This is a genomic window from Arthrobacter alpinus, assembly GCF_900105965.1.
Taxonomy (GTDB): domain Bacteria; phylum Actinomycetota; class Actinomycetes; order Actinomycetales; family Micrococcaceae; genus Specibacter; species Specibacter alpinus.
Genome location: NZ_FNTV01000001.1, coordinates 805,045 through 862,715 on the forward strand (window position 1 = coordinate 805,045; position 57,671 = coordinate 862,715).

52 protein-coding genes and 2 pseudogenes (2 of these 54 only partly in view) are annotated in these 57,671 nt (G+C 61.5%); 38 read left to right on the forward strand and 16 right to left on the reverse strand.

Annotated features, from left to right (window positions below):
- From aroC to nusB, 6 genes are all read left to right on the forward strand, one after another.
- Positions 1 to 561 carry the end of a chorismate synthase gene (aroC, locus tag BLV41_RS03665; protein WP_044575425.1) on the forward strand. The gene continues 639 nt to the left of window position 1, outside the view, so 561 of the gene's 1,200 nt are visible here — the last part of the coding sequence; its start codon lies off the left edge, out of view; its stop codon occupies positions 559 to 561.
- Between the two features lie 51 nt (positions 562 to 612).
- The gene (locus BLV41_RS03670) at positions 613 to 1,182 is read left to right on the forward strand and encodes a shikimate kinase (RefSeq protein ID WP_044575424.1); all 570 of its coding nucleotides are present in this window, start codon (positions 613 to 615) and stop codon (positions 1,180 to 1,182) included.
- Between the two features lie 9 nt (positions 1,183 to 1,191).
- On the forward strand, positions 1,192 to 2,295 hold the full coding sequence (aroB, locus tag BLV41_RS03675) for a 3-dehydroquinate synthase (protein WP_074713086.1): 1,104 nt from the start codon (positions 1,192 to 1,194) through the stop codon (positions 2,293 to 2,295).
- Between the two features lies 1 nt (position 2,296).
- The gene (locus BLV41_RS03680) at positions 2,297 to 2,797 is read left to right on the forward strand and encodes a tetratricopeptide repeat protein (protein ID WP_074710571.1); all 501 of its coding nucleotides are present in this window, start codon (positions 2,297 to 2,299) and stop codon (positions 2,795 to 2,797) included.
- Positions 2,798 to 2,931: 134 nt separating this feature from the next.
- Positions 2,932 to 3,495 (forward strand): elongation factor P, encoded by a 564-nt coding sequence (efp, locus tag BLV41_RS03685; RefSeq protein ID WP_044575421.1) that lies wholly within the window; start codon positions 2,932 to 2,934, stop codon positions 3,493 to 3,495.
- On the forward strand, positions 3,495 to 3,941 hold the full coding sequence (nusB, locus tag BLV41_RS03690; protein ID WP_044575419.1) for a transcription antitermination factor NusB: 447 nt from the start codon (positions 3,495 to 3,497) through the stop codon (positions 3,939 to 3,941). Before efp ends, nusB begins: the two co-directional genes overlap by 1 nt.
- A gap of 53 nt (positions 3,942 to 3,994) precedes the next feature.
- Here the strand turns inward: nusB and BLV41_RS03695 are convergent, their stop codons facing one another.
- Entirely contained in the window at positions 3,995 to 5,407 is a 1,413-nt protein-coding gene (locus BLV41_RS03695; protein ID WP_074710573.1) for a PrsW family intramembrane metalloprotease, read from the reverse strand.
- 176 nt (positions 5,408 to 5,583) lie between these two features.
- Here BLV41_RS03695 and pyrR point away from each other — a divergent pair, with 176 nt between their 5' ends.
- From pyrR to BLV41_RS03770, 14 genes and pseudogenes are all read left to right on the forward strand, one after another.
- The gene (gene pyrR / locus BLV41_RS03700) at positions 5,584 to 6,195 is read left to right on the forward strand and encodes a bifunctional pyr operon transcriptional regulator/uracil phosphoribosyltransferase PyrR (protein WP_074710575.1); all 612 of its coding nucleotides are present in this window, start codon (positions 5,584 to 5,586) and stop codon (positions 6,193 to 6,195) included.
- Positions 6,192 to 7,241 carry an aspartate carbamoyltransferase catalytic subunit gene (locus BLV41_RS03705; RefSeq protein ID WP_074710577.1) on the forward strand — a complete coding sequence of 350 codons (1,050 nt, stop codon included), beginning with the start codon at positions 6,192 to 6,194 and terminating at the stop codon, positions 7,239 to 7,241. Before pyrR ends, BLV41_RS03705 begins: the two co-directional genes overlap by 4 nt.
- Positions 7,238 to 8,566: a dihydroorotase gene (locus tag BLV41_RS03710; RefSeq protein WP_074710579.1), complete on the forward strand. Its 1,329-nt coding sequence runs from the start codon at positions 7,238 to 7,240 to the stop codon at positions 8,564 to 8,566. Before BLV41_RS03705 ends, BLV41_RS03710 begins: the two co-directional genes overlap by 4 nt.
- A complete protein-coding gene (locus tag BLV41_RS03715) occupies positions 8,563 to 9,087 on the forward strand; it encodes a PH-like domain-containing protein (protein ID WP_044575408.1) in 525 nt (174 codons plus the stop codon). Before BLV41_RS03710 ends, BLV41_RS03715 begins: the two co-directional genes overlap by 4 nt.
- A 2-nt stretch (positions 9,088 to 9,089) precedes the next feature.
- A complete protein-coding gene (gene carA / locus BLV41_RS03720) occupies positions 9,090 to 10,271 on the forward strand; it encodes a glutamine-hydrolyzing carbamoyl-phosphate synthase small subunit (RefSeq protein ID WP_074710581.1) in 1,182 nt (393 codons plus the stop codon).
- Entirely contained in the window at positions 10,271 to 13,579 is a 3,309-nt protein-coding gene (gene carB, locus BLV41_RS03725) for a carbamoyl-phosphate synthase large subunit (protein WP_074710583.1), read from the forward strand. The genes carA and carB overlap by 1 nt, the downstream gene beginning before the upstream one ends.
- Positions 13,572 to 14,438 carry an orotidine-5'-phosphate decarboxylase gene (pyrF, locus tag BLV41_RS03730; protein ID WP_074710585.1) on the forward strand — a complete coding sequence of 289 codons (867 nt, stop codon included), beginning with the start codon at positions 13,572 to 13,574 and terminating at the stop codon, positions 14,436 to 14,438. The genes carB and pyrF overlap by 8 nt, the downstream gene beginning before the upstream one ends.
- 127 nt (positions 14,439 to 14,565) lie before the next feature.
- Complete coding sequence (mihF, locus tag BLV41_RS03735) at positions 14,566 to 14,886, forward strand: integration host factor, actinobacterial type (protein WP_074710587.1); 321 nt, start codon at positions 14,566 to 14,568, stop codon at positions 14,884 to 14,886.
- The gene (gene gmk / locus BLV41_RS03740; RefSeq protein ID WP_044575392.1) at positions 14,883 to 15,497 is read left to right on the forward strand and encodes a guanylate kinase; all 615 of its coding nucleotides are present in this window, start codon (positions 14,883 to 14,885) and stop codon (positions 15,495 to 15,497) included. The genes mihF and gmk overlap by 4 nt, the downstream gene beginning before the upstream one ends.
- Positions 15,498 to 15,563: 66 nt before the next feature.
- A complete protein-coding gene (rpoZ, locus tag BLV41_RS03745) occupies positions 15,564 to 15,821 on the forward strand; it encodes a DNA-directed RNA polymerase subunit omega (RefSeq protein ID WP_044575390.1) in 258 nt (85 codons plus the stop codon).
- Between the two features lie 31 nt (positions 15,822 to 15,852).
- Positions 15,853 to 17,210 (forward strand): annotated as a pseudogene (locus BLV41_RS21380) (bifunctional phosphopantothenoylcysteine decarboxylase/phosphopantothenate synthase).
- 87 nt (positions 17,211 to 17,297) lie between these two features.
- Positions 17,298 to 18,500 (forward strand): methionine adenosyltransferase, encoded by a 1,203-nt coding sequence (gene metK, locus BLV41_RS03760; RefSeq protein WP_074710591.1) that lies wholly within the window; start codon positions 17,298 to 17,300, stop codon positions 18,498 to 18,500.
- Positions 18,501 to 18,613: 113 nt separating this feature from the next.
- Positions 18,614 to 20,740 carry a primosomal protein N' gene (locus tag BLV41_RS03765; RefSeq protein WP_342028167.1) on the forward strand — a complete coding sequence of 709 codons (2,127 nt, stop codon included), beginning with the start codon at positions 18,614 to 18,616 and terminating at the stop codon, positions 20,738 to 20,740.
- Between the two features lie 651 nt (positions 20,741 to 21,391).
- Positions 21,392 to 22,000, forward strand: coding sequence for an HNH endonuclease signature motif containing protein (locus BLV41_RS03770; protein ID WP_139244193.1), 609 nt, complete (start codon positions 21,392 to 21,394; stop codon positions 21,998 to 22,000).
- 11 nt (positions 22,001 to 22,011) lie between these two features.
- Here BLV41_RS03770 and BLV41_RS03775 read toward each other — a convergent pair.
- Positions 22,012 to 22,602 (reverse strand): annotated as a pseudogene (locus tag BLV41_RS03775) (lysoplasmalogenase family protein).
- 212 nt (positions 22,603 to 22,814) lie between these two features.
- On the opposite strand from BLV41_RS03775, the gene BLV41_RS03780 reads away from it, so the two are divergent.
- Entirely contained in the window at positions 22,815 to 23,465 is a 651-nt protein-coding gene (locus BLV41_RS03780; protein ID WP_074710595.1) for a GyrI-like domain-containing protein, read from the forward strand.
- Here the strand turns inward: BLV41_RS03780 and BLV41_RS03785 are convergent.
- The 5 genes from BLV41_RS03785 to BLV41_RS03805 all read right to left on the reverse strand — a co-directional run bounded on the left by BLV41_RS03785 (position 23,462) and on the right by BLV41_RS03805 (position 27,619).
- Entirely contained in the window at positions 23,462 to 25,258 is a 1,797-nt protein-coding gene (locus tag BLV41_RS03785) for an acyl-CoA dehydrogenase family protein (RefSeq protein ID WP_074710597.1), read from the reverse strand. The genes BLV41_RS03780 and BLV41_RS03785 overlap by 4 nt on opposite strands.
- A 299-nt stretch (positions 25,259 to 25,557) precedes the next feature.
- Positions 25,558 to 25,935, reverse strand: coding sequence for a fluoride efflux transporter CrcB (gene crcB / locus BLV41_RS03790; RefSeq protein WP_074710599.1), 378 nt, complete (start codon positions 25,933 to 25,935; stop codon positions 25,558 to 25,560).
- Positions 25,932 to 26,426: a fluoride efflux transporter FluC gene (locus BLV41_RS03795; protein ID WP_074710601.1), complete on the reverse strand. Its 495-nt coding sequence runs from the start codon at positions 26,424 to 26,426 to the stop codon at positions 25,932 to 25,934. The genes crcB and BLV41_RS03795 overlap by 4 nt, the downstream gene beginning before the upstream one ends.
- Positions 26,423 to 26,923, reverse strand: a complete 501-nt coding sequence (locus BLV41_RS03800; protein WP_074710603.1) for a universal stress protein — start codon at positions 26,921 to 26,923, stop codon at positions 26,423 to 26,425. The genes BLV41_RS03795 and BLV41_RS03800 overlap by 4 nt, the downstream gene beginning before the upstream one ends.
- A gap of 9 nt (positions 26,924 to 26,932) precedes the next feature.
- The gene (locus BLV41_RS03805) at positions 26,933 to 27,619 is read right to left on the reverse strand and encodes a hypothetical protein (protein WP_139244194.1); all 687 of its coding nucleotides are present in this window, start codon (positions 27,617 to 27,619) and stop codon (positions 26,933 to 26,935) included.
- 209 nt (positions 27,620 to 27,828) lie between these two features.
- Here BLV41_RS03805 and gcvH point away from each other — a divergent pair, with 209 nt between their 5' ends.
- The 5 genes from gcvH (at position 27,829) to BLV41_RS03830 (ending at position 31,002) form a co-directional block, all read left to right on the forward strand.
- Positions 27,829 to 28,215 carry a glycine cleavage system protein GcvH gene (gcvH, locus tag BLV41_RS03810; protein WP_074710607.1) on the forward strand — a complete coding sequence of 129 codons (387 nt, stop codon included), beginning with the start codon at positions 27,829 to 27,831 and terminating at the stop codon, positions 28,213 to 28,215.
- Positions 28,216 to 28,377: 162 nt separating this feature from the next.
- Positions 28,378 to 28,860, forward strand: coding sequence for an FHA domain-containing protein (locus BLV41_RS03815; protein ID WP_083360584.1), 483 nt, complete (start codon positions 28,378 to 28,380; stop codon positions 28,858 to 28,860).
- 39 nt (positions 28,861 to 28,899) lie between these two features.
- Entirely contained in the window at positions 28,900 to 29,634 is a 735-nt protein-coding gene (ftsR, locus tag BLV41_RS03820) for a transcriptional regulator FtsR (RefSeq protein WP_425284285.1), read from the forward strand.
- Positions 29,631 to 30,140 carry a bifunctional nuclease family protein gene (locus tag BLV41_RS03825; RefSeq protein WP_074710609.1) on the forward strand — a complete coding sequence of 170 codons (510 nt, stop codon included), beginning with the start codon at positions 29,631 to 29,633 and terminating at the stop codon, positions 30,138 to 30,140. Before ftsR ends, BLV41_RS03825 begins: the two co-directional genes overlap by 4 nt.
- Before the next feature lie 268 nt (positions 30,141 to 30,408).
- Positions 30,409 to 31,002: a MerR family transcriptional regulator gene (locus BLV41_RS03830; RefSeq protein ID WP_074710612.1), complete on the forward strand. Its 594-nt coding sequence runs from the start codon at positions 30,409 to 30,411 to the stop codon at positions 31,000 to 31,002.
- Positions 31,003 to 31,075: 73 nt separating this feature from the next.
- Here the strand turns inward: BLV41_RS03830 and BLV41_RS03835 are convergent, their stop codons facing one another.
- Positions 31,076 to 31,912 carry a ParA family protein gene (locus BLV41_RS03835; RefSeq protein ID WP_074710614.1) on the reverse strand — a complete coding sequence of 279 codons (837 nt, stop codon included), beginning with the start codon at positions 31,910 to 31,912 and terminating at the stop codon, positions 31,076 to 31,078.
- Between the two features lie 152 nt (positions 31,913 to 32,064).
- On the opposite strand from BLV41_RS03835, the gene gcvP reads away from it, so the two are divergent.
- Both gcvP and BLV41_RS03845 read left to right on the forward strand, forming a co-directional pair.
- A complete protein-coding gene (gcvP, locus tag BLV41_RS03840) occupies positions 32,065 to 34,908 on the forward strand; it encodes an aminomethyl-transferring glycine dehydrogenase (RefSeq protein WP_211481648.1) in 2,844 nt (947 codons plus the stop codon).
- A gap of 235 nt (positions 34,909 to 35,143) precedes the next feature.
- Positions 35,144 to 38,539 (forward strand): pyruvate carboxylase, encoded by a 3,396-nt coding sequence (locus BLV41_RS03845; protein ID WP_074710616.1) that lies wholly within the window; start codon positions 35,144 to 35,146, stop codon positions 38,537 to 38,539.
- Between the two features lie 260 nt (positions 38,540 to 38,799).
- Here BLV41_RS03845 and BLV41_RS03850 read toward each other — a convergent pair whose 3' ends face one another.
- Positions 38,800 to 40,614, reverse strand: coding sequence for an AMP-dependent synthetase/ligase (locus tag BLV41_RS03850; protein ID WP_074710618.1), 1,815 nt, complete (start codon positions 40,612 to 40,614; stop codon positions 38,800 to 38,802).
- Positions 40,615 to 40,816: 202 nt separating this feature from the next.
- On the opposite strand from BLV41_RS03850, the gene BLV41_RS03855 reads away from it, so the two are divergent.
- Positions 40,817 to 41,842 (forward strand): ROK family glucokinase, encoded by a 1,026-nt coding sequence (locus tag BLV41_RS03855; RefSeq protein WP_074710620.1) that lies wholly within the window; start codon positions 40,817 to 40,819, stop codon positions 41,840 to 41,842.
- 23 nt (positions 41,843 to 41,865) lie between these two features.
- Here the strand turns inward: BLV41_RS03855 and BLV41_RS03860 are convergent, their stop codons facing one another.
- Together BLV41_RS03860 and BLV41_RS03865 are read right to left on the reverse strand one after the other, a co-directional pair.
- A complete protein-coding gene (locus BLV41_RS03860) occupies positions 41,866 to 42,366 on the reverse strand; it encodes a hypothetical protein (protein ID WP_074710622.1) in 501 nt (166 codons plus the stop codon).
- Positions 42,356 to 43,099, reverse strand: a complete 744-nt coding sequence (locus BLV41_RS03865; protein WP_074710624.1) for an alpha/beta hydrolase — start codon at positions 43,097 to 43,099, stop codon at positions 42,356 to 42,358. Before BLV41_RS03865 ends, BLV41_RS03860 begins: the two co-directional genes overlap by 11 nt.
- 178 nt (positions 43,100 to 43,277) lie before the next feature.
- Between BLV41_RS03865 and BLV41_RS03870 the strand changes: the two genes are divergently transcribed.
- Complete coding sequence (locus BLV41_RS03870; protein ID WP_074710626.1) at positions 43,278 to 44,117, forward strand: lysophospholipid acyltransferase family protein; 840 nt, start codon at positions 43,278 to 43,280, stop codon at positions 44,115 to 44,117.
- 84 nt (positions 44,118 to 44,201) lie between these two features.
- The gene (locus BLV41_RS03875) at positions 44,202 to 45,599 is read left to right on the forward strand and encodes a class II 3-deoxy-7-phosphoheptulonate synthase (protein WP_074710628.1); all 1,398 of its coding nucleotides are present in this window, start codon (positions 44,202 to 44,204) and stop codon (positions 45,597 to 45,599) included.
- 127 nt (positions 45,600 to 45,726) lie between these two features.
- Here the strand turns inward: BLV41_RS03875 and BLV41_RS22910 are convergent, their stop codons facing one another.
- The 3 genes from BLV41_RS22910 to BLV41_RS03885 form a co-directional block, all read right to left on the reverse strand.
- Complete coding sequence (locus BLV41_RS22910) at positions 45,727 to 47,028, reverse strand: Stk1 family PASTA domain-containing Ser/Thr kinase (RefSeq protein WP_342028169.1); 1,302 nt, start codon at positions 47,026 to 47,028, stop codon at positions 45,727 to 45,729.
- Positions 47,025 to 47,783: a protein kinase domain-containing protein gene (locus BLV41_RS22915; protein WP_342028170.1), complete on the reverse strand. Its 759-nt coding sequence runs from the start codon at positions 47,781 to 47,783 to the stop codon at positions 47,025 to 47,027. Before BLV41_RS22915 ends, BLV41_RS22910 begins: the two co-directional genes overlap by 4 nt.
- A 106-nt stretch (positions 47,784 to 47,889) precedes the next feature.
- Positions 47,890 to 49,329 (reverse strand): LysM peptidoglycan-binding domain-containing protein, encoded by a 1,440-nt coding sequence (locus BLV41_RS03885; RefSeq protein ID WP_074710630.1) that lies wholly within the window; start codon positions 49,327 to 49,329, stop codon positions 47,890 to 47,892.
- Positions 49,330 to 49,508: 179 nt separating this feature from the next.
- Here BLV41_RS03885 and BLV41_RS03890 point away from each other — a divergent pair, with 179 nt between their 5' ends.
- Positions 49,509 to 49,868, forward strand: coding sequence for an Rv2175c family DNA-binding protein (locus tag BLV41_RS03890; protein ID WP_044575322.1), 360 nt, complete (start codon positions 49,509 to 49,511; stop codon positions 49,866 to 49,868).
- Positions 49,869 to 49,997: 129 nt separating this feature from the next.
- On the opposite strand, the gene BLV41_RS03895 is transcribed toward BLV41_RS03890, so the two are convergent.
- Together BLV41_RS03895 and BLV41_RS03900 are read right to left on the reverse strand one after the other, a co-directional pair.
- Entirely contained in the window at positions 49,998 to 51,125 is a 1,128-nt protein-coding gene (locus BLV41_RS03895) for a polyprenyl synthetase family protein (protein WP_074710632.1), read from the reverse strand.
- Positions 51,126 to 51,208: 83 nt separating this feature from the next.
- Entirely contained in the window at positions 51,209 to 51,772 is a 564-nt protein-coding gene (locus BLV41_RS03900; protein ID WP_083360586.1) for a hypothetical protein, read from the reverse strand.
- A 163-nt stretch (positions 51,773 to 51,935) separates the two neighbouring features.
- Here BLV41_RS03900 and dinB point away from each other — a divergent pair, with 163 nt between their 5' ends.
- The 6 genes from dinB to BLV41_RS03930 all read left to right on the forward strand — a co-directional run.
- Positions 51,936 to 53,090, forward strand: a complete 1,155-nt coding sequence (gene dinB / locus BLV41_RS03905) for a DNA polymerase IV (protein WP_074713091.1) — start codon at positions 51,936 to 51,938, stop codon at positions 53,088 to 53,090.
- Positions 53,091 to 53,294: 204 nt separating this feature from the next.
- Positions 53,295 to 53,672, forward strand: a complete 378-nt coding sequence (locus BLV41_RS03910) for a DUF3040 domain-containing protein (protein ID WP_074710633.1) — start codon at positions 53,295 to 53,297, stop codon at positions 53,670 to 53,672.
- A 377-nt stretch (positions 53,673 to 54,049) separates the two neighbouring features.
- Entirely contained in the window at positions 54,050 to 54,481 is a 432-nt protein-coding gene (gene mraZ, locus BLV41_RS03915; RefSeq protein ID WP_044570911.1) for a division/cell wall cluster transcriptional repressor MraZ, read from the forward strand.
- 284 nt (positions 54,482 to 54,765) lie between these two features.
- Positions 54,766 to 55,764 (forward strand): 16S rRNA (cytosine(1402)-N(4))-methyltransferase RsmH, encoded by a 999-nt coding sequence (rsmH, locus tag BLV41_RS03920; protein ID WP_044570914.1) that lies wholly within the window; start codon positions 54,766 to 54,768, stop codon positions 55,762 to 55,764.
- Positions 55,761 to 56,474, forward strand: coding sequence for a cell division protein FtsL (gene ftsL, locus BLV41_RS03925; protein WP_074710635.1), 714 nt, complete (start codon positions 55,761 to 55,763; stop codon positions 56,472 to 56,474). The genes rsmH and ftsL overlap by 4 nt, the downstream gene beginning before the upstream one ends.
- 64 nt (positions 56,475 to 56,538) lie before the next feature.
- A protein-coding gene (locus tag BLV41_RS03930; protein WP_083360587.1) for a peptidoglycan D,D-transpeptidase FtsI family protein crosses the window boundary here: on the forward strand, positions 56,539 to 57,671 show its 5' portion. Its footprint extends 697 nt past the window's final position; only the first 1,133 of its 1,830 coding nucleotides appear in the window; the start codon lies at positions 56,539 to 56,541; its stop codon lies off the right edge, out of view.

A 57,671-nucleotide genomic window follows, 5' to 3' on the forward strand; every position in this document is an offset into this window, starting at 1 on the left:
AAGCAGGGCGAAACCCTCGGCGGTGTTGTTGAGGTTCTGGCCTACAACCTGCCTCCCGGCCTGGGTAGCTACGTTCACTGGGACCGTCGTCTGGATTCACGTCTGGCCGGTGCCCTCATGGGCATCCAGGCCATCAAGGGTGTTGAAGTGGGCGACGGCTTCGCCACCGCCGCTCGTCGGGGTTCCGCCGCACACGATGAGATTGTTCGTGACGAATCAGGCCGCATCACCCGCACCTCCAACCGCGCAGGCGGCATTGAGGGTGGCATGAGCATCGGCGACGTCCTGCGTGTGCGTGCGGCCATGAAGCCCATCGCCACCGTGCCGCGCGCACTGAGGACGATTGACGTCGCCACGGGCGAGCCCGCCAAGGCCCACCACCAGCGTTCGGATGTGTGTGCCGTTCCCGCCGCAGGCGTGGTTGCCGAGGCCATGACGGCGTTGGTTCTCGCCGAGGCCCTTGTGGAAAAATTCGGTGGGGACTCAATCGCCGAAACCAAGCGGAACATGGACAGCTACCTGGCGGCCATTCCGGCGAACTTGGATACGCTGGGCCACTGATGATGCGGTGTCGCTGATGCGAACCTGGCTACTTCCCCTGCGAGGCCAGTAATGGGCCATCGCAGGGAACCCGGGTCCACGGACTTCACGCCGGAACGGCCCATCGTCATGATCGGGCCCATGGCCGTGGGCAAGTCGGTGATCGGTGCAGAACTGGCACGCGTGCTGGGTGTTGACTTCATCGACTCCGATCACAAGATTGTCGCCAAGCATGGGTCCGTTCCGCGGATTTTTGCCGCCAGGGGAGAGCACCACTTTCGCCAGCTTGAGGCCCGGGCAATCGCCGATGTCCTGGATGTGCCCAAGCCCAAGATTGTGGTGCTCTCCCTCGGGGGCGGGGCCGTCCTGGATTCCGGGACACAGCAGCTGCTGGCCCGTGCAACGGTGGTCTTCCTCAGTGCTGACATTGAAACGGTCAAGGAACGCATCACCCGCAATACCGGCCGGCCCTTGCTTGCCGCGGACCCGGTAGCCACGTGGCAACGCCTCGCGGCAACCCGCGGCCCCGTATACGCCCGCCTCGCCGACATCACGCTGGATGTCAGCAATTCAAATGTGCCGCAGCTTGTTGAGCGGCTGATCCACTTGCTGGAATCAGAATCAAGGAAAGAGAATTCTTAACCCGTGAACATCCAGAACACTCCCACCGTCCCAAACACTGTCATCAAGGTCACTGGCGTCCTGCCGCATGAGAACTACGACGTCGTAGTGGGCCGTGGGCTCCTGGCTCAGCTTCCAGCATTGCTGGGTGAGCGGGTCAAGAAAGTTTTGGTGATCCACCCCCGTGCGCTGCGCATGACCGGTGACACCGTCAGGGACGATCTTGAGGCCGCCGGGTTCACCGCCCTGACTGCCGAGATTCCCGATGCCGAGGAAGGCAAGCACATTCAGGTGGCCTCCTTCTGCTGGGAAGTCCTTGGCAAGAATGATTTCACCCGATCCGACGCCATCGTGGCAGTGGGAGGCGGCGCAGTGACCGACCTCGGCGGCTTCGTCGCGGCCACGTGGCTGCGCGGAGTCAAGGTAGTGCACATCCCCACCTCGCTCTTGGGCATGGTTGACGCCTCTGTGGGTGGCAAGACCGGCATCAACACGGCCGAAGGCAAGAACCTTGTTGGTGCTTTCCACCCGCCCGCCGGTGTCCTGGTTGACCTGGACACGCTGGCAACGCTGCCGCCGAACGAACTCATCTCAGGCATGGCCGAGGTCATCAAGTGCGGCTTCATTGCCGATCCTGTGATTCTTGACCTGATCGAAGCAAACCCCGAGGCAGTCAAGGACTCCACCTCGCCGGTCCTGCGGGAACTGATCGAGCGCGCCATTGCCGTCAAGGCCAAGGTGGTCTCCGAGGACCTCAAGGAAGCCGGCCTGCGCGAAATCCTGAACTACGGCCACACCCTGGGCCACGCCATTGAGCTGACCGAGCGTTACTCGTGGCGCCACGGTGCAGCCGTTTCCGTAGGCATGATGTTCGCCGCCGAGCTGGCCCGCAGCGTTGGCCGTCTCAGCGATGAAGACGCCGATCGCCACCGCTCCATCCTTGATCTGCTGGGCCTTCCCTTGAGCTACCGCAAGGACCGCTGGCAGGCGCTGCTGGATGCCATGCGCCGCGACAAGAAGACTCGTGGTGACCTGCTGCGCTTTGTGATCCTGGACGGCATTGGACGCCCCCGCGTCCTTGACGTGCCGGATCAATCATTGCTCTTTGCCGCATACCAAGAGATTGCTTCCTAGGATGAGCTTGAAGGATTGGCCCTCAGCCGGATTCCCGGGCACGGCCGTAAACCCGAAAACGCTGCTGCCCGAGGTTGTCGATGAGGAAGCCTGCGAGGCAGCCCTGAGCGAGTCAACCGACGCCGGGGATAGGATCTTTGTTTTGTTGGCCAAGGGGCTGACGGCCGAGGCTGCCGAGGCTGCCGCGGACGCACGCCTTGCCGACCCGTCATCCCTGCGCCTGCAGGTCTTGGACGCGGAGGTTCTGCGAGCCAGCAAAAACTACGACCGTGCCGAAGGAATCCTGCGCACGGTACTGCCGGAAGTCACCGGCACCCCCATGGAACCATGGGTCTTTCAGCAGCTGGGCAAGGTGCACTTCAGCAACGGGCAATTCGAGGCCGCGGCCAAGAACTTTGCCTCATCACTGGACTTGCGTGTAGCTTCCGGATCCGATGCAACAGCCATCTATTCGGCCACCGTCTCACTCAAGCGGGCGCTGGATCTGGCCGAACGCGAGTAACCATGATCCCCGCCATCTTGCCTTTGTGACGCGGTCCACGAGGCGGGGTGGTGGGGATCATGCGGTGTGCGGCGGCCGTGTGCGGTAGTATGGTCAATGGATTTTTGATAATACTTATACGCTAAGAGGCAATTGTGGCAACGACTAACGACATTAAGAACGGAACCGTCCTCAAGCTAGAGGGCCAATTGTGGAACATCATTGAGTTCCAGCACGTCAAGCCGGGCAAGGGTGGTGCCTTTGTGCGCACCAAGATGCGCAACATCCTCTCCGGCAAGGTAGTCGACAAGACCTTCAATGCCGGTCTGAAGATCGAAACCGCCACGGTTGACCGCTCTGACTTCCAGTACCTGTACAAGGACGGCGAAGACTTCGTGTTCATGGACAACGCCAACTACGATCAGCTGACCGTTTCGGGCAAGACCATCGGCGATGCCACGAACTACATGTTGGAAAACATCAACGTGACCATTGCGCTGCACGAAGGTTCACCGCTCTACATCGAGCTGCCGCCGTCTGTTCAGCTGCGCATCACGTACACCGAGCCGGGCCTCCAGGGCGACCGCTCATCCGCAGGCACCAAGCCCGCAACTGTTGAAACCGGTCTCGAAATCCAGGTTCCCTTGTTTGTTGAGAACAACACCCTGGTCAAGGTTGACACCCGCGATGGCAGCTACTTGGGACGTGTTAGCGAGTAGTGGCAAGCAGTCAAAACAGCCCCGAGGGCAAACCGAATTCGGCGCGCAGCAAGGCCCGGCGCCGTGCATTGGACGTCTTGTTCGAGGCAGAACAACGCGAAGTCAGTGCCATGTCGGCCCTGACCGCGCGCCGCGAAAAGATCGACCAGATCATCAACCCGTACACGGTTGACCTGGTTGAGGGTGTCACGGCCATGGCCGAGAACATCGATGAATTCCTCCAGACCTACTCCCAGGGGTGGACACTGGAGCGCATGCCCGCCGTCGACCGCATCATCTTGCGGATTGGTACTTGGGAATTGTTGTACAACGACGACGTCCCCGACGGTGTTGCCGTCAGTGAGGCCGTGGAATTGGCGAAGATGCTCTCAACGGATGAGTCTCCCCAGTTCGTCAACGGCCTCCTGGGCCGTTTGCAGCAGATCAAGCCCACGCTGCTGGCGTAGCCCCATAAAGGTAGCCCGAGTCTGAAAAGACTCGGGCTACCTGCGTTTAATGGCTAGAACGGCGGTGGCTGTTGGTACTGGCTTTGTTGGTACTGCATCTGCTGCGCATGCAGTTGTTGGGCCTGGATCTGCTGGGCCTGCCAGACGGCGGCGGCGTGGCGGCCCAAGAGGTCGCTGCGGACCGTGGTGATCTTGTTCAACAGCGCCATTTCCCGCTCCTGCCCGGTGGCAAAGCGCGTGGCTGCAGGGCTGCCCGCTGCACCCTTGGAATCCACCAAGAGCCGCTGCCGGGTGAATGCAAGGCGGGTGGCGAGCCGGATGAATTCCTTCATGGCAGCTCCGGCACCGAAAGTTTTAGACCAAGCCAACGCGCGACGTCGGCCACCGCCGGTCGCCAGCATCGGTACCTCTTGCGGGGTGAACCATCCGGACGGCACATAATCGGAAAGCCGGTTGCGGGTGAGTTTCGCCTCCGAACGGCGCAACAAGATGATGCCAACAATGAACAGGATGAACAGCGGCACCTGCAACACCACGTACACCAGGAAGAAGTTGGCACCCAGGAACGAGGTGCCATTCCAGAGGCCGTGCAGGAACATGGCCGGGACCAGGCCCACCACCCAAGCTCCCAGAACCATGAGCGTGCCACCGTTTCTGGCGGCGTAGCCAACACAGATGCCCAAGGAAGCCGTAAACATGACATGGGCAAACGGGGACATCAACCCGCGCATCACGAAGATGCCGATCAGCCCGGTAGCTGCGCCGTCGGATTCTTGGAGGGCTTGGCCGAAGTACAGAATGTTCTCGGTGAAGGCGAAACCGGCCGCAATCACGCCCGCATAGACAACCCCGTCGATCGGTCCGTCAAAGGTCCGCCGACGCAGGAAGAACAACAGGAGTACGCCGGCCCCCTTGGACAGCTCCTCCACGAGCGGTGCCTGAATCACGGCGCCCACCATGTCGGCGTCCGCCATGGCGTTGGAACTCATGAGCAGCGGCTGCACCCAGCTGCCTACTACCAGGCTCGTGATGACAGCCATCCCGGCGCCCCAGCAGAATCCCAGTATTAAGGCGGGAACAGGTTCCGGCTCCCACCGATCAATCCAGCGGATGGTGGTGATGCAGATGGCCAGCGGAATCAAGGCCAGTGCGCCACAAATGAGGAAGACGTTGGCGCCGATCGATATCGCAAAGAAGGCCAACGTCAACATTGTTACAAGTCCCAACACACACAGCAGGATGATGTTGGTCACCTTCGTTGCTGAACTACGGGCCTTCTTCACAGCGGCTGTGGGGGCCGGGTGGGCCCAGTATTCTGGTGTCCAACTCACGGCCGGGCCCGGTGACTGTGCGTGGACCTGCAGCGGAGCCTGTTGCTGCGCCTGCGGCAGGGGGGCTTGGGCATACTGCGGTTGTTGCTGTGGGGCGCCTGTGGCGGGGTCACGCCAGTGGCCGGGTTCGCTCATGCCTTCAAGACTAGGGCCACCTGCCACCGCCACAAAGGTGCCGCGCTACAACCCCGAGCGAACGGTGTTGGCGGACTGGGGCGCCGCGGGAGCCACGGGTCGGCTGTGGTATTTTGAGATGTACGCAATCAACCTTTTAATTCCGTCCTGTGAGGCGGGGAAAGGGGACGCGAGAAATGACTAATTCCTCTGACGTGTTCGGGAATAACCAGCCAAGCTCTGCTCCTGCCGCTGTGTCCCGTGTGGTTTTAACGGCCGCGGACATCGAACGGGCACTGACTCGTATCGCCTATGAAATTCTCGAGGCCAACAAGGGCTCCGAAAACCTGCTGTTGTTGGGCATTCCGCGACGCGGCTTCCCCCTGGCTCAGCGGCTGGCCGCCAAATTGGCCGCTACCGATCCTGCTGTGGATCCGGCCGCGATTGTCGGCCAGCTCGATGTCACCATGTTCCGTGACGATCTGGCTTACCAGCCCACAAGGGCTCCCCAAAGCACTAAACTTCCCGTCTCCGGCATCGATGGCAAAACCATTGTTCTCGTCGATGACGTCCTGTATTCCGGACGCACCATCCGCGCAGCCTTGGATGCCTTGGTGGACATAGGACGGCCCCGCGCCGTCCGCCTGGCAGTCCTGGTTGACCGCGGTCACCGTGAACTGCCCATCCGCGCCGATCATGTGGGCAAGAACCTGCCCACGTCCTCCACCGAAAAAGTGCGCGTCCATCTTTCGGAGATCGACGGCGGCCTCGCCGCCAATGACGAAGTTGTCATCGAGGCCGGCGCATGAGGCACCTGCTTGATACCGAAAGCCTCAGCCGGAACAACGCCATCCAAATCCTGGACACGGCTCAGGAGATGTCCGCGGTAGGGGAGCGGGAGATTAAGAAGCTTCCCGCGCTGCGCGGACGCACCGTGGTGAACCTGTTCTTCGAGGATTCCACCCGCACCAGGATTTCCTTTGAAGCCGCGGCCAAGCGTCTTTCGGCAGACGTCATCAACTTCAGCGCCAAGGGCTCCTCCGTGTCCAAGGGCGAGTCGCTGAAGGATACGGCCCAAACACTTGAAGCAATGAGCGCCGACGCCGTGGTCATCAGGCACTGGGCCTCTGGAGCCCCTGCTCGTTTGGCCAACTCGGGTTGGATTGATGCGGCCGTCATCAACGCCGGAGATGGTACACACGCCCACCCAACGCAGGCGCTCCTTGACGCCTTCACAATGCGTGCCCACTGGGCCAAGCTCACCGGAAGCAACTCGGTTGGCGCCGATTTGGCAGGCATGCGCGTCGTGATTGCCGGGGACGTGCTGCACTCCCGCGTGGCACGCTCCAACGTCTGGCTGCTGCGTACCCTCGGTGCCCATGTGACGCTGGTGGCGCCGCCCACCCTGCTGCCCATCGGCGTCGAACATTGGCCTTGCGAGGTCAGCTATGACCTTGACGCGGCGCTGGAAGCCGGTGTGGATGCCGTCATGATGCTGCGTGTTCAGGCCGAACGCATGAATGCATCGTTCTTCCCCTCAACCCGCGAATACGCGCGCCGTTGGGGATTCGACGACGCCCGCCTCGCCAAGCTTGACGCGCTGAACCAAAAAGACACCATCATCATGCACCCGGGCCCCATGAACCGTGGCCTGGAAATCTCTTCAGCCGCCGCCGATTCGCCCCGTTCCACGGTGCTGGCGCAGGTCCGCAACGGTGTCTCGGTCCGCATGGCAGCGCTGTACCTGCTGCTGTCCGGGGATATGCGCGAACCAGCAACTCCCGCCAAAAGCTCCGCCTTCCCGCCCGTTGTGGCGCCGCCCGTTTCAGTACCGTACGTAAAGGACCCCTCATGAGCACCACTAGCTACCTGATCCGTTCGGCGTCCCTGCTGGGCACCACCACGGCAGACATCCTGGTTCGCGATGGCGTCATTGCTGCAGTTGGACCGAACCTAGGCAGCGACGTTGTTGGCGAGGCAACCGTCATCGACGCCGCCGGCCTGGTTGCCCTGCCCGGCATGGTTGATCTGCACACCCACCTGCGCGAACCCGGCCGCGAAGACGCCGAGACCGTGGAAACCGGCACCCGCGCCGCGGCCCTCGGCGGATTCACTGCCGTCCACGCCATGGCCAACAGCTCACCGGTCGCGGACACCGCTGGCGTCGTGGAGCAGGTCTTCACCCTGGGCCGCGAATCCGGCTGGGTTGATGTACGCCCCGTTGGCGCAGTCACGGTTGGCCTGGCCGGCACGCAATTGGCCGAGCTCGGCGCCATGGCGGACTCCCGCGCCCGCGTCCGGGTCTTCTCCGATGACGGGATCTGCGTCAGCGATCCGGTCATGATGCGCCGCGCGCTGGAGTACGTCAAGGCGTTCGACGGCGTGATCGCCCAGCATGCGCAGGAACCGCGCCTCACCGAGGGCGCCCAAATGAACGAGGGCGTTGTCTCGGCCGATCTGGGCCTGGCCGGCTGGCCCGCCGTTGCCGAAGAGTCCATCATCGCCCGCGATGTCCTGTTGGCCCAGCACGTTGGTTCACGCCTTCACGTTTGCCACGTCTCGACGGCAGGGTCCGTGGAGATCATCCGCTGGGCCAAGGAACGCGGCATCTCCGTCACGGCCGAGGTCACCCCACACCACCTGTTGCTGACCGAGGAACTCGTGCGCAGCTACAACCCGGTCTACAAGGTGAACCCGCCGCTGCGCGCCGACGCAGATGTCCACGCCCTGCGTGCGGCCCTCGCTGACGGCACGATCGACATTGTTGGCACCGACCACGCCCCGCACCCCAGCGAAGCGAAGGAATGCGAATGGGCTTCCGCGGCCATGGGCATGACGGGCCTTGAAACGGCTCTCTCCGTGGTGCAGGAAACCATGATCGAAACCGGCCTGATGACGTGGGCGGACTTTGCCCGTGTCACCTCCACCACACCGGCGCAGATTGGCCAGCTGGCCGATCAGGGCCGTCCACTGGAAGCCGGTGAGCCGGCCAACATCGTGTTGGTTGACGCCGCGGCACGCTGGAAGGTTGACCCGAGCGCCATGGCAACCAAGGGCCGCAACTCACCGTTTGCCAGCATGGAACTGCCGGGCAAGGTTGTAGCCACGTTCTTCCACGGCCACCCCACGGTTCTCGACGGGGCACTAAACACTCCCTACCGGCCGGGCGCTGCACAATGAGCAAGGAAGTCTTGATCACGCTCTCGGCGGGTGTGCCGCTGCTGATTATCTTTGGCCTCATGGGCTGGGGCTGGCGCAACAAGCTCAAACGGCAGGGAAACTTAGCCCAACTGCCAGCTGTGCCCCAGGATCTGGGAAACGCTGTGATCAGCGTTCCGGGCCAGTATGTGGTCACCACGGCCGCCGGTGATTGGCTTGACAGGGTAGCCGTTCACGGCCTGGGCATCCGCACTCCGGCAGTGGTCCACGTCCATCCTCGCGGCGTGGTCATCGAGCGTAAAGGCGGCCAAGACATCTACATCGCCACAGATCAACTGACCCAAGTTGAAACTCAGGCCGGAATGGCCGGTAAATTTGTAGAGAAGGACGGGCTGGTGGTCATCGGCTGGAACCTTGCCGACACCGAGGTGGACACCGGGTTCCGCACCACAGAAGCAGGCGCCAAGCGCCCGCTGATTCAAGCATTGCAGGCGCTGCTGCCCCACGGCGGCGAAACAAACAGCAACGGAAAGAACAATTGAGAATGAGTGATGCAACTATGCCTGCACAGGCACTTTTGGTCTTGGAAGATGGCCGCACTTTCCGTGGCACCAGCTACGGAGCGCAGGGTTCGGCCCTGGGCGAGGCCGTCTTCACCACCGGCATGACCGGATACCAGGAAACCCTCACGGATCCTTCCTACGCCCGCCAGCTGATCGTCCAGACGGCACCCCACATCGGTAACACCGGTGTGAACAAGGACGACAATGAATCCACCCGGATCTGGGCCGCAGGCTACGTTGTTCGTGACGCCGCCCGCCGCCCCTCCAACTGGCGCAGTGAAGGAACCCTCGACGACGAGCTCACCAACCAGGGCATCGTCGGCATCCAGGGCGTTGACACCCGCGCCATCACCCGCCACCTGCGCGAACGCGGCGCCATGAAGGCCGGAATTTTCTCCGGTGACGACGCCGCCCGCCCGGAAGCCGAGCTCTTGGCCGAAGTCCTGGCTCAGCCGTCCATGGCTGGCCTGCGCCTTGCTGAAGAGGTCAGCGTGAAGGAAGCGTACGTCGTCGAGCCTTCGGCCCACGGCTGGGAGGGTGAGCCGCTGTTCACCATCGCCGCACTGGACCTGGGCATCAAGGCCATGACACCCACCCGCTTCGCCGAGCGTGGCGTGCGCGTGCACGTCCTGCCCGCAGCCACAACCTTCGAAGAAGCACAGGCGCTGAACCCCGATGGCGTGTTCATCTCCAACGGCCCCGGCGACCCCGCCACTGCCAACCGCCAGGTCAGCTTCGTGCGCAGCTTCCTCGACGCCGGCGTGCCGTACTTCGGCATCTGCTTCGGCAACCAGATTCTGGGCCGCGCCCTGGGCTACGGCACCTACAAGCTGCGCTACGGCCACCGCGGCATCAACCAGCCCGTCATGGACCGCAGCACCGGCAAGGTTGAAATCACCAGCCAGAACCACGGCTTCGCCGTCGATGCGCCGCTGGATGGGCCCACCCAGGCCCCCGAGGAGCGCTTCGGACGCGTTGAGGTCAGCCACATCAGCCTCAACGACCAGGTTGTTGAAGGCCTCTCCTGCCTGGACATCCCCGCCTTCTCGGTGCAGTACCACCCCGAGGCCGCTGCCGGCCCGCACGACGCCGCCTACCTGTTCGACAGGTTCATCACGCTTATGACCGCCAGCAAGACCGCACAGAGCCAGGAAAACAAGTAATGCCAAAGAGGGAAGATCTCAAATCAGTTCTGGTCATTGGCTCCGGCCCGATCGTGATCGGCCAAGCCGCCGAGTTTGATTACTCCGGCACCCAGGCCCTGCGTGTCTTGAAGGAGGAGGGCCTGCGGGTCATCCTCGTCAACTCCAACCCGGCCACCATCATGACCGACCCCGAGTTCGCCGACGCCACCTACGTTGAGCCGATCACCCCTGAGGTCATCGAGAAGATCATCGCCAAGGAACGCCCCGACGCCATCTTGCCCACACTGGGCGGGCAGACGGCCCTGAACGCGGCCATCGCCCTGGATAAGAACGGCGTGCTGGCCAAGTACAACGTCGAGCTGATCGGCGCGAACATTGCAGCCATCGAGCTCGGCGAGGACCGTGAAAAGTTCAAGGGCGTTGTTGAGCGGTGTGGCGCCGAGAGCGCCCGCAGCCACATCATCCACACCATGGATGAGGCCTTCGCAGCCGCCGAGGACCTTGGTTACCCCATGGTTGTGCGCCCGTCCTTCACGATGGGTGGCCTGGGCTCCGGCCTGGCGTACACGCCGGCGGACCTCACCCGCATTGTGGGCCAGGGCCTGCAGTACAGCCCCACCACCGAGGTTTTGCTTGAAGAGAGCATCCTCGGCTGGAAGGAATACGAGCTGGAGATGATGCGCGACAAGAACGACAACGTTGTTGTTGTTTGCTCCATCGAAAACTTTGACCCGGTAGGCGTTCACACGGGTGACTCCATCACCGTTGCCCCGGCCATGACGCTGACGGACCGCGAGTACCAGAACCTGCGCGACATCTCCATAGCCGTCATCCGCGAGGTTGGCGTTGACACCGGTGGTTGCAACATCCAGTTCGCGATCGAGCCCGACACAGGCCGCGTCGTCGTGATTGAGATGAACCCGCGCGTTTCCCGCTCCTCGGCTTTGGCTTCCAAGGCCACCGGCTTCGCGATCGCAAAGATCGCCACGAAGCTGTCCTTGGGCTACACGCTGGATGAGATTCCGAACGACATCACGCAGAAGACCCCGGCCTCCTTCGAGCCGAGCCTTGACTACGTTGTTGTGAAGGTTCCCCGCTTCGCCTTCGAGAAGTTCCCGGCAGCTGACCCCACGCTGACCACCACCATGAAGAGCGTGGGCGAGGCCATGGCCATTGGCCGCAACTTCACCGAAGCCCTGCAGAAGGCGCTGCGATCCTTGGAGCAGAAGGGCGCCAGCCTTGACTTCTCCTCGGTCAACGCCCTGGATGTCCCCGAGCTGATCGAGGCCGCCAAGCGCCCCACCACCGATCGCCTGTCACAGGTCCAGCGCGCCCTGTTGGGCGGCGGAACCATCGAAGAGCTGTACGCAGCCACCGGCATCGACCCCTGGTACCTGGACCAGTTGGTGCTGCTGAATGAGGTTTCGGCCACGATCCGCCAGTCCACCGCCCTGACACCGGAGATGCTGAAGCTGGCCAAGCGCCACGGCTTCTCCGATGCCCAGATCGGCGCGTTGACGAACAACTCCGAGGCTGTGGTGCGCGGTGTCCGCCAGGCGCTGAACATCCGCCCCGTGTACAAGACCGTGGACACTTGTGCGGCCGAATTCAACGCGTACACCCCGTACCACTACTCCTCCTACGACGAGGAAGATGAGATTGCGCTGCACGAGAAGCCCTCGGTGCTCATCCTGGGCTCCGGCCCCAACCGCATCGGTCAGGGCATCGAGTTTGACTACTCCTGCGTCCACGCCTCCATGGCGCTGCGCAAGGCCGGCTACGAGACCGTCATGGTCAACTGCAACCCGGAAACTGTCTCCACCGACTACGACGTCTCCACGCGGCTGTACTTTGAGCCACTGACCCTTGAGGACGTCCTCGAGGTCATCGCTGCCGAAGAACGCACCGGCGGCGTCTTGGGCGTGTTTGTTCAGCTCGGCGGCCAGACCCCGCTGAAGCTTGCCCAGGAATTGGCCGACGCCGGTGTGCCCATCTTGGGTACGTCGCCGGAGGCCATCGACCTAGCCGAACACCGCGGCATGTTCTCCCGTGTGCTCGACGAGGCCGGCTTGATTGCGCCCAAGAATGGCACGGCTGTGTCCTTCAACGACGCCAAGAAGATCGCGGACGAGATCGGTTACCCCGTTCTGGTCCGCCCGTCCTACGTCTTGGGCGGCCGCGGCATGGAGATCGTCTATGACGAGGCCAACCTTTCCCGCTACATCAAGAACGCCACCGAGATCACCGAGGCCCACCCGGTCCTGATCGACCGGTTCTTGGAAGACGCCATCGAGATCGACGTTGACGCCTTGTTCGACGGCACCGAGATGTACCTCGGCGGCATCATGGAGCACATTGAGGAAGCCGGCATCCACTCCGGCGACTCCGCTTGTGTTCTGCCTCCCATCACGCTGGGCAAGGACGTGCAGGAACGCGTCCGCAAGGCCACTCTTGCCATCGCCGAGGGCGTGGGCGTGCGCGGCCTGATCAACATCCAGTTCGCACTGGCCTCCGACATCCTGTACGTCCTGGAAGCCAACCCGCGTGCCTCCCGCACCGTGCCGTTTGTCTCCAAGGCAACCGGTGTGCAGATGGCCAAGGCTGCCGCACTGATCGGTGTGGGCGTGTCCATCGCCCACCTGCGCAGCGTCCACCACATCCTGCCCGAGGTTGGCGACGGCGGAAACCTGCCCGACAGCGCCCCCGTGGCCGTCAAGGAAGCGGTTATGCCGTTCGCACGCTTCCGCACCGTCGAGGGCCACGTTGTGGACTCCCTGCTGGGCCCGGAAATGCGCTCCACGGGCGAGGTCATGGGTATTGACAAGCATTTTGACACGGCATTTGCCAAGAGCCAGGCCGGCGCCAACAACGCCCTGCCCGTTTCCGGCAAGATCTTTGTCTCGGTGGCCAACCGTGACAAGCGGTCCATCATCATGGCTGTCAAGCGACTTGCTGACCTGGGCTACGAGATCGTTTCCACAGGTGGCACGGCAGATGTCCTGCGCCGCAACGGCATTGAGTCCACCATCGTTCGCAAGATCGGCGAAGGCACCTCCGAAACAGGCGAGGGCACCATCGTTGACCTGATCAACAATGGAGAGATCGACATGATCTTCAACACGCCCACAGGCGGTACGGCACGCGGCGACGGCTACGAAATCCGTGCAGCCGCCGTCTCCATCGGCAAGCCCTGCATCACCACGGTGGCCGAGTTCAACGTGGCCGTCCAGGCCATGGAGGCCCTGCGCACTTACGAGTGGGACGTCACCAGCCTGCAGGAACACGCAAAGGTTCTTGCCGCAGGATTGGCAGCACAGAATGCCTAGCCAGCAATCCAGCGTGAAGTTCGACGGCGGTCGCGCACCTTTCGGTGCGCGGCTCGCCGCTGCGATGATCGCCAGGGGTCCGCTCTGCGTGGGGATCGATCCCCATCCGGCGCTGCTGGCAGCCTGGGGCCTGGATGATTCCATCCAGGGCCTGCGCACCTTTTCGCAGACGGTGCTGGAGGCTGTTGAACCATTGGCTGCCGCCATCAAGCCGCAGGTGGCGCTCTACGAGCGTCACGGTTCGGCCGGTCTGGCAGTTCTCGAGGAACTCCTGGCAGCAGCCGCAACGACCGATGTGTTGAGCATTGCCGACGCCAAACGCGGAGACATTGGCTCCACCATGGCCGGATATGCCGATGCTTGGCTGCGCGACGGGTCTGCGCTGGCCGCCGATTCCGTAACGCTGAGCCCATACCTGGGCTTCGAATCGCTGCGTCCGGCCCTGGACCTTGCAGCGGCCAACGGCCGTGGTGTGTTTGTGCTCGCACTGACCTCCAACCCTGAGGGCGCCTCGGTGCAGCATGTGGGTGGCGCGGAATCCGTGGCCAAGCGCATTGTGCAGGCAGCCGCCGTCGAAAACCAGCGCTACTGCGCCGATGCGCTTGGCTCTGTTGGCCTGGTGGTGGGTGCCACCGTTGGAACGGCGTTAGTTGATCTTGGCATCGATTTGGCTGCGGTCCACGGCCCGCTCTTGGCTCCGGGACTGGGTGCTCAAGGCGCCACCGGTGCTGACATGAGGGCAACCTTTGGTGCGGCCTACCCGGCGGTACTTGCCACCTCCAGCCGCGGCATTCTTGCGGCCGGACCCGGCCTCGATGGCTTGCGGGCGGCGACAATCGAGACGCTGCAGGGGCTGTAGATGCAGGGTGCCTAGCACCCGAGGCGAAAATTAGCCAGATTGATTTGCTTCCCCGGTGCGGATAAGTTCGAAGAATTACTGAGTTCGAACCCCGCGCCGGGGACAGCCATTGCCAGGGGGCCTTTTTGTGAATTTGCCGCAGCTGTCCCAACAGGAACGCGCTGACGCACGTATCAAGGCCCTCGCGGCCAGGGCTATTCGTTCCCAGATTAAGCAAGATTTGAAAACAGGGCAGGTCAGCGTGGCCGTCGTACTCGATGCGGCCGCTCGTGAACCTGCCCTGGACCGACTTAAAGTGTGTGAATTACTCGAAGCCCTTCCGGGCATTGGAAAGGTACGTGCAACCGTGATCATGAGCGAGCTGGGGATAGCCCCAACCCGCAGGGTGCGTGGCCTGGGCGTACACCAGCGCCGCGCCTTGGTGGACTACCTAGGGGAACAGCGATGAGCACTGTCGAGGTACCAGCAGAGAGCACCAAGCGCATCAAGGCACGCAGTGGGGTGACAGTTCTTGCCGGGCCCACCGCCGTCGGCAAGGGCACCGTCTCCACGTTCATCCGGGACAACTACCCCGATGTTTGGCTTTCAGTTTCGGCCACCACGCGTGCGGCCCGTCCTGGCGAGCATGAAGGTGTGCACTACTTCTTCAAGACCAACGATGATTTTGACGCCCTCGTGGCTGACGGAGACCTCCTTGAATGGGCCGTGGTCCATGGCGTCAACCGCTACGGCACCTTGCGCAGCACCGTCAACGCGGCCGTTGCCCAAGGAAAATCGGTTCTGTTGGAGATTGACTTACAGGGCGCACGCCAAGTCAAGGAAGCCATGCCGGAAGCCGATTTCGTCTTCCTGGCACCGCCCAGCTGGGACGAATTGGTCCGCCGTTTGGTGGGACGCGGCACAGAAAGTGCCGAAGAACAGCAGCGACGGCTGGAAACAGCTAAACTGGAACTTGCTGCCGCGCCGGAATTTGATTACATCATCGTCAATGACGATGTCAGCCGTGCTGCAGCCGCGCTGGTTGACCTGATGGGGCTCACGCCTCACCACATTGTTTAATCGGACAGTTTGCTTTCACAACTGCCTGATTCGCAAGACACCCTTTCGATTTTTTTGGAGAAGTAATTGACTACACAACCCGAAGGCATCATCAATCCCTCGATCGATTCGCTGCTTGAAGCTGCCGATTCGAAGTACGGACTGGTCATCTTTGGTGCCAAGCGCGCACGCCAGATCAACGCCTACTACGCACAGCTCCACGAGGGCCTGTTCGAGTACGTTGGCCCCTTGGTTGACACCAAGCTGAACGAGAAGTCCCTCTCGATCGCATTCCGTGAAATCGACGAGGGCCTGCTGGTTTCCACGCCTGTCGAGACCGCGTAACTGCAGCTCGAGCACACCCACGGTGTCTAAGTTGAATATTGTCCTAGGGGTAGGCGGCGGAATCGCCGCCTACAAGTCCGCGTTGTTGCTGCGCCTCTTCACCGAGGCCGGCCACGCTGTCACCGTCATACCCACTGAGGCGTCCACGAAGTTTGTGGGTGTTGCCACATGGGAGGCGCTGAGCGGGCGACCCGTCACGAATGATGTTTTTGACTCCGTGGATCAGGTCAACCATGTCCGTATTGGGCATGAAGCAGATCTGATCGTGGTGGCCCCGGCGACCGCTGACCTGTTGGCCAAGGCTGCCGGGGGCCACGCAAACGACCTCTTGACCACCACCTTGTTGATGGCCCGGGGGCCGGTGTTATTTGCCCCGGCCATGCACACGGAAATGTGGCAACACGCCTCGACAGTGGCAAATGTGGCCACACTGCGCTCACGCGGAGTGCGTGTCCTGGATCCGGCTGTCGGCCGCTTGACGGGCCCCGATACGGGTCCCGGCCGCTTGCCGGAGCCCGAAGAAATTTTCGCGGCCGCCATGGCGCTGATTTCGGGTGTGCCTGACGCTGCCCCGTGACGGACGACGCCGGGTCCCCGGCGCCCCTGTCAACGGAACCCGAAGTTCCTGCTCCCGCTGCAGTGGTTCCCACCGAACCGGCCGCTTCTGTGCCGGATGCGTCAAAGCGCATCAACGGTCCGCTGTCAGGTGTCGGCGTGCTCATCACGGCCGGTGGCACCCGCGAGCCGCTGGACCCCGTCCGGTACCTGGGCAACAAATCTTCTGGCAAGCAGGGTGTGGCGCTGGCCGAGGCGGCTCTGGCTGCCGGAGCCGATGTCACCTTGATCCACGCACCCATGGAGGTGCCGGCACCCGCAGGCGCTTCAATCCAACGGATCGAGACCGCGCTTGAGCTGCGTTCGGCCACGTTGGCCGCAGCCGCAACGGCCGACGTCGTGATTATGGCTGCTGCAGTGGCGGATTTCCGGCCAGCCAACATCTCCACCGGGAAGATCAAAAAGCGCGACAACGCGGACGATCCCATCATCAGGCTGGTCCGCAACCCCGACATCTTGGTTGAGGTCGTTGCCCACCGTGCCGCCCAAAACCAGAAGCAACTGATTGTCGGTTTTGCTGCAGAGACCGGCGATGACCAGGGCGACGCCCAAACGTACGCACAGCAAAAACTCATCCGAAAAGGTTGCGACCTCCTTGTCGTCAACGAGGTCGGCCCGGGGGATTCTGGCGATGAGCGGGTCTTCGGCCAGGACACCAACCATGTGGAGATTCTCTCCCTTGACGGTGCCAGCCCCGTGCAATCGGACGGCAGCAAGCGTGAGGTGGCGGACGCCGTCGTGCACCTCATTGCACAGCGCCTGGCCGCCGGTTGAAACTGCGGGCACCCACCCTTGCCGACTGTGTGACATTTCAAGTCCGGAGCCCCCGTGGCCCGGCACGATCCCAAGTAAAGTAGAACAGTGACTTCAGCAAACCCCCTGCGCCTATTCACCTCCGAATCCGTGACGGCAGGACACCCCGACAAGATTTGTGATCAGATCAGCGACGCCATCCTTGATGCGCTGCTGGCCGAAGATCCGGATTCCCGCGTAGCAGTGGAGACCATGGCCACCACCGGTCTGGTCCACGTCGCCGGCGAGGTGACAACCAACGCCTACGTTGAAATCCCGCAGATAGTCCGCAACACCATTCTGGACATTGGCTACGATTCCTCGGCCAACGGCTTTGACGGCGCCCGGTGTGGCGTTTCGGTCTCGATTGGACAGCAGTCACAGGACATTTCCGACGGCGTGTTCAACGCTCTCGAGGTCCGCGAGGGAACCGCTGTCGACAAGTACGACAGCCAGGGAGCAGGCGACCAGGGCTTGATGTTTGGCTATGCCAGCAACGAGACCGCCTCCTATATGCCCACTCCCATCTTCTTGGCGCACCGACTTTCCGAGCGCCTGACCGATGTGCGCAAGTCCGGACTGCTGGAATACCTGCGCCCGGACGGCAAGACCCAGGTGACCATCGGGTACGACGGCGAAAAGCCCGTCTCCGTTGACACCGTCGTCATCTCAAGCCAGCACGCCGAAGGCACGATGCTGGACAAGCTGCGCGCTGACTTGCAGGAATTCGTCATTGCCCCCGTCATGGATGCCTCCGGACTTGATATTGCCGGTCTCAAGACGTACCTGAACCCGGCCGGTCCCTTTGTCGTGGGCGGCCCCGTGGGCGATGCCGGCCTGACGGGCCGGAAGATCATCGTTGACACTTACGGTGGCATGGCCCGCCACGGTGGCGGCGCATTCTCCGGCAAGGACCCGTCAAAGGTTGACCGTTCGGCCGCCTACGCCATGCGTTGGGTTGCCAAGAACGTTGTAGCCGCCGGTCTTGCTGCGCGTGCTGAAATTCAAGTTGGCTACGCCATTGGTGTTGCCCGGCCCGTGGGTGTGTATGTTGAGACCTTTGGCACCGAAACGGTTGATCCGCGCCGCATCGAGGACGCCATTGCGGCTATTTTCGATCTGCGACCCATGGCCATCATCGACAGCCTTGACCTCAAACGGCCCATCTACGCCAAGACGGCCGCACATGGCCACTTCGGACGCGACGATGCCGATTTCACGTGGGAAAACCTTGACCGCGTGGATGCCCTGAAGGCTTATTTCAACGCCTGAGCGCGTTAGTTTTCCACAGCTAAGCACGGCTCGCCGACAATTTGTCAGTGGGCTGTGCTTAGCTGGCTTAAGGGACTTTTCACTGATAAACCGCAACGAACTAGGGGGCCACCGTGGACGATGATCTCAGCCATGGCGTGCAGATGAGTCTCCTGAGTGGTTTTGTTGCCAAGGAGCGTGTGGCCGATCCCCATAGCGGCGTAGTCTTGGCTTCCCAATTGCCGGTGGCCCAGGTCATTATTGATTCTCCGCTGCCGCACCTGGACAGGATCTTTGATTATTCCGTTCCGCTGGAGCTCGACGCCGATGCCCAGCCTGGGGTCCGGGTGCGGGTGAAGTTCTCCGGTCAGGATCTTAATGGCTTCCTCGTGGGCCGGGTGGCCGAGTCTGAGAGTACGCGGTTGGTCCCGCTGGCGCGAGTGTATTCGGCTGTGCCGGTCCTGTCACCTCATGTCCTGGAATTGGCGCGAAAGGTGGCCTCGCGGTATGCCGGAACCGTGGCCGACGTTCTGCGCGTTGCCGTCCCGCCGCGGGTTGCCAGTCTTGAAAAGGTCTACCTGAAAAAGGAAGCCGAGCGTGCCGCAGAGATGGCAGCCGCCACCGCCGGGGCGGCCCCTGCCGCGGGCGATCCCGCGGCCCATCCCGGCCATTCACTTTTTGGTGAATACCCGCATGCAGAGGATTTCCTGACGCAGCTGGCCATGGGGGCCAGCCCCAAGGGCGTTTTCGCTGCCCTGCATGGGTGGGGGCCGAGGTCATGGCATCATCAACTTGCCCAGGTTGCGGCCTATTGCCAGCTCTCAGGGCGCGGCGCAATCGTGGTTGTACCCGATTTGCGCGATTTGGAGCTTCTGGAACAAGCATTCGCCACTGTTCTTCCCGCAGACAGCTTTGTGAAGCTTACGGCTGACGACGGTCCAAGCTTGCGCTATGCCAACTTCCTGCGCATCCTTGCCGGGGATGTTCGGATCGTCATCGGAACCCGCTCTGCCGCCTATGCACCTGTGGCCGACCTTGGATTGGTTTGTTGCTGGGATGACGGCGACGAGCTCCACATTGAGCGCCGTGCACCGTACCAACACAGCCGCGATGTCCTACTGCTCCGTTCCGACGCGGAGAATGCGGCAGTCCTGATGGCAGGGCACAGCCGGAGCAGTGAATCCCAGCGTCTCATTGCCACCGGGTGGGCCCAGGAACTCGTCGCGTCGCGTCCAGAGGTCCGCAAGGCCACAGCCAGGATCGTCAGCACCTCGGATTCGTTCGAACAGGAACGTGATCCTGCGGCTGCCCTTGCCCGGCTACCGCACCGAGCGTGGGAAACCGCACGAGCCGCCTTGAAGTTTGGGCCGGTGCTGGTGCAGGTGGCACGCACAGGATATGCGCCTGCGCTTGCCTGCCAACGTTGCCGTGAGGTTGCTCGATGCCGGCATTGCACCGGGCCGCTCATGCAGACACGGGCCCCCGGGTCGGCTTCTTCCATGGTCATCTGCAAATGGTGCGGGCAGGTGGAGACAGCCTTTAGCTGCAACACCTGTGGGAACCACGAGCTCCGGGCCATTTCGGTCGGTGCGCTTAGAACTGCTGAAGAATTGGGCCGCGCCTTTCCCTCGGTTCCCGTTATTTCTTCATCCGGTGACCACATCAAGGCCACGGTGGGGGACCGCCCGGCCATTGTGGTGGCCACCATCGGGGCGGAGCCCGTCGCGCCCCACGGTTATTCTGCTGCCTTGTTGCTGGACGGGGATTCCATGCTTAGGCGTGAATCGCTGAGGGCTGGCGAGGAGACGTTGCGGCGGTGGATGAATGCCGCAGCTCTCGTTCGTTCTGCGAAGGACGGGGGAATTGTTGTGGTGACGGCGGAAGAGTCTCCTGAGGTGGCAGCGCTGGTGCGCTGGGACCCTGCCGGCCACGCCGAACGAGAGTTCGCGTTGCGGCACGAACTTGGGCTGCCACCTGCCATGCGGCTTGCGTCGCTAACAGGTTCCGAGGCCGATGTGGCGGCGTTTCAATCGGCTCTGAAGCTGCCGGATGAAGTTCGCAGCATTGGACCCGCGCCAGTCCTTTTCGGACGCACAGGAGCCCCGGGTGAAGACGCCCCGGACTACCGCACCATCCTGCTGTTCCCATATTCCATGGCCGCATCCGTGACGGCCGATATGCGGGCACTGAAAGCGTCCAACGCGGCGCGCAGAGTGGGATCGCCCGTACAAGTAAGGTGCGACGGCCTGGACGTGCTTTAGTGGGCCGCCGTTGCTGAGACGAGTGCCATTTCAACAAGGCCCTGGTCCTGCGAGTTCCCGAGGTCACGGCCTCGGCGTTCGCTCATCATAGTGTTGGTCTTCTCCGCCACCACCGGGCCACATAGGCGGCGTTGAAGCCGGGTGACCTCTCGTGGCTGTATGAGTGTTCGGTGCTAAATGAACTCACCACGGTAGGCAGTACTCCCGGTGTCACCGAGACGGATGTGTACGGATTTGAAGCCAGGCTATTGGTTTTGGCGCTCGGGACCACCGCGTCGGGGCTTGCTTCGAAGGCGCGTCGTGCGCGGGAGCAGCTATTTCCGGACTCGATCATGACCCGCTTCACCCGGAGCGCCAGGGCGGCCAAGAACGACCCCCCGCCACGCGCGGCACGCTCAGGAGCATCGGACCCTAGCCCAACTGCGGGTCGGCATGGCGGCCCTGGTGTTGATGGGTCAAGACCTCCCCGCCAACAGCTCCACCCGCCCTGCTGCTGCTTTCCCAAGCCCGAACACACCAGGCCCCGGTACTGCACGGGCCGGCAGCACCAACCCAGCCCCTGGCCCGCCCGATGATCCAGCTAATGACGCGTACCGGTCCCCGGGTTTTGATGGTGTGGTGGTGGCGGGTCCGCCGTTGCCGCAGGCGATCGTGTTGATCAAGGTCCCGGTGCTGGGGTTGTTGGATCCAACCGAGGAGTCGGGGGAGTTGGTGGCTCTTTCCGGTGGTCCTGTCCCGCTCGAGATGGCTGGGGAGCTGTTGGCGGGCTCGTCTACGTTCTTGAGGGTGTTGACGGATCCGGTGACGGGCGAGATTTTTCCGGTGAGTCCGGACCGGTGCACGTTGCGGGAGGCTGAGCGTGAGGTGTTACGGGCAATGGTGGGCCGGCGTTACTGCCCGAATTGTATTGATCCGATCCTGGATACGGAGTTCGATCATCTGTTCCCGTTCGAGTCGGGCGGAAAGAGTACGGTGGAGAATGTTTTCCCAGCGTGCAAAAAGCATCACGGACTAAAACACTTTAAGGACGATAAAGCCCGGCACGGTGTGTATCGCCGGCTCAAGGAGCCCCACCGTGCCGGGCTGCGGCTTCGTGGCTGGACACCGCGAGCCACGCAGGACGGGATGGTCGGCTGGATCACCCCAACGGGCGCTTATGAATCGCCCCAACAAGATGAAACCCAACCCGTCCACTACCCGCGATGGCTTAAGAAACACATCACCTGGCAGCGCCTCAGAAAAACGATCAACGCTAGATAGAGCAACAGAGCCTAGCGCTGCCCCGCCTTGTCACGAGAGGCGCGGCTCAAGGCTATGACGGTTCCCGCGGCTATCAGTCCTTGACCAATCGTGTAGGTCAACATGACCATTCCACTGGTCCAGTCGGGCATGAGTTCCAAGGCAAAAATTCTAAACGCCAAGATGGTGTCCGAAGCAAGGAAGAACATGCCGCCACAAAGAACCAAGAGGTTGCAGCGTGTTGACAGGGCAGCGGTACCGCCTAGAACCAGCCCATAGGCAGCAATGGCAGGGGCAAGCCCCTGCGCCCTGGGTCACAAAACAACCAGCAAGATTACCCACCAGAGGGCAAAGAAAAGGATCCACCAGGACGGCGGCCTGAGCGCCAAGTGACGCCAAAAAAGACGGATGTAGCACAGGTGAGCCACACCGAAGAAAAGCAACATCAGGGGCAGGGCAGGTGCGAACGGGAACAGTGTTCCAGCGCCGTCGCCCAACCAGGAGAAGACCAAGCCGAGCGTAAGCAACAGCCAAACTCTTCTAGCCGTCTGCCACCGATTGGCCAGCCCCAGGCGCGTAAGCTGACTTGACGCGGTGAGAACGGCCAATACCAGCATCGGCATCAGCCAGAGCTTCGTGGGGTCCGCAACCGAGTCGTTGTTGGCAAAACGAGTTCCTACATGGATCACGCAGACAACGATGTACGGGATGAAGCCCAGCCAGATCCTCCACGGCGCCTTCAGCGAGACGTTGGATTCAGTTATCAAGACACTCCTTTGTGTGGCTGCGAGACCCTAGAATTGGCGAAAGCACCCGGGTAGACAAGGAAGAACGCATGGATAAATACGATCATAAAAAGGCCCACAAGAAGCTGTTCGCCCCAGGTGCCAAGGACTTTTCTCTCGTTGAGGTGCCCGCCTTCAACTATCTTGCCGTCGATGGGCACGGTGACCCCAACGTTTCCGCGCAATATGTTGACGCGCTGGCCGCTCTCTACTCGGTTTCCCATGCCGCGAAATTCGCCAGCAAGACGAGCCTTGGACGTGACTACGTGGTGGCGCCCTTGGAAGGACTCTGGTGGGCGCAAGACATGACCGATTTCGTATCTCGTGACAAAGACAGATGGGCCTGGACCATGATGATTTGCCAGCCTCACTGGATCACCACTGAAATCATCGAGGAATCGGTGGCCAAGGCGGCGGCGAAGAAAGACCTGCCCGCCTTGGCCCGTCTCCGCCACATGGAGTTGGTCGAAGGATCCTGCCTCCAAATCCTCCATCTTGGTTCCTACGACGACGCGGGGCCCACCCTGGACAGGATGCACAACAGTTATATGCCTGCCAACAACTTGAGTTTCAATGGAAAGCACCATGAAATTTACCTCAGCGATCCTCGTCGGACCGCACCCGAGAAGCTGAAAACCATCTTGCGTCAGCCGGTGCGCAAGCTCAGGCAGGAGTCCGCCCCAGTGGGGGACCCTCCTTAGCGCCTGACTTTCCGTGCAGAACCCGACAGTTGATGGGCGTCCAATGCGAACAAATCGGTTGAGCCGGCCGTCGCAGGACCCAGAAGGCTGGCGCACGCAGGGAGTATTTGTTCGGCATGGAATCGTGCCAAGACCAATTGGGTCTGTGCCAATTCCTCATCGCCCGTTGCTGCTGCGGCGAGTGCGGCCCGAGCAAGCATCCACGCGCTGGTGCACAGTCCCCACATCCGCATATACGGCGTTGATCCGGACAAGACGGCGTTCGGATCGCCCGGGCCTGTGCGTAGCATCCAGTTGGTGGCTTCCTCAAGAGCGGTGAATTGGCGGCCCAGTTCTTGGCGAATGCTGGCGAAATCGTCACCAGCGGCATCAAGAGCTCCCTCAATTTCACGCATGGTTGAAATGAATTCCAGTATCGATGCCCCGCCGCGAATGCCCAGCTTGCGGCCCACAAGATCGGCCGCTTGGATGCCATTGGTTCCTTCATAAATTGCGGCAATGCGAACATCGCGGACATGCTGGGCTGCGCCAGTTTCCTCAATGAAACCCATTCCGCCCTGAATCTGCAGCGCCAAAGAGGAAAGTTCATTGCCCAGATCGGTTCCATATGACTTGCAGATCGGTGTCAGGATACCCACTATTTCCTCGGCCCTGGCCCTCACTGAGGGGTCTGGATCGTTAGTGCTGCGGTCAACGTAAACGGCATCAAGCAAGGTGAGGTAACGCAGGGCGGAAATAGAGGCTCTCTGAGTCAACAACATGCGCCGAACATCGGGGAAGTCGATGATGGCGGAGCTGCTTTCGGTGGCCCCGATCGCCACCCCTTGCCGGCGGTCTTGGGCATAGCTAAGTGACTGCTGATAGGCGCGTTCGGCTACGGCCAGCCCCTGGACCCCAACGCCAAGGCGTGCGCTGTTCATCATGACAAACATGATCCGCATTCCGCGGTTTTCTTCGCCGATCAGGTAGCCGGTGGCATTTTCATAGGAGAGGACGCATGTGGGCGACGCGTGGATGCCCATCTTGTGCTCAAGGGAAACGGTCTCAACGGCATTTCGTTCCCCGAGGGATCCGTCGTCGTTGACAAGGAATTTTGGCACTATGAAGCACGATATTCCGCGGGTGCCAACGGGTGCGCCCGGAGTCCGTGCCAACACCAGATGGACTATCTGATCGGCCATATCGTGGTCGCCATAGGTGATGAAGATCTTTTGGCCGGTGATCGCGTAAGTGCCGTCGTCGTTTTTCACGGCCCGGGTGGTCAAAGCACCCACGTCCGAGCCAGCTTGCGGCTCTGTAAGGTTCATGGTCCCGGTCCACTCGCCACTCACCATTTGAGGCAGGAAACGTTGCTTTAGTTCATCGCTGCCGTAATGCAGCAGTGCCTCAATGGCCCCCTGGGTCAGCAAGGGGCAAAGTGAGAATGCCATATTGGCACTTGTCATGAGTTCTTGAATCACCAGGCCCACGGTGCGCGGAAAGCCGCCCCCGCCGAATTCCTCCGGCAGCGGCACGGAGCCCCACCCAGCGTCAACATATTGCTGATACACCTCTTTAAATCCATCAGGGGTCAGCACGGTCCCATCAGGCTGAAGCCGGGATCCCTGGATGTCGCCTGGCTGGTTGGTGGGGGCTACCGCCTCGCTCATGAACTCGCCGCATTGCTCAAGTAGTTCGACGACGGTGTCGAGATCGGCGTGTTCAAAGCCTGGCAGTGAGGCGATGTCCGGGTATCCGACAACATGCTCAAGGGCGAAGGCGATATCTGCAAGGGGAGGCTGGTATTCGTTCATGATCGTCAGCGTACCCTCGGGTAACTTGTTTGTCTCGGAATTGAGTTACTTGCCAGTAATGTGGCGTGGCTCACGTGAAGCGAGATGTTGTGTGGAGTGTGAAATGGCGCTCATTACGCCCCTTGAGTTCACGGCATTGGCCAAGTGGAGGGTAATGTTCATTGTAGCCAATGCGCTCTTCTCAGAGTTAGCTGCGGTTAGGCCCGTACGAGTATCTCGCCGATGCTCTGCGGGTCGTCTTAGTTAAACGACGGATTCGAAACAGGATCGTTTCGAAGGTGCGACTCGAGCCATGAGCATTACGCAAGTCCGCCAAGCCAGAATCCCAAGGCGGCGGCACCCACGCTGGCAGCCAGTGTGCCGAAGGCATTGGCGAACGAGGCGGCGTAGCGCTTCTCGCCGAGGAGGCGCAGTGTTTCGTAGCTGTTGGTGCTAAAGGTCGTATAGCCGCCCAGAAACCCCGTTCCCAAAATGAGTGCCCATTCCCGAGGGACCACGTTTCCGGCTGCCATTGCAGTCAAAAGGCCCAGTGCCAGGGAGCCGGAGACATTGATAGTGAACGTTGCCCATGGAAACGCAGTCTGGAAACGTCGGCCCATGGCACCATCCAGCAGGAAGCGGGCAATGGCGCCGAGCCCGCCTGCCAGTGCCAGGGCGATGAAAACAAGCGCAGTCATGAACGTCCGCCGTACTGTGATCCCGCTGAAGTAGTGTGCACCGGCGGCTCAGAAGCAATACGGCGACTGCCCAAAGCCATGCCCACCCATGTGGCCACGCCGCCAACCAGCACCGTTCCAAGACCATAAACCGCGGCCGGCCCCACACCCTGGGCGGCGGTTCCGGAGAGCGAAACCATCCCCACGGCAAGCGTGCTGTACGTGGTGAAGCCACCGCAAAATCCAGTTCCCAGGAGAAGCTGCAGCCGCCGTCTCCGAGGCAAGGCCGGGGTATCGGCAGCGTCAGGCCGTGGTGGATTCTGGCTCGCCGCCCGGGCCAGCGATGAGAGCAACAGTCCGAGCACAAAAGCACCAACAACATTGGCCAGCGCGATCGCCCACGGTATGCCGCCGGCGTCGGGAATGGCCAGGACCAGTCCCTCCCGTGCCGCGGCACCAAGTGAGCCACCAATCCCTATGAGAGCCAGGGAATGAAAGAGGTGCGGCTTCACAAACGGTCCTTGGCAACAGTTCCAGCAAAGGTGGGCACCACGAGCACAGGGCAGCTGCCCAGCCGGGTCAGGTGGGCTGCCACCGAGAGGCGCAAGATCTCGCGCAGGTGCGTGCGGGCATCGCCATGGGTGCCAACCACGATCATGGTTGCACCTGTGATTTGGGCGCAGCGCGCCAAGGCACGGGCCGGATCACCGGCTAGCAGTGCGGTGCGCCACTGAACCGGGCTCGAGCCCAGCCGCAACTCCAACTCTGAGGCCAGCTCGGCCGGGAAGGACGCTTCGCTGGCGTCCATGAAGTCCGGGTCAACGGACTCGGAGGTGACAGATCCATCGGCTTTCTCTTCGACCGGAAAGCGTGCCGGGTTTGAGTAGGCGCAAATGAGCGGGCAGTTGAGGGCGGCAGCAAGTCGTGCGGCCTCAAGAACGACGCCGGCCGGCTGGCCCGGGTGGACACCAGCCAGAACGCAGGTCTGATTCGGCGATGGCTGCGGCACGGTGTGCGCCTAGGCCTGCGGTGTGCCGGTGGGCTCGGCTGGGGGATTTTTGCGCTGCGCCTTGATGGCCGCCTTGGCGGCCCGCTCCTTGGCGGCCCGCTCCTTGGCGGTTTCGTTGTCGCGGAGGAGTTTCTCAGCGGCCTTGATTTCGCGGATCTTGCGTCCGCGTCTCATCCACATCCGCCCCAGCACGATGACAGCCACGGCGCAGATGACACCAACCACCATGAAAATCTGGCTCCAGGTCCCGAACCAGTTGGCGCTGTTGGCCCAAATGGAGCGGGCGTCTGCTGCGGTTTGCGTGGTCCCGTACAAGACGCCGAGCGTAAGCAGGTTCGGGACGGTCAAAATAACGCCCAAAACCGCCAGGGAAACTCGAACCCACTTATTGAGTTTGCGATGGTGCGCCTGCCACGCCACCAGGACGGGGACAAACGAGAATGCAAAACCGTAAAACATTCCAAGGGGGATGCTGTTGCCTAATTGATTCCCAATCTGATTTCCGATCGACTTCGCCCAGATCAAGGGAACTGTTACGGAGGCAACCATGTACCCGACCACGAGCAATGCTGCGATGATCACGCCAAGAATGGTGCGAAACAGCCAGACCGGCATCTTGGTCCTGACCTCATTCCCAGCACGTTTGCTGGAATCTTTCGAACCATCAGTCGGCGTGGGGGCTAATGAATCAGTCATGGAAGAATCATCTCAGAGTTGGTGGGTGCTGCGCGGGTCATTTCGATTAAATATGCTAGAAAGTACCTTCGACTTGTCAAGAACGGCCACACACTAAAGACTGGTTGTGGATCGTTGGAGAATTCTTGCGGCCCGATGTGTTTTAGATTCACTTTAGACTTCACTTTTTCTTCGCCAGGCACGCGATGAAACCCGAAAGGTGCGCATTAATGAGTAACATTCCAGCAGAACTGTCCTACACCGGCGAGCACGAATGGGTCTTGGCCCCCACTGCCGACGGTGTAGTTCGTGTGGGCATCACCGATTTTGCACAGGACGCACTAGGCGATGTGGTGTACGTCCAGGTTCCGGACCTTGGAACCGAGGTCACGGCTGACACTGTGGTCGGTGAGGTTGAGTCCACCAAGAGCGTCAGTGACATTTACGCTCCGCTGACCGGAACGGTCACCGCTCGCAATGAAGCCCTGGATGCTGATCCGGCACTGATCAACTCGGACCCGTACGGTGCTGGGTGGTTGCTCGAAATTACCTTGACCGATCCTGCCAGCTTCGACTCGCTACTCAGCGCAGCCGAGTACCAAGAAAAGGTAGGCTAGTAGCTAAGGATTATTTGGCGAGGAGGCTGGCCTAAGTACGTGACTTTAAGTCTGTACTAGCTGCTTCCACCCAGATCGTTCCCAGCGACGGCTCATACATTGTTAGTAACTGAGGAAGCAACCGCCACCTCGGTCAGTTTTTTTCAGCAAGGAGGAGTACCAATGGTTGACACGGGTAACGGCGCCGGGGTGAATGATCAGGCGATCTCCCAAGATCAGCCCGGTGCTACAGATACAACGTCGATCCACCTCGCTCCCGTTCAGACCGGGCCTTCAACGGTGCCGGTTCTAGCGCCCGAAGAACAAGCCGCCGTGAATTCGCTTCCTGCTGGCTCTGCTCTGCTCATCGCTCATGCGGGGCCCAATGCTGGCGCCAGGTTCTTGCTGGACAGTCATGTCACCACGGCTGGCCGGCATCCTGAAGCGGATATTTTCTTGGACGATGTGACTGTTTCTCGACGGCACGTGAATTTCATGAAGTATGACGGTGGGTTTGAAGTCATCGACGCCGGAAGTCTCAACGGGACCTATGTCAACGGGGACCGTGTTGATTCGGTCCGTCTGCGGACTGGTAATGAAGTGCAGATAGGCAGGTTCCGACTCACCTACTACTTCAGCTCCAACAACCCGGCCGTGGATTCCTAGGCTGCCGTGGGAAGTTTGAATACTGGCGCGGGGCGCCGGTTGGTGGACGTGCAGTCCACCAACCGGCGCCCCGGAGTCGCATCCGTTCTAAACATTGGTGAAGTCCTGGCGCAGTTGACGGCGGATTTCCCGTCAGTGACGGCCTCCAAGATTCGCTTTTATGAAGAAAAGGGACTCATTACCCCGCAGCGAACTGCTGCGGGGTACCGTCAGTTCCGGGAGACCGACGTCGAACGGCTGCGGTTTGTATTGGCTCTCCAACGCGACCATTACCTGCCGTTGAAGGTGATCCGTGAGTACCTTGATGCGATCGATCAAGGGCAGACTCCCCAGAACCTGCCGCCGGGAGTTTCCATTGCACCGCGGATGGTCTCCGATGACCTGCTTCGTGAGCTCAAGGGCCGAGCCCGCCGCCTGACGCCCGAGCAGCTGCGCAGCGAGTCAGGCGCCAGCGTCGACTTATTTGACACCATGATCAGCTACGGATTGATAGCTGTTCACGAAGGCACCTTTGACGATCATGCCGTGAGGGTTGCCCAGGCCTGCACCGCGCTGGCTGCGCACGGACTTGAACCCCGGCACCTGCGACCCTTCCAAGCCGCGGCCGACAGGGAATTTGGGCTCGTTGAACGAGCCGTGGGCCCGGTGTCTTCGCGCAAGGATGGTACGTCCGCCATGCGTGCCGCCGAGTCTGCCCGTGAAATTGCTGAGTTGTGCCTGAGCCTGCACAGTGCCCTGGTGCAGGCGCGAATCTCCGAAATGGAAACTCCATGATCGAAGTGGAGATTGTGGGCGTCAGGATTGAGCTCCCTTCAAACCAGCCCCTCGTACTCCTGCGCGAAAAGCAAGGCGAACGGCACATTCCCATTTGGATCGGCGCAGCAGAGGCAACAGCCATCGCCCTCGCTGAACAGGGCGTCGTGCCACCGCGGCCCTTGACCCACGATCTTTTGTGCGGTGTGGTCTTGGCGCTGGGACACAGAATCCAGGATGTGGTGCTAACGAGGGTCGAAGACGGAGTCTTCTACGCTGAACTGCGCTTCGAGAACGGGACAGTCGTTGGATCGCGGGCCTCTGATGCCATTGCGGTCGCCCAGCGGGCACAATGCCCCATCATGGCCCACGATAGCCTGATCGAGGAGGCGGGGGTGGTGATCGGTGGCAATGACGAGGACGGAAATGCTGAAGTCATCGCCGACGACGACGAAGCCAAGGAACGTGAGGTTCGTCAATTCCGTGAATTCCTCAATGACGTCGAGCCCGAGGATTTTGAGAAGTAATCCTTGCGATCTAGCGGATTTTCCGCAATGTCTAACCTTAAAGCTGAGCCTGAAAGTTTCGACACGCTGAAATTGTTGTGCGGACGTCTTTGACCTTGCTCCCGCTGAGATCTAACGTCAAAGTAGTGAGTTCCCCATTGCAAGCCCAAGCTGGCACGGGCACACTTGAGGTTAGAGCCCCTACAGCTCTCCCTGAAGTGCTGTTTGTGCGTTGACAGTAAAGCGTGCAAGCCAACCGTTCGGGGGAACTGTGAACAGGAGGATCCACGTGAGTGCCAAGAGTGACGCCGGCGAGCCGACGGCGGCCGTTGTCCCCAGTGCTGCCTTGCGTGCAGGATCGCAAGGCCTGCTGTTCACCGAAGATCTGCCTGTCCTTGATGCACACGCGGGATACCGCGGACCCACGGCTTGTAAGGCTGCCGGCATCACCTACCGCCAACTCGACTACTGGGCCCGTACCGGTCTGGTTGAACCGGCCGTGCGCGGTGCAGCAGGCTCAGGCTCCCAACGCCTCTACGGCTTCCGCGACATTCTTGTGCTCAAGGTCGTCAAGCGGCTTCTTGACACCGGAGTATCCCTCCAGCAAATTCGAACCGCTGTAGAACACCTGCGTGAACGCGGCGTAGAAGATCTAGCCCAGATCACCTTGATGAGCGACGGTGCGTCCGTCTATGAATGCACCTCCGCGGATGAGGTCATTGATCTGGTTCAGGGCGGACAAGGCGTCTTCGGCATCGCCGTTGGTCGCGTATGGCGTGAGGTTGAAGGCAGCCTTGCGGCCCTCCCCAGCGAACACGCAGCCGTCGCGGCGTACCCTGATGATGAGCTCAGCAAGCGACGCGAAGCCCGCAAGATCTCCTAGGAACCAAAGAAAGCAGCCCGCTGAATTCAGCGGGCTGCTTTTTTGTTTAAGTTCCAGTAAGTCCAGTGCGGAACTAGCCGCGGTACAGGCGGCTTCGGGTGGCACTCTGGTTCAGAACCGAATCCAGCAACCGGTCAAAGAGGGCCGAAGCGTTCTTGGCGGAATCCCCGGGCCACTGGTGCACGGGGTGTGCGGCGCCCTGGATCTGTTGCCAGTTGGCCTGCTCCGGAATTGTCGGCGAGAGCAACAGGTCACCAAACATGGTCTTCATTTCACCCAAGCGGTAGGCGTGCTCGTTGGAACCGGTCCGGACGCGGTTGGCCACAATGCCAGCGGGTACCAGTGACGGGGCAAATTCGGTGCGGAACAGCTCGATGGCACGCAAGGTGCGCTGCGTTCCGGCCACGGAGAACAAACCCGGCTCGGCGACAAGCAGAACTCTGCTGCTTGCTGTCCATGCCATGCGGGTCAACCCGTTAAGGGACGGCGGGCAGTCGATCAGCACCAGTTGGTAGGGGGCGGTGCCGTCGCGGTCGGCATTTCCCAACACGGTGGAGAGCCGGCGCAGATCACGCTTGCCAAGGTCCGGACGGTCGTAGATGCCGCTAAAGGCCGAGCCCATCGCGACGTCGAGCGTTGGGGCGGGACCGGCGTCGTGCTGGTGGGCGGCAAGCCAACCGCTGGGGACAACATTGGCGCCCAGATCCGCCTTGCGGGCGTTCTTAATCATCTGGCCAATGTCGAGCTGGTCGCGCGCGGCGACACCCAGGCCGGTCGTGGCGTCCGCATGGGGATCAAGATCGATCACCAAGGTGGGGATGCCGGAGGCTAGCGCTGCCGAGGCCAAGCCAAGCGTGACTGAGGTCTTGCCGACGCCGCCCTTGAGGCTGCTGATACTCACTACTTGCACGGATGAACCATTACCCTTTGCGTTGCTTACTCAATCATGTGCTGTGCTGTTAGCCCTGACACATACAATAGCTGTGGAACGTTCGCGACTTGGAGAACCCATTGACAAATACCGCTGAAAATTTGCCGGAACGCCAGAGCACAAACAACCTTGTGTCGGCCAACTTTAGTGATCGACACATTGGGGTTACTGCGCAGCCCCACATTCATCATATGTTGACCACCCTAGGATTTGGTTCTTTGGAGGCGCTAACCACAGCCGCGCTGCCAAAATCGATCTATTCGGCTGAGCCGATGAACCTTCAGGCCGCCGTGTCGGAGGAAGCCATGCTGGCCGAATTGAAGGCGCTGGCGGGCAAAAATACCGTCAACAAGTCCTTTCTGGGGCAGGGCTACTACGGTACACACACCCCGGGTGTGATTCAGCGCAACGTTTTGGAAAGTCCGGCCTGGTACACGGCCTACACGCCGTACCAGCCCGAAATCTCCCAGGGCCGCCTCGAAGCGCTGCTGAATTTCCAAACCGTCGTGTCGGATTTGACGGGCATGGTTACGGCAAACGCCTCCATGCTGGATGAAGGTACCGCCGCCGCCGAGGCCGTGGCCTTGATGCGCCGCAACAACCGCGCAGCCTCCGACCGTGCCGTCTTGCTGATCGATGCCGACGTGTTCCCGCAAACCTTGGCCGTTGTTACCACTCGCGCCAAGGCCATGGGCCTGCCGCTGTTGGTTCACGACTTCGACGCCGAACTTCCGGACGTTGAGTTCTTCGGTGTGCTCCTGCAGTCCCCGGGAGATTCCGGGCTGATCCGGGATCTTGCCCCCATTGTTGCGGCAGCCCACGAACGCAAAGCCCTCGTGGCAGTTGCCGCAGACCTGTTGGCGCTGACCCTGCTGGAATCTCCCGGCGCCCTTGGCGCCGATCTGGCTGTAGGTACCTCCCAACGCTTCGGCGTGCCCATGGGCTTCGGTGGCCCGCACGCCGGCTACATGGCCGTCCGCAAGGGCTTGGAGCGATCCCTGCCGGGCCGTCTGGTAGGCGTGTCCAAGGATGCCGCCGGAAACCAGGCCTACCGCCTGGCCCTGCAGACCCGCGAGCAGCACATCCGCCGCGAGAAAGCCACATCCAACATCTGCACGGCCCAGGTTTTGTTGGCCGTCATGGCCGGCATGTACGCGGTCTATCACGGCCCCGAGGGGCTGCGAAAGATTGCAACCCGAGTGCACCTCAGGGCGCAGGTTGTGGCGGCAGCCGCCACAGCGGCCGGACATGCCCTGGTTCACGCCAACTTCTTCGACACCGTGAAGATCAAGGTCACCTCGCAGAGCGGCCACGCCGCCGCCGAACTGGTTGCCGCCGCCCACCGCGCCGGCTACCTGCTGCGCCAGGTGGACCACGACCACCTGCAGATCGCCGTGGATGAGACCACCACAGAGGCCGACGTCGCCGCCTTGGCCACGCTGTTTGGCACCCAGACGCCAACAGTTGCCCCGGACGCCGCCACTGCCGTGCTTCCAACACCGGCACGTGCCACGGACTTCATGACCAATGCCGTGTTCCATGCGCACAACTCGGAAACCCAGATGTTGCGCTACCTGCGCAAGCTCTCGGACGCCGATTACGCCCTGGACCGCGGCATGATCCCGCTGGGCTCGTGCACCATGAAGCTGAACGCCACCGCCGAAATGGCCGCCGTGACATGGCCCGAGTTCTCCAACCTGCACCCGTTCGCACCCGCCTCGGACACTGTGGGCATTGTTGAAATGGCCACGCAGCTGGAAGCCTGGCTGGCCGAGATCACCGGCTACGACGCCGTCTCGGTGCAGCCCAACGCCGGTTCGCAGGGCGAATTTGCCGGGCTCATGGCCATCCGCGCCTATCACGTGGAAAACGGTGACTCGGAACGTGACCTTGTCCTGATCCCCACCTCGGCCCACGGCACCAACGCCGCCTCCGCCGTCATGGCCGGCATGAAGGTTGTGGCCGTTGCTACCGACGGTTTCGGCAACATTGACATTGACGACCTCAAGCACCAGATCTCCGTCAACGAGAACCGCCTGGCCGCCATCATGGTCACCTACCCGTCAACCCATGGGGTGTTTGAGACCGAAATCAGCACCATATGCGCCATGATCCACGACGCCGGCGGGCAGGTCTACGTTGACGGCGCCAACCTTAACGCTCTGGTGGGCTTGGCTCAGCCGGGCAAGTTTGGTGCCGATGTCTCCCACCTGAACCTCCACAAGACGTTCTGCATCCCGCACGGCGGCGGCGGACCCGGCGTAGGCCCCGTTGCCGTTGGCGCGCACCTGGCCAAGCACCTTCCGGCCCGCGAACTCGACGCCGGCACCTCGGTTGGTTTGGTCTCCAGCGCACCCTACGGCTCGGCGTCGATCCTTCCCATCTCCTGGGCCTACATTCGCATGATGGGACCTGACGGGCTGCGTCTGGCCACCCAAACTGCCATTTTGTCGGCGAATTACATTGCCCGCCGCCTCAGCGAGCACTACCCGGTGCTGTACACGGGTGCCCACGATCTGGTGGCGCACGAGTGCATTCTGGATCTGCGGGGCATCACCGCGGATTCCGGCGTCAGTGTGGACGATGTGGCCAAGCGCCTTATCGACTACGGCTTCCACGCACCCACCATGTCCTTCCCGGTCGCCGGCACCTTGATGGTGGAGCCGACTGAATCCGAGGACCTGGGTGAAATTGACCGTTTCATCAATGCGATGATCTGCATCCGCAAGGAAATTGCGGCCGTGCAGGACGGGCTTTGGCCCGCGGACGACAACCCGCTGGTGCATGCTCCCCACACGGCACAAAGCATCACCCAGGAGTGGGACCACCCCTACAGCCGTGAAGAAGCAGTCTTCCCGGCCGGCGTGGATCCGCGTGCCAAGTACTGGCCGATCGTTCGCCGCATTGACCAGGCCTACGGCGACCGCCACCTTGTTTGTTCCTGCCCATCCATTGAGGAACTCGCTGAGCAGTAACGGATCTGGCCGACCGCAAGATTATTACGCGCCCCTGCAGTGATCTGTGCCACACGATTTGGTGCAGAATAGCTGCAGGGGCCAAACTTGCACCACTTTGTGTCACGGAACTACACCAATATCTACAAGGCGGCACGACTCTGGCCCATAGGGTCAGCACCGCAGCCCTCACGGGCGGGTCACTGCTTCAGGTATGAGGCACGTGCTTCGCCACCATTGTTCACACAGGAGTGAGATGTTTTCGAAAATTCTGGTTGCCAACCGCGGCGAAATCGCGATCCGGGCATTCCGCGCCAGCTACGAGCTTGGCGCCAAGACAGTGGCCGTCTACCCTTACGAGGACCGCACCTCCATTCACCGCCAGAAGGCCGACGAGGCTTACCTGATCGGTGAAGAGGGCCACCCCGTACGGGCCTACCTGGACGTGGCGGAGGTCATCCGTGTCGCCAAGGAAGCCGGCGCAGATGCCATCTACCCCGGTTACGGTTTCCTCTCGGAGAATCCGGATTTGGCCGCTGCCGCCAGGGATGCCGGGATTACCTTTGTTGGCCCGCCCGCTGAAGTGCTGGAGCTGACAGGGAACAAGGTTCGCGCCCTGGATGCCGCCCGCAAGGCCGGCATCCCCGTCCTGCAGTCAAGCAAGCCAAGTGCAGACCTTGACTACCTGCTGGGTGCCGCCGCCGAGATTGGCTACCCCATCTTCGCCAAGGCCGTTGCCGGCGGTGGTGGGCGCGGTATGCGCCGTGTTGAAAAGGCCGAGGACCTGGAGGAAGCGCTCAAGGCCGCCATGCGCGAAGCGGATGCCGCCTTTGGTGACGCGACCATGTTCCTGGAACAGGCGGTGTTGCGTCCCCGTCACATCGAGGTCCAGATCCTCGCCGACAATGAGGGCAACGTCATCCACCTGTTCGAGCGTGATTGTTCGCTGCAGCGTCGCCACCAGAAGGTGGTTGAGATTGCCCCGGCGCCGAACCTGGATGAGAACATCCGCAAGGCCCTGCACGCCGATGCCGTCAAGTTCGCCAAGGCCATGGGTTACGTCAATGCCGGAACCGTGGAGTTCCTCGTTGACACCGTGGGGGAGCGGGCCGGTCAGCACGTGTTCATTGAAATGAACCCGCGCATCCAGGTCGAGCACACCGTCACGGAAGAAATCACCGACGTGGACCTGGTCCAGGCACAGCTGCGCATTGCAGCTGGCGAGACCCTTGCCGATCTTGGCCTGAGCCAAGAAACCGTCCAGGTCAAGGGTGCTGCGCTGCAGTGCCGCATAACCACGGAGGATCCCTCCAACGGCTTCCGCCCCGACGTTGACGAGATCACCACCTACCGTTCCGCTGGTGGCGCCGGTGTGAGGCTCGACGGCGGAACCATTTACGCAGGTGCCCAGATCAGCCCGCATTTCGATTCCATGCTGGTCAAGCTCACCTGCCGCGGCCGCGACTATCCGGCAGCGGTTTCCCGCGCCCGCCGGGCCTTGGCCGAGTTCCGTATTCGTGGCGTCTCCACCAATATTTCATTCCTGCAGGCGGTTCTGGCAGATCCGGCGTTCAACGCTGGGGATGTGGCCACGTCCTTCATTGACGAGCGCCCCGAACTGCTGAACTCGCACGTGTCCTCCGACCGTGGCACCAAGCTGCTGACGTGGCTGGCGGATGCAACCGTCAACAAGCCCCATGGCGAATTGACGGTCTTGGAAGACCCCGCCCGCAAGCTGCCCGACGTCGATCTGGCAACGGCTCCGGCCGGATCCCGCCAGCTGCTGGCTGAGCTTGGGCCGGAAGGCTTTGCAGCAGCCCTGCGGGCACAGACTCCCGTGGCTGTCACCGACACCACGTTCCGCGATGCACACCAGTCGCTGCTGGCCACCCGTGTGCGCACCAGGGACCTGTTGGCTGCCGGTCCCGCCGTTTCGGTGCTGACGCCGCAGCTGCTCTCCGTTGAAGCCTGGGGTGGCGCCACCTATGACGTCTCGCTGCGCTTCCTTGGCGAAGATCCCTGGCAGCGTCTGAGCAAGCTGCGCGAAGCCCTCCCCAACGTCTGCCTGCAGATGCTGCTGCGCGGGCGCAACACGGTTGGCTACACGCCGTACCCGGCCGAGGTCACCGATGCCTTTGTGCTGGAGGCCGCCGCGAGTGGCATCGACATCTTCCGCATCTTTGACGCGCTCAACGATGTGGACCAGATGGAACCCGCCATCAAGGCCGTCCGCGCTACCGGCACTGCCGTGGCCGAGGTGGCCCTGTGCTACACGGGTGATCTGCTGGATCCTGCCGAGACCATTTACACGCTTGACTACTACCTCGAGCTGGCGCAGCGCATTGTTGACGCCGGGGCACACATTCTGGCCATCAAGGACATGGCCGGCGTACTTCGCCCGGCCGCTGCCGCCAAGCTCGTCACCGCCCTGCGCGAACGCTTCGAGCTGCCCGTCCACCTGCACACCCACGACACGGCTGGTGGCCAGCTGGCCACCCTGATGGCGGCCATCAATGCAGGGGTCGACGCCGTTGACGTCGCCTCGGCTGCCTTGGCCGGCACCACGAGCCAGCCCTCGGCCTCCGCCTTGGTTGCCGCCTTGGCACACACCGAGCGGGACACCGGGATTGATTTGGCTGCCATCAGCTCCCTGGAGCCGTACTGGGAAGCCGTACGGCGCCTGTACTCACCCTTCGAGTCAGGTCTTGCCGCACCCACGGGCCGGGTTTACCTCCACGAGATCCCGGGCGGGCAGCTCTCCAACCTGCGCCAGCAGGCCATTGCGTTGGGTCTCGGGGAGCGCTTCGAGGAAATCGAAGACATGTACACGGCCGCGGATCGGATCCTGGGACACCTTGTCAAGGTCACGCCGTCATCGAAGGTGGTGGGCGATCTGGCCCTGCACCTGGTGGGCATCAAGGCCGACCCGGCCGATTTTGAGGCAAACCCGCAAAACTATGACATCCCGGATTCCGTCATTGGCTTCCTCGGTGGCGAGCTGGGCACCCCTCCGGGTGGCTGGCCCGAGCCGTTCCGCACCAAGGCACTGCAGGGCCGCACCGTAACCGAACGCATGGGCACCCTCAGCGCACAGGACAGTGCGGAACTTGCCGGGGACAGCGAAACTCGACGCGCTACCCTGAATCGCTTGCTCTTCGCCGGACCCACGAAGGACTTTGAGGCAGTCCGCAAGACGTACGGAGATGTCTCCGTGCTGGACACTCGCGACTACCTCTACGGCCTTCGCCGGGGCGTTGAGCACGCCGTGGATCTGGGCAAGGGTGTACGCCTGATCGCCGTTCTTGAGACCATCTCCGAGGCCGATGAAAAGGGTATGCGCACCGTGATGTGCAAGCTCAACGGGCAGAGCCGCCCCATCTCGGTGCGCGACCGCAGCATCGAGAGCACCGTCAAGGCCGCCGAGAAGGCCGACGCGACAGTGCCGGGCCAGGTAGCTGCACCCTTCGCCGGCGCCGTCAGCGTCAAGGTCGCCGTGGGCGACGTGGTTGAGGCCGGTGCCACGATCGCCACGATCGAAGCCATGAAGATGGAGGCGTCAATTACGACGCCGGTGGGCGGCACCGTGGGCCGTCTCGCCGTCGCCGGGGTTGCCCAGGTCCAGGGTGGAGACCTGCTGGTAGTTATCGCGTAGTCCCCACGCCCGCCCCGATCGCAGACGCTGGCGCGTCTGCGATCGGGGCCCCTCGGGCGCGTGGGCCCAACCGGCGGCGCCGGCTCCCTCGCGGGCAGTAAGATTTGCTCGGTCGCTGGGCGACCTTGAAAATCCATCCCCGCTCCGGGAGCCGGCGCCGCCGGTTCTGCTTGTTCCAGACTTAAAACGAAAACGCAGATGGTGCGATAAATCTTCACGATTTTATCGCACCATCTGCGTTTTCAAATCTGACTGGAGCCTTAGGCTGGCTTCTTGCTCAGGTAGATGTCCTCCACGACGGAGTTGAAATCCTTCAGGACTTGGCCGCGCTTGACCTTCATGGACGGGGTGAGGTGGCCGGATGTCTCGGTGAAGTCGGTGTCGACAATCCGGAACTGCTTGATGGCCTCGGCCGATGACACTGAGCTGTTGGCCCGGTTGACGGCTTTCTGCACGGCGGCGATGACGATCGGATCATTGGCGGCCATTTCAACAGTGATGCCGGCGTTGAGGCCGTGGGCCTTGCCCCATTGCGGCAGGGCTTCCTCATCCAGTGTCACAATCGCGGCGATAAACGGGCGCTGCTCGCCAATGACAACGCACTGGGAAACTATGGCGTCGGCACGGATCTGATCTTCCAGCAGGGCGGGAACAACGTTCTTGCCTCCCGAGGTGACGATGATTTCCTTCTTGCGTCCCGTGATCTTCAGGAAGCCCTGGTCATCAAGTTCGCCGATGTCGCCCGTACGGAACCAGCCGTCAATGAACGTCTCGGCCGTCAGGTCATCGCGACCGTAGTAGCCCTTCATGACGCACACACCCTTGGTGAGGATCTCGCCGTCGTCGGCAATCTTCACGGCATTCCCTGGCAGGGGCGCGCCCACGGTGCCGATCTTGATCCGCTCGGGGCGGTTGACGGTGATGGGGGCCGTTGTCTCGGTGAGGCCGTAGCCTTCAAGGATTTGCAGGCCAATCCCCTGGAAGAAGTAACCCAGGCGTTCGCCCAAGGGCCCGCCGCCGGAGACGGCGTGACGAACATTGCCTCCCATGGCGGCGCGGAGCTTGGAGTAAACCAGCTTGTCGAACAAGGCATGCTTGGCTTTCAAGACGATGCCCACCTTGCCGGTCTGGGCGGCGCGGGCGTAATCAACGGCGGTGTGAGCGGCGATGGCAAAGATCTTGCCCTTGCCTTCACTTTCTGCCTTAAGGGAGGCTGAGTTGTAGACCTTTTCAAACACGCGCGGCACAGCCAAAATAAACGTGGGCTTGAAGCTTTGCAAGTCAGCCAGCAGGTGCTTAATATCTGGGGTGTGACCCACCTTGGCGCCGCCTGCCACGGCCAACACGGAGATGTACCGAGCAAAAACGTGCGCCAGCGGCAGGAACATAATGGTTTGTGAGCCCGGCGTCACCACGGTTTGGGCCAGGACAGCGAGTGCGTTCTCGCTTAGCTCCACAAAGTTGCTGTGTGTGAGCATGCATCCCTTGGGGCGGCCCGTGGTGCCGGAGGTGTAAATAATGGTGGCTATGTCATCGAGGCCGTTGGCCGTGCGAGCGGTCTCCAAGGTCTCATCGCTGACGTCCTTGCCGGCCTCGCGCAGGGGATCCAGGCCGTCACCTTCGAGCTGCCACACGTGGGCCAAGGTGGTGAGGCCTTCGTTGTGTGCAGCCTGCCGGATGATGTTCTCGTGAGCGCCGGTTTCGGCGAAAACTGCGACCGCAGCCGAATCGCCCAGGTTCCAGGCCACCTGTGACGGTGAAGATGTTTCGTAGATCGGAACGGAAACGGCACCGGCAAACCAGATGGCAAAGTCAACGAGTGACCATTCATAGCGGGTGCGGGCCATGATGCCCACGCGATCGCCCGCGTTGATACCAGAGGCAATAAGTCCCTTGGCGATGGCGCTGACATCGGCCAAAAATTCCTTGGCGGATACGTCAACCCAGACATTGTCTTCATTGCGTTTGGAGAAAAGTGCGGGATTGGAGGCCAGCTTGGCCTGACGCAGAACAAAATCGGTGGTGTTCATGGTCCGGGGACTGACAACCTGGGCCGGAACGGAAATCTCTTGCACAATAGCTCCTTTGATATGTGGCGCGGCGATCGTGTTGCTTCACTCTATCGGCCCAGTGGACGTTTCGTTCGGTAGCCGATGTTACTCATGAGTAACTTTATGTTGCGCAGCTCACACTTTCCAAGTCGGCGCCCGCGGCCGCCCAGGCCAAGCTGACGGCCGGAGGTGCAAGATTGTGGGTTTGGCTGGCTAGAATCGGTAGATGGTTTCGCCACATACTCAAACTCGCTCCGTCGCGACGCGCACACCCGAAGACACCCACGTGCCGGCGGCACCCGGCAGGCCTTTGGCGCTGGGGATCGACATCGGCGGCACCAAAGTCGCTGCCGGAGTTGTTGATGGGGCCGGAGTCATCATCGAAGAACTCCGGCGAGTCACTCCGGGCCGGGATGCTCGCGCCGTCGAGTCGGTGATCGTGGAACTTGTCACCGAGCTCGGTACCCGGCACAAGATTGAATCTGTGGGAATCGGCGCCGCCGGATGGATGGACCTGGAGGGGGCCCGTGTGGTGTTTAGCCCACATCTGGCGTGGCGCGATGAACCCTTGCGAGACACCCTTGAAAGTATGCTGGGGCGCCCTGTCTTGGTGACCAACGACGCCGATGCGGCGGCCTGGGCGGAATCCCACTTCGGGGCCGGCCGTGGCCACTCAAGGATGATCATGTTGACCTTGGGGACCGGTATTGGTGGCGCACTGGTGTTGGACGGCAAAGTTGAGCGCGGAGCCTTTGGCATGGCTGGCGAATTTGGTCACCAGATCATCATGCCCGGAGGTCACCGTTGCGAATGCGGAAACCGGGGTTGCTGGGAGCAGTACGCATCCGGAAACGCCCTGGGCAGGGAAGGGCGCGAGCTGGCCCGGAAACAATCTCCCATGGCCGCCGGGCTTCTGGAGGCTACCCACGGAAAAGCCAAGGACATCACCGGAACAGTTGTTACGGAGCTGGCCTTGCAGGGGGAAGCCACCGCGCAGGAACTCGTCGCCGAAGTGGGGGACTGGCTGGGTCTGGGCATGGCCAACCTTGCCGCCGCCCTTGACCCGGCAATCTTTGTCATCGGCGGCGGGCTCAGCGCCGCAGGTGACCTGCTCTTGGAGCCGGCCCGGCGCGCCTATGCGCGGAACCTGACCGGCCGCGGATACCGCAAGGAGGCTGCCATCACCGTGGCAGAGCTGGGAGCCGCGGCGGGACTCATCGGCGCCGCCGATCTGTCCCGCACCCGCTCCTGAGGCCAGCCGCTCCCGATGGAAGGTCAGACGACGGCGCCGTCGCCACCGTCATCATCGCGATGGCTGGGCAGGCGGAACAGCAGGTAACCGGCGCCGGCGAGGAATGCAGCAATCACGCCCACGATCAACAGCATCGGCGCCTGGCGCCAAAAGATGGCCGAGAACAGCAGGAAAAGTGGGCCGCCCGCGGCCGCAATCCACGACAGCATGATCGCCGGCTCCGTGTTGCTCAGGCTGGGAGGTTCCTCCGGCACAAATTCGTCATCGAAGTCCTCCGGGTCATGGTCCCGCGGCCCGCCCTCGGCAGCATCGGCGTCGTTCGCGTCGGGATGGGGCAGGGATTCGCTGCGCCAAACGCCCAGGGGGTCAAAGTCGCTGACACTCTTGGGGTCAGCAGGCTGATTTGCGTCGGGGCCGTCCATGAAAGCGTCTTCACGCTCCTCGAGCCGGGCCACCAAGTCACGCCACACCTCGTCGTCGTTGCCGCCCGTGTGAGGTGCACCCGCACCGGGATCAGATTGCATGGTGGTTCCTTCGGAAGAAATCAACAGACTGGGAAAAAATCAACGGCGCGTCATGGTCCATTGTGGCTACATGGTAGCTGTTTTCCAGGGGAATGATTTGCAACTCGGCGGCACCCAACTTTTCCTTGATGACCTCAACGCTGGAATCGGGAACCACGTGATCCACCGTGGATCGAAACACCAGTGTCGGGGCGGTGACGCGGGGGAGCAGTTCAATGGTGTTTTCGAAAAGTTGCGCCAATTGGTGAACAGCAGCAATGGGTGTGCGAGGATAGGCGCCTTCGCTGATTCCCTGCACCTTCATGTCATTGCCAATGGCTGGAACGCTCTTAAGAACGAACTTGAGCATGCCAGCATATTTCGCTTTGGGATCAGAGAATGTCAACCCAGGGTTCACCACGGCCACACCCGCCACGGGGTGCAAGGCGGCCACGCGCAAAGCCAGCGCACCGCCCATGGACATGCCGGCAACGAACACGGTGTCGCAGCGAGCGGCCAATTCCAGGTATGCCGCCTCGAAGTCCCGGTACCAGTCCTCCCAAGGGGTCTTGCTGAGCTCCTGCCACGTGGTCCCGTGACCGGCAAGCAAGGGCATGTTTACGGCAAAACCCGCTTCGGCCAGGTAATCGCTCCAGCCCTGCATGCTCACCGGGGATCCGGTGAATCCGTGACACACGGCTACGCCAATGCGGGCCAGTTCCCCGTGCCCCTGGGAACGGAACGATTGCACCATCGAGATGGCCCCTTTCCTGCCCGGAGTTCATGTCCGGGGAAGTACCTATCGTGGCTGCGGCCATGCTGCCGCGATTGTGTGCTGCTTTCACTAGACTACTGTTGATACGTTCACAGCGGGGGAACCGCCATGAACCCGGTTCACGCGCAACCGGCAGCGCCAGAGGAGGAACACCACCGTGATCTATTGGGTACTAAAGAAGATTTTTCTAGGCCCTGTTTTGAAGGTGCTGTTCCGGCCCTGGACCAAGGGCCTGGACAACTTGCCAGTTGACGGCCCCGCCGTGCTTGCCAGCAACCACCTGTCTTTCTCGGACTCCATCTTCATGCCGCTGATGGTTCCGCGTCCAGTGGTTTTCCTGGCCAAGAGTGACTACTTCACGGGAAAAGGCATCAAGGGGCGCCTGACGGCTGCATTCTTCAAGCTGACCAACCAGCTGCCCATGGACCGGTCCGGTGGGGCTGCCTCCGCGAATTCACTCCAGACCGGCATTGACGTCCTGAACGAGGGTGGACTGTTGGGAATCTATCCCGAAGGTACGCGCAGCCCGGATGGGCGCTTGTATCGCGGCAAGGTAGGTGTTGCCAAGCTGGTGCTTACCGCCAACGTTCCCGTGATTCCGGTGGCCATGATTGGCACCGACAAGGTCCAGCCGATCGGCCGACGCATACCGACGATCCGCCGACTCGGCGTCATTTTTGGTGAGCCCATGGACTTTAGCCGCTATCAAGGCATGGCCGATGACCGCTTTGTGCAGCGCTCCGTCACGGACGAGATCATGTATGAACTCATGCGCCTGTCAGGCCAGGAGTACGTTGACTCGTACGCCAGCACCATCAAGGACAAGATCGCTGCCGAGAAATCAGCCAAGCCGGCTGTGGCTAGCGAGGCGGTTCGGATTGATCCGAATACAACCTTGGCCCCGGGTGCTGTAACCGTGATTGGTGCCAAGAAAGACGGCGCCAAGGATGAAGCCATGCAAGACGCGCCGCAAGGCGATGAGACTGCGCCCAACTGAACTCGCCAAGATGCAAATGGTGAAAAGTCATCTCAGGTGGCGGACTAGTTAGTGGGCTGCGGCTTTGGGGGATACCCTTAAGGCGTGACTGATCTAACCACTAATGACTCTCTTGCACCCGCCGCCGGAATTTCCGTACCCGGTGCCGCCGTTTACCCTGGTCTGGATGACTGGCGCAGCCTTCCGATCGCCCAGCAGCCCACCTGGTCCCAGTCCCCGGCGTTTGAGCCCACGGTCAAGGAGCTTTCCGTCCTGCCTCCGCTGGTGTTTGCAGGCGAGGTGGACGTTTTGCGTTCACGGCTGGCCCAGGCCGCCCAGGGCAAGGCTTTCCTGTTGCAGGGCGGCGACTGCGCCGAAACCTTCGAGGCGGCTACCGCGGACAAGATCAGCGCCCGCGTCAAGACCATCCTGCAGATGGCCGTTGTCCTGACCTACGGTGCGCAGCTGCCCGTCATCAAGATGGGGCGCATGGCCGGCCAGTTCGCCAAGCCGCGCTCCTCCAATGATGAAACGCGCGACGGCGTGACCCTCCCGGCCTACCGCGGAGACATCGTCAATGGCTACGAGTTCACCCCGGAGTCCCGCCAGCACGATCCGGCCCGCATGCTCAAGGCCTACCACACCTCGGCATCCACCCTGAATTTGATCCGTGCCTTCACGCAGGGCGGCTTCGCCGACCTGCGCAGCGTGCACGAGTGGAACCGCGGCTTCACCTCCAACCCCGCGCACAGCCGTTACGAGCAGTTGGCCAAGGAGATCGACAGCGCCATCAAGTTCATGGCCTCCTGCGGCGCCGACTTTGAGGCGCTCAAGACCGTTGAGTTCTTCGCCAGCCACGAGGCCCTGCTGCTGGATTACGAGCGTGCACTGACACGCATCGATTCACGCACCGGTTTGCCGTACGACACCTCGGCCCACTTCCTGTGGATCGGGGAGCGCACCCGCGATCTGGACCAGGCACACGTTGACTTCCTCTCACGCGTCCGCAACCCGATCGGCGTCAAGCTGGGCCCCACCACGGCACCGGATGACGCCTTGCGTCTCATCGACAAGCTGGACCCGAACCGCGAGCCCGGGCGCCTGACGTTCATCACCCGCATGGGTGCGAACAACATCCGCGAGAAGTTCCCGAATCTGCTCGAGAAGGTCACGGCCTCCGGCGCCCAGGTCTTGTGGGTCACCGACCCCATGCACGGCAACACTGTCACCTCACCCAACGGATACAAGACCCGCAACTTCGACGATGTCATCGACGAAGTTCGCGGATTCTTCGAGGTCCATGAGGCCCAGGGAACTGTTCCCGGTGGCCTGCACGTGGAAATGACCGGCGACGACGTCGCCGAGTGCCTCGGTGGTGCCGACCCGATCGACCAGGAAGCATTCCTGACCGGTTACGAGTCTGTCTGCGATCCCCGCCTGAACCACAAGCAGTCCCTGGAAATGGCATTCCTCGTGGCTGAAGGCTTGCGCAAGTCCCAGTAGGAGACCCACAACGAACGGGAGCCGAGATCCTCCCGCGGGCAGCAAGATTTCCTCGGTCGCCAGGCGACCTCCGAAGTCCATCCCCGCTCCGAGGATCCCGGCTCCCGTTCCGTTTAACCTCAGCGGTTTAGACCACCCGCAGAATGATGGTGGAGCCTTCGGCGGCCTCTCCACCCTCGGGTGATTGGAAGCGCACCGTGCCAAAGAATCCGCCGAGGAGGTTCTCAACCTTGACCTCAAAGCCAAGGGCCTTGAGTTCAGCCGTGGCCGCACCGACCTGTTTGCCCACCATGCTCGGCACGGCAATCATCTTTGGCCCCTTGGAAAGGGTCAGCGTGACGTTGCCACCGGCGGTGAGATTACCGCTGTCGGGCGCCTGGGACACCACGGAACCGGCGGGAACCGTGCGGCTATTGACCTGCTCCGGCGCCACTGCACCCACCAGGCCCACGGCCTTCAGGGCTGCCAGGGCGTCGGCCTCGGTCTTTCCGGCCACGGACGGGACAGGAATGGGCTTGGGCCCCTTGGACACTGAGAAGTTGACCTTGGTGCCGGCGCGGAATTCCTTCCCCGCCGCGGGATCCTGGCCAAGCACGACCCCGGCCGGAACCTTCTCATCAAAGGCTTCACTGACATTTCCCTCGGTCAGGTGCGCGTCAACGAGTGCCTTCCTGGCAGCCTCGAGTTGCTGCCCTGTCAGGGTGGGGACCGCGTAGAGAACGGGTCCACGGGAAACCTGCAAGGTGATGGCGTTGAATTTGCGGACGGATGAACCTGCCTCGGGATTCGTGGACACGATGAAGCCGGCCGCCACCTTCTCATCGAAGATATCGGCGGTGGGGACCTGCTCGAAGCCCGCTGCCAGCAGCATCTCCTGGGCCTGGGGCACGGTCTTGTTGTGCACATCAGGGACCGTGGCAAGTGCGCCTGGACCAAAGCCAACGAACCAACCGGCAGTCGCCGCCAGCACCGCCAAGATACCCACCAGGAGAATCCACAGCAGCGCCCTGCGCTTGGGCTTCTTGGTGCCCAGGGTCTTGGTGGGCGTCGCCGCGGCCTTGGCTCGTACTTTGGCTGCGGCGGACGCCTGCCGCTTCGTCAGTGGCCCCACGGCGTCCTCAGAGGCATCCGCGGCGGCTGTGTCGACGTCGTCCGTATATAGCCGTGGAGACGCTGGCAGGACGGATGTGGGGAAGTGGGGTGCGGCGATAACGCTGGTGGCGTCGGGGGAAAAGCTTGGCCCGCCGATGACCTCGGTGTTGGCTTGTGCAGTTGGGGCAGCCAGCGCCCGGCCTGCCGGTACCTTCAGGCCGCCCGGGGCCGCACCAACGTCCAACTCGGCCGCGGAAAGGGTCTGCCGGATGTGGCGCAGGTCTTCCAGCAACGCGGCGCCGTTGGCGGGTCTGTGATCAGGGTCCTTCTCTGTCATGTATCGGACGAGTTCGTCCATGACCGGGGGAGGCCCGGAACTGCAAGGGATGGTGCGGGGACCTCGTCTTGAATGTGCGACATGACCACTGCCACAGGCATCTCACCGCGGAAAGGTTGCATGCCTGTCAGGAGCTCGTAAAGCATGATGCCGGCGGAGTAAATGTCACTACGCGCGTCACCGCCCTGGCCGCGGGCCAATTCCGGGGCGATGTAACCTACAGTACCCAGCAGAGTGCCGGTATTGGTTGAGGTGGTGACGGCACGGGACAAGCCAAAGTCACCGATCTTAACCCAACCGGTCCGGGAAATCAGGACGTTCTCGGGTTTGACGTCCCGGTGCACCAGGCCGGCGTTATGCGCGGCCGCAAGTCCTTCAACCACGGGGTCCAGCAGTTCCAAGGCCTGCCGGGGGCTCAGCGCCCCATTCTCATGAATGATGTCCCTGAGGGTGTAGCCGTCAATGAATTCAAAGACCAGGTAAGCGTGTTGTGGCCCAACGCCGTGATCATGTATCTGGACCACGTGCGGGTGCGACAGGCTCGCGGCGCTCTGAGCCTCGCGGCGCAGACGAGCAATGAAGGCCGTGTCCGTCGCCAGATGTGGGTGCAGGATCTTGAGGGCAATGTTTCGGCCCAACCGCAGGTCCTTGGCCAGGTACACAGTGGACATGCCACCGTGCGCCACCTTGGAGAGAACCAGATAGCGTTCATCGATGGTTGACCCGTTCAACGGATCATCAGAGAGATCATGCACTCTTCCACCTTAGAAGCAGTATGCAAAAGGGACCGCCAGCAACACTGCGCTGGCGGTCCCTTTTCGTCTAAAGCGTACTTTATGCCCTTGACCGGGCACTTTTTGGTTACCGGAAAAGCTCACGGTTGGCGTTGATGCCTGCGACGTAGACCTCAGAGTCGGGGAACAACCCGTTGACACTCACGGAGTATTGGCCCTGGTAGTAACCGGCAATAGCCTCGGTCTCGCTAGGTGCGCCCTTGAGGAGAGCGCGGATAATGGCCACGCCGGCGGTGACATTGTCCTGGGGATCGAGCAGGTTCAGCTCGCGGCCAACGAGACCGGAGGCCCACTCGCCGGCGTCCGGGATGACCTGCATGGTGCCGATGGCGTTGGCCGGTGAAACCGACTGATGGTTGAATCCGGACTCCTGCTGGGCAAACGCCATTGCCAGTGCCGGATCCACGCCCATGCGGGCCGCGGTGCTGGCTACCAGCTCCTTCATCTGCTCCTGTGACGGTGACGGGGCGGCCAACAGCATTGCCTTGTTCTTGTTGGCGTCACTCACCACGGCGGCCGGGTAGGTGTAGTGCAGGAAGGTGCTGGGCACTTGATCCTCAGGGGCCAAGGCGGCGGGAGTGTCCGTTGGTTTGGGCGTGATGGGGGTAATCTCGCTCGAGGCAGCGTTCAGGCCCGGGATGGTGAGTGTTTTGCCGGGGAAGATCGGAGCCTTGGCGTCTACACCGTTGGCCGAGAGCAAAGCGGACAGGCTGACGTCATTCTTTGTTGCAATGGCCGAAAGCGTGTCGCCGGCCTTGATGACGTACTCGCTGCCACTGGCGGGCTTGGCGGGCGCTGCGGTGGTGTTCGACGCCGGGGCCGGCGAACTCTGCCCGCCCACCTTGACCTTTTGACCGGGGTGGATGATGGAGCCGTCGTTGAGATCGTTCAGGGAAAAGATGCTGGACAGACTGATCTTGTGGTCGGCAGCAATGCCGCTGAGCGTGTCACCGGCGCGAACCGTATAACTCGCCGAGGCCGTGGCGGTGCTGGTGCTCGGAGCGGCCGCCGTGGCACCGGAAATGCTCAGGACCTTGCCCGGGTGAATGACGGAGTCAGCGGAAAGTTTGTTGCGTTCCAGCACGGATGCCACGGACACCCCGTACTCGGCGGCAATGCCGGAAACCGTGTCACCGGCAACCACTGTATGGGAAACCTTGCCAGACTGTGCCTTTAGGGTGCTCGCCACCTGCGTGGTGAGGGAAGACTGGGCAGAGCTGAGTGCGGTGACGGCACGCGGCACGGAGCTGGCTACGAGGCTTGATGGGATGCGGCTGGTGGCAGCGGCTGTGCGCGCCTGGACTGCGGCCACAACTTTTTGGGAGTCAACGGCGCCGTGCACGCCCTGCGGGGCAACGCCCGTCTGGGCTGGGGCCGCTGTGGCCGGAGCTGCGAGGCCCAAGGATGAGAGCATAACAACCGGAATTGCCGCGGTGGCGACTGCAACCAGCTGCTTGCCACCCGTGGCCGGCTTTGTGGCGGCGGGAGAAGGGCGTGTGGGAGTCATGGGTGCGTACCTCAAGTTTCCGTTACGGATGAGACCAATGGGAATGTTGTTACTAATGTGACTACCAGAAAATTTACACTAAAGCACGGTTAAGTGGGACCCCGCTGTGGATTGCCGCACAAATTTCTTCGAATGAGCTCCACGCCTACACGGTTGGCGGCAATCTGTGGGAACCTTTGATGGTGAGTAATAATGTTGAAACAGTAGTCAGCGAATGGTTGCCCCTGCCCGATGTCGCCGAGATGCTTGATGTCTCGGTCACCAGGGTTCACGCTCTCGTCAAGGATGGTTCCTTGCTTGCAGCCCGCGTGGGGGAGCGCCGGATCCGTGCCGTGCCGGCCGAGTTCATTGCCGGAGATCATATTCTCGAAAGCCTCCGTGGAACCATCACGGTGCTCCAGGATGCCGGTTTCGAGGACGAAGCGGCTATTTTGTGGCTGTACACTCCTGATGAATCCCTGCCTGGCCGTCCCATTGATGCCCTGATCAGTGGTCGCAAGACCGAGATCCGTCGCCGCGCGTCGGCCCTGGGCTGGTAACACAGCCGGACTGGCTTGTTGAGGGAAAGCCCGAAAATAACAAGATAAAGAGGAGGGGTTGGGCATGGTGCCCAACCCCTCCTCTTTTCTCTTATTCTCACCAGCCCGCCACTTTCGTGACGCCCGGTGCTACGACGTGCGGGAAACGGCCGCGTGGCCCAATGTCGAAAGCGCCGCTGCAACTGAGTCCGCCAAGTTCAATCGCGCGAGTCCAGAGAAGGCACGTTCGCCAAGCTCGGAAATCATGGCCTCGGTGCGGGCCAGGGCACCGGAGTCGACCATGATGGCGCACAGTCGCGCAATCTCTTCGTCACTAAGATCCTGGCGGCCCAGATTTGCATCAACAAACGTAGCATCGGCCTCATTGGCGGCATCGATGGTCAGCCCCACCAGGACTGTGCGCTTTCCCTCACGCAGGTCATCGCCGGCAGGCTTGCCGGTTGTGGCGGGATCGCCGAAGACGCCCAACACGTCGTCGCGCAATTGAAAAGCCTCACCCAGCGGGAGAGCGAATGCGCTGTAGCCGGCCAAAAGGTTCTCATCGGCTCCGGCCAACGCCCCACCCAAGACCAGGGGATGCTCGGAGGAATATTTGGCGCTCTTGTAACGAATAATGGCCGAAGCCCGAGCCACCGCGGTGCCATGGGGTTTGGAAGGTCCGGAAACTTCCTCCAGAATATCTAGATATTGTCCAGCCATGACCTCGGTGCGCATCACGTTGAAGACCGCGCGAGCTCGAGCGGCGGCAGCGGGGGAGAGCGAACCGGCCGATCCGGAGCCAACGCGGGAGAACATCTCTTCGCTCAAGGAGAGGCAGAGATCTCCGGTCAAGATGGCCGCGGCATGGCCAAACCGTTCGTCGTCCAGCGCCCAGCTGCTCTGAGAATGCAAGGTGCTGAACTGTCGGTGCACGCTGGGTCCGCCGCGGCGCGTGTCCGAACGGTCAATGATGTCGTCGTGAATCAGTGCTGCGGCCTGGAAGAGTTCCAAGGCAGCGCCAGCCTGAACAACTGCCTCGGCATCGGCGGCCCCACCTGCTCCGCGCCACCCCCAGTAGCACAACAGCGCCCGCATGCGTTTTCCGCCTGTGACAAGGGTCTTGATGGATTCAATCAACGTCAGGGTGTCAGGGGAAATCTGCGCCAAGAGCTCATGCTTTTCGGCGAGAAAGCTCGTGAGCTGCTGCGCAACCGCTGCAATGAAGGCATCGTGTTCGGCCGTTGGTGTGGCGCCGGACGGGACAGGCGTTGCATTCATGCGTTCAAGATTCCTTGCTGTTGGATCAGTTGTCGTGGAACAGGTGTTGAGAAGTTAAAGCCGGGTGCTACTTAAAACGGGTGCTACTTAAAAGAAGCCGGGAGCAAGGTGGCGCCGAGCGTGAAGGTTGCGGTTGAGGCCGTCTGGATGACTGAGACAGTGAGAATTTCCGCACCATCTGCGCGCACGAACGTCTTCAACGGCACGCCATCGACAGCATCCCCTGGCTGGGCCTTGAAGCCCTGATCGGTGAACGCCTTGGTGTAATAGCTCAACACATCGGCCGAGGGCGCCGTAACGGTGGCCGTCAGGGCTGCCGTGGACACAGGCTCGGCGTGCTGGATGCTTGAGGTTTGGATCTGGGCGCCCTTCATGAGCGGCAATACAGTCGCCGGGAAACCTGCCACGAGCTCCTTGACCGCAGTCTCGGCGGACGGCGCAGCAGTAGCCGTCGGAACCGCGCTCGAGGATGCCGTCGCCGCTGTGCTTTGCGATGCTGTGCCCTGTGGGGCTGCGGAGGAAGATTCGCTGGGGGCGGGACTTGAGCAGGCCGTTAAGAGGACCACGGCGGCAGTCGCGGCAGCAGCGGCCAGTCGGGTGCGAGTGGCAGTCAGTGTGCGCCCCGTGCGCAGTGTTTGTTCAGTCATGAGCGTTTCCTTAGCTTCCGGAGCCTGTGGGATGGCATCCCGTCCAGTTTACCCATGATGGACGGCGGTGCCTTGGTCTCTGGCAAATCACTAGACTTGAAGGGTGAATGCGGATCAACTAACAGGGCAGGCGCACGCCCCCGAGCAGGCCGGGTGCACCGTCATGCACGTTGACATGGACATGTTCTTTGTCGCTGTTGAGCTGCGGGACCGGCCGGAGCTCGTGGGCAAGAAAGTGATTGTTGGCTTCCCTGGAGGGCGCTCGGTTGTCCTTTCAGCCTCCTATGAGGCTCGCGCCCTCGGCGTCCGCTCGGCCATGCCCATGTCCACCGCCATGCGGATGTGTCCGGCGGCCGTGGTAATTGAGCCGCGCCATCAGCTCTACTACCAAGTTTCCGCCGATGTCATGACGGTGTTCGGCTCCATTACCGACACCGTTGAACAGCTCAGCGTTGACGAGGCATTCCTGGACATCAGTGGTTCGCTGCGCCGATTGGGGACACCCTTGGAGATTGGGGCCCTGATTCGCCGACGCATTGCAGCCGAGATCGGAATCACAGCATCGGTTGGAATTGCGGCCAGCAAGTTCGTGGCTAAAGTTGCCTCCACCCGCTGCAAACCCGATGGCATGCTGCTCATCGAAAAGGCACGCACCGTGGAGTACCTGCACACCCTCCCCGTGGAAGCGTTGTGGGGAGTTGGGGCGAAGACACGCGAGGTGCTGGCGCGGCTGGGCATCTTTACCGTGGCCGATGTTGCCGCAACACCTCTGCCGTCCCTGCAGAAGGCGCTGGGAAGTACCGGCGCTTCCTTACATGCCCTGTCCTGGGGGATCGATCCGCGGCCGGTGACCCCTGAGCATCAAGAGAAGAGCGTTGGTGCCGAGGAAACTTTCGCCCAGGACACCTTTGACAATGAGGTTTTGACGCGAGAGCTGTTGCGGCTGTCGCATCGAGTTGCAGCTCGCCTCCGCGAGGCCGGGCTAAGTGGCCGCACGCTTGCCCTCAAGATCAAGTATTCCGATTTCTCCACCATCACCCGATCCAAGGCGCTCAGTGCCAGCACCGACAGTGCCACGCAAATCTATGCTGGCACGGTAGCACTGCTGCGTGCCCTGGGGGACCGGCCACAGAGCGTGCGCCTGATCGGCGTACGGGTGGAAAAGCTGGAAACCTTGGACAGTGCGCCACTGCAGTTCACATTGGATCCCCGCGATGACAATTCGCGCAATGCCGAGGTGGTGGGGGATGCCATCGCGGCACGGTTTGGGAACGCGAAAATAGGTCCAGCTCGGCTGCTTAAGCCGCGCGAACAGTAGCAATGCTTGAGTGGGTTTCAGTTCGGCAAAATGAAGCCTATTGTTAGGTGTAGGAGTTAATTTGTTGATGACGAAACGACGAAATTGACAACCGCGGACACAGTATTGAAAGTTCCATGAAAACTGGTTTGTGGGGAATCATTTCGGCGGTAGGGTCGTTAACAAGGAAAGACCCCAGCGGCCCTTGACCTGAAGGAGGTCGTCATGCCCCTCTCTGAACATGAGCAGAGACTGTTGGACCAGTTGGAGCAGCAGCTGCATGCTGAAGATCCCAAGTTTGCCAACGCCCTGTCATCTGAATCATCGCGCTCAATGTCGATGCGCAACGTGGTCATGGGTGTTCTCGTCGTGATCGTCGGATTGCTGACGGTCCTTGGCGGCGTGGCGTCGCAATTGATCGTGGTGGGAATTCTGGGATTCCTCATCATGGGCGGCGGCGTCTACTTGGCACTTTCCAAACCAAAGTTTGCCGCCGATCAGCAGGGCCCCAACGCAACGGGCGGAAAAAGCCGGGCCAAGCAAAAGAGTGGCTTCATGAATGGACTCGAAGAAAAGTGGGAAGAGCGTCGCCGCGAACAGTAGGCGCCGACGTCCACCAGCCTAGTATTTGAACAACCAAGGCCCCTCCGGGGGCCTTTTTTGTTTTAACCCCCATCTCCTCCACTTTCCACCACCGGATGCCCTGGAGCGGCCAAGGGGGCATGATCTGGGTGAACCATGGGTCATTTGCGGGGCGAATACGGCTAAATGACCCCGTCGGGTGGAGTCACTGTGGCGGACACCCCAATATTCCCTCCACCACGCGCCCCGTGTGGGAATCCTTGAAAAGACGCGGAATATTAATCCCATTCACAGCTCAACACGCCCTAAAGTGGAGTTGACGGTGGAGGATTGTGGAGTAATGTGGAGCACGTAAGAGGGGATCGGGGTTAGGCTCTCAACAATGAAGGCGGTGAACGTTGTTTCTCGGAACACATTCACCACGCCTTGATGAGAAGGGCCGCATCATCCTTCCCGCAAAGTTCCGGGAGGAACTTTCCAGCGGACTTGTCCTTACCAAGGGGCAGGAAAACTGTATTTATGTCTTCAGTGCAAGGGAATTCGAAAAGGTCTTAGCCCAAATGCAGGACGCTCCACTGTCCAACATGGCGGCACGGGACTACATTCGAATCTTTCTTTCGGGAGCTTCTGACGAGGTTCCCGACAAGCAAGGAAGGGTGACCATTCCGGCCACCCTTCGTTCCTACGCAGGTCTCGAGAAGGAGCTGGTTGTCATTGGCGCCGGCAGCCGGGCAGAGATCTGGGATTCCGCTGCTTGGCACGAATACCTGACAGCTAAGGAGAGCGCATTCGCCGCAACTGACGAACTCGCCATCCCCGGAATTAGCTAGTCGCATTCGTCAACGAGTAGTTGCACTACAGCGTTCATCGGTGGTCTTGAATGAGATCTCCAGCCGCCCAGCATGGCCTCTTCCTGACTCACCTTCCCCGGAGCCAGGCGTGGCACAGCTTGGCGCGGAGGGGGATCTGGTTCAAGAACACAATCCGCAAAGGTGCGGACGGGCCAGCGCAGCATTAACACAGCAGTACAAGCACCATATTTATTAGCCAGTTTGCATTGCCACTGGGAGTGAAGTCCCCTGACCGGTTTTGACCGAAGAGAAACGGAGTCGTGATGACGTCGGATACCCCCACGCCACCTACGTCCGAACGCCACACTCCCGTTCTAAAAGACCGCTGCATCAATCTTTTGGCGCCTGCCTTCGAGGTTGCCCGCGCAGCGTCTCGCACCCCCATAGTTATTGATGCAACGCTGGGCATGGGCGGTCATAGCGAAGCCATGTTGCAGCGTTACCCTGATCTGCACTTGATCGGAATTGACCGTGACACCGAGGCCCTTGGCCTCGCCGGAGAGCGCCTGGCACCTTTTGCAGACCGCACGGACCTGGTGCATGCCGTCTACGACGAAATCGCCGACGTCCTCGAGGATCTGGGCATTGGTGCCATCGACGGAATCTTGATGGATCTAGGCGTTTCCTCACTCCAGCTCGACGAGCGTGATCGCGGCTTTGCCTATTCCTTTGACGCACCTTTGGACATGCGAATGGACACGAGCCGGGGCCAGACAGCCGCCGATGTCCTCAATACTTACTCCGAAGAAGATCTTGTCCGGATCATCCGCAAGTGGGGCGAGGAAAAGTTCGCCGGACGCATCGCAAACCACATCGTCGCGGCACGTGACAAGGCGCCCCTGACGCGTACGGGTGAACTCGTTGACATTATCCGCAACGTTGTACCTTCCGGAGCGGCTCGTACGGGTGGACACCCCGCCAAGCGAACCTTTCAGGCCCTGCGCATCGAGGTCAACGAGGAATTGAGCGTGCTGGAAACAGCGATTCCGGCCGCCGTTGATGCCCTCGCTCTGCACGGCCGTGCTGTTGTCATGTCCTATCACTCGCTCGAAGACAAGATCGTGAAAGCCGTCTTTGCCGCTGGTTCTCAATCTTCGGCGCCCGCTGGCTTCCCGGTGGAGTTGGAAGAGCACAAGGCAACTCTTAAACGCCTTACCAAGGGCACAGAGATACCCACAGACGAAGAAATTGCGGAAAATCCACGAGCGGCCTCGGCGCGTTTGCGGGCCGTGGAAAAGATCAGGATCAGGAGCGAGGCATGAGTCAGCAAGCAGCACGCAGTTTTCCGATGACCACGGGCAGCAACGCCCGTGTCCTGCGTACGCCGTTGGCTGATCCCCGTCCGGGCAGTCCCGCCATTGCCCCGGAGAAGTCCAAGAAGGCTCGGACCCCGCTGTCGTTGGTGGTCTCCTCCCCGAAGCGAAGCTCCCGATCCTTGATGGTCATCTTGTTCGCGGTGGTAGTGACAGCCATGGCTGTGGTGCTGGTCATGAGCATCTCGGTATCCAAGGGCCAGTATGAACTGGTGGGACTGAAGAACCAGCAATCAGACCTGTACAAGGTCAATCAGTCACTCGAGCAGGACATTGCCGCCAAACAAGCGCCGCAGCAGCTGGTTTCCCAGGCGGCTGCCTTGGGCATGGTCCCGGCCGCCACAACGGGTCAGATCGATGTGCGCACCAAGAAGGTCAGTGGATCTCCCCAGCCCGCCACCGCCGATGCCAAAGGCTTAGTGGTCATTCCGCCGGCTCGGATCGACGCACCCGTCGTCCCCGTTCCCGTGGCGGCACCTGAGCCACTGAGTCCTGCCGCCAAGGATTCCGGGCAATCCAAGCAAACCAAGGAAGCAACGGCAAACGAGAGTTCAACCGCCCCGAAGAAGGAAGCAGAGGCGCCGGCAGCCCCTGCGGCCGCTGTATCACCGGAACTCAACGGCGGCACCATCCCGGCTCCGCTCGAGAAGGACGACTAGGGTTTAACCAAAGTCATCATCACAGCAGGCGGCATCGCCTGACTCAAAGCAATCAGCGCAAGGAATGGCAGCAGTGGCACAGAAACCCACCCAGTCAGCACGTGGTGCAACTGCACAGCAACTGAACAAGGTTGGCCGCACGCGCATGCGCGGTGGCTTCATCCTGATGATGGCCTTCTTGTTGCTCATTGCCGGCCGGCTTGTCATGGTGCAGGGACTAGACGTGGGCAATATGGCCCAGGCTGCAGAGAATCAGCGCACCGTTGAACAGACGCTGCCGGCCGTTCGCGGCAAAATCATCGATGCAAAAGGAAACGTTCTCGCCGAGAGCATCATTCGCTTTGACATCACCGTGGCCCAAAACAATCTGGCCGAGGTGGAAGACTTTGAACACCGCGAGGTAAACCCGGACACGGGTGAGGTTACGAAGACCGTCTATACAAAGGATCAGGGCTTGGCCCAGTTGGCCGGTGTTCTGGGGCTGACATTCGAAGACGTCAAGAAGAAAGCAACCGGAACAGCAAACTTCAACTACATTGCCAGGGATGTCAGTCCCTTGGTGGAGAAGAAGGTAGCCGAGCTCGGTATTCCGGGCATCTACCCGCAAACCATCACCAAACGCGTTTATCCCATGGGCGCCGTGGGAGGCCCGATTGTGGGTTTCCTCGACTCGGACGGAACACCACTGGCCGGCATTGAGCAGACCATGGACAAGCAGCTCACCGGAACCGACGGAAAACGCACCTTCCAGGCCGGCAAGAACGGCATCATTATTCCCACGGCACCGGTGCGCACCGAACCGGCCATTGACGGCCAAACGGTCAAGCTCACCATTGACCAAGACATCCAGTACTACGCGCAGCAAGCCGCCCAGCAACAAAAAGAACAGTACAGCGCAGACTGGGCCAGCATCAGCGTCATCGAGGCCAAGACAGGCAAGGTCATTGCCCTCGCCGACAGCGATTCCTACGATCCAAATGACGTGGGTGCCTCGCAGGAAGCCAATATTGGATCACGAACCGTCAGCTCCGTTGTGGAACCGGGCTCGACCAGCAAGATCATGACGGCAGCGGCCCTGGTTCAGGAAGGGCTTGCCACGCCGCAGAGCCAGTTCCTTGTGCCTCCAACCCTGACCGTTGACGGGCAGACGTTCTCCGACTCCTTTGTTCATGGAACAGAAAAGCGAACCTTGTCCGG

What these genes read in the sequence shown, in the direction of transcription:
- pyrF (WP_074710585.1), top strand. Translation starts at nt 13,572, where the DNA reads ATGCCTAGCCAGCAATCCAGCGTGAAGTTCGACGGCGGTCGCGCACCT.
- gmk (WP_044575392.1), top strand. Translation starts at nt 14,883, where the DNA reads ATGAGCACTGTCGAGGTACCAGCAGAGAGCACCAAGCGCATCAAGGCA.
- BLV41_RS03815 (WP_083360584.1), top strand. Translation starts at nt 28,378, where the DNA reads ATGGTTGACACGGGTAACGGCGCCGGGGTGAATGATCAGGCGATCTCC.
- BLV41_RS03670 (WP_044575424.1), top strand. Translation starts at nt 613, where the DNA reads ATGGGCCATCGCAGGGAACCCGGGTCCACGGACTTCACGCCGGAACGG.
- pyrR (WP_074710575.1), top strand. Translation starts at nt 5,584, where the DNA reads ATGACTAATTCCTCTGACGTGTTCGGGAATAACCAGCCAAGCTCTGCT.
- BLV41_RS03805 (WP_139244194.1), bottom strand. Translation starts at nt 27,619, where the DNA reads ATGACTGATTCATTAGCCCCCACGCCGACTGATGGTTCGAAAGATTCC.
- BLV41_RS03780 (WP_074710595.1), top strand. Translation starts at nt 22,815, where the DNA reads ATGGATAAATACGATCATAAAAAGGCCCACAAGAAGCTGTTCGCCCCA.
- dinB (WP_074713091.1), top strand. Translation starts at nt 51,936, where the DNA reads ATGCACGTTGACATGGACATGTTCTTTGTCGCTGTTGAGCTGCGGGAC.
- BLV41_RS03705 (WP_074710577.1), top strand. Translation starts at nt 6,192, where the DNA reads ATGAGGCACCTGCTTGATACCGAAAGCCTCAGCCGGAACAACGCCATC.
- BLV41_RS03825 (WP_074710609.1), top strand. Translation starts at nt 29,631, where the DNA reads ATGATCGAAGTGGAGATTGTGGGCGTCAGGATTGAGCTCCCTTCAAAC.
- carB (WP_074710583.1), top strand. Translation starts at nt 10,271, where the DNA reads ATGCCAAAGAGGGAAGATCTCAAATCAGTTCTGGTCATTGGCTCCGGC.
- rsmH (WP_044570914.1), top strand. Translation starts at nt 54,766, where the DNA reads ATGACGTCGGATACCCCCACGCCACCTACGTCCGAACGCCACACTCCC.
- BLV41_RS03895 (WP_074710632.1), bottom strand. Translation starts at nt 51,125, where the DNA reads ATGAATGCAACGCCTGTCCCGTCCGGCGCCACACCAACGGCCGAACAC.
- BLV41_RS03865 (WP_074710624.1), bottom strand. Translation starts at nt 43,099, where the DNA reads ATGGTGCAATCGTTCCGTTCCCAGGGGCACGGGGAACTGGCCCGCATT.
- crcB (WP_074710599.1), bottom strand. Translation starts at nt 25,935, where the DNA reads ATGACTGCGCTTGTTTTCATCGCCCTGGCACTGGCAGGCGGGCTCGGC.
- BLV41_RS03845 (WP_074710616.1), top strand. Translation starts at nt 35,144, where the DNA reads ATGTTTTCGAAAATTCTGGTTGCCAACCGCGGCGAAATCGCGATCCGG.
- BLV41_RS03680 (WP_074710571.1), top strand. Translation starts at nt 2,297, where the DNA reads ATGAGCTTGAAGGATTGGCCCTCAGCCGGATTCCCGGGCACGGCCGTA.
- BLV41_RS03885 (WP_074710630.1), bottom strand. Translation starts at nt 49,329, where the DNA reads ATGACTCCCACACGCCCTTCTCCCGCCGCCACAAAGCCGGCCACGGGT.
- ftsL (WP_074710635.1), top strand. Translation starts at nt 55,761, where the DNA reads ATGAGTCAGCAAGCAGCACGCAGTTTTCCGATGACCACGGGCAGCAAC.
- BLV41_RS03900 (WP_083360586.1), bottom strand. Translation starts at nt 51,772, where the DNA reads ATGACTGAACAAACACTGCGCACGGGGCGCACACTGACTGCCACTCGC.
- BLV41_RS03910 (WP_074710633.1), top strand. Translation starts at nt 53,295, where the DNA reads ATGCCCCTCTCTGAACATGAGCAGAGACTGTTGGACCAGTTGGAGCAG.
- BLV41_RS03890 (WP_044575322.1), top strand. Translation starts at nt 49,509, where the DNA reads ATGGTGAGTAATAATGTTGAAACAGTAGTCAGCGAATGGTTGCCCCTG.
- BLV41_RS03785 (WP_074710597.1), bottom strand. Translation starts at nt 25,258, where the DNA reads ATGAACGAATACCAGCCTCCCCTTGCAGATATCGCCTTCGCCCTTGAG.
- BLV41_RS03710 (WP_074710579.1), top strand. Translation starts at nt 7,238, where the DNA reads ATGAGCACCACTAGCTACCTGATCCGTTCGGCGTCCCTGCTGGGCACC.
- BLV41_RS03695 (WP_074710573.1), bottom strand. Translation starts at nt 5,407, where the DNA reads ATGAGCGAACCCGGCCACTGGCGTGACCCCGCCACAGGCGCCCCACAG.
- carA (WP_074710581.1), top strand. Translation starts at nt 9,090, where the DNA reads ATGAGTGATGCAACTATGCCTGCACAGGCACTTTTGGTCTTGGAAGAT.
- BLV41_RS03855 (WP_074710620.1), top strand. Translation starts at nt 40,817, where the DNA reads ATGGTTTCGCCACATACTCAAACTCGCTCCGTCGCGACGCGCACACCC.
- BLV41_RS03715 (WP_044575408.1), top strand. Translation starts at nt 8,563, where the DNA reads ATGAGCAAGGAAGTCTTGATCACGCTCTCGGCGGGTGTGCCGCTGCTG.
- BLV41_RS22910 (WP_342028169.1), bottom strand. Translation starts at nt 47,028, where the DNA reads ATGACAGAGAAGGACCCTGATCACAGACCCGCCAACGGCGCCGCGTTG.
- BLV41_RS03860 (WP_074710622.1), bottom strand. Translation starts at nt 42,366, where the DNA reads ATGCAATCTGATCCCGGTGCGGGTGCACCTCACACGGGCGGCAACGAC.
- gcvH (WP_074710607.1), top strand. Translation starts at nt 27,829, where the DNA reads ATGAGTAACATTCCAGCAGAACTGTCCTACACCGGCGAGCACGAATGG.